Below are 57,671 nucleotides of genomic sequence, written 5' to 3'. Positions count from 1 at the left end.
CGCACGGGGATTTGGCGCTCGACCAGTGCCCGCACAATTCGCCGTCCGGTTTCTCCAGTTGCCCCTGCTACAAATGCTTTCATAGGTTGTTTAAGATTTATTGCATATCCTCACCTAAATCTTATCTGAGTGGGTTCCCATCGGGAAATATCGTTCGATTGCAGCAGCAGCAAACTCCCCTCTATTCGCGCTGCCATCGAGCCTTCAACCCCATCCACCTGCAGGGATTTCCCCTCGCATCCTGCCCAGAACAACACTATTGGTGCAGGCGATCGCGCTAGATTATCTGTTTTGCCCCCTATCGCAAGCGGGTTGAAAGTGCTATCACGGGAAGTGCATGCAGCATTCGATCGAGCTGTCCAATCGCCCCCTACGGTTTAGGAAGTAGTGCATGGGAGCCATAATCGACACCTTTAAAGCTGGCGGCTTTGTCATGTATCCGCTGGTTCTGTTTTCCGTCATTGCAATCGCGCTCATGTTAGAGCGCTGGGCGTTTTGGTGGAAGATTAGCAACCGCCAGCCACGCCTCGTGCGAGAAGTGATGAATCTCTACCGGCGCAACCAGCGAGCAGCCCTCTTCAAGCTGGAGCAAAACGCCGATTTACCCGTTGCCCGCATTTTTTTGGCCGGGTTGGAAATCGACGACGCCACCCCAGACGAGTTTCGGTTAGCACTAGAAACAGCAGTGGCAGCCGAAATTCCCCTGCTGAAGCGATTTACCACCATGTTTGACACCATCATTACCCTGGCTCCGTTTCTGGGGCTGCTGGGTACCGTCTTGGGTCTGATTCGGTTGCTCTCCTCCATTGACTTGGGCGATATTGGCGGCACCAACACTGTTGGGGTTGGGAACGGTATCGCAGAAGCCCTGACCTCCACCGCTACGGGCCTGCTAGTGGCGATTCTGACCCTGATGATCTCCAATGTCTTTCGTTCTCTATACCTGCGCCAACTGTCCCAAATTCAAGAATTTGGCGGCCAGTTAGAACTGCTGCAGCGCCGCCGCTACGAGCGCGGTTTCGAAGACGAGCCCGCGCTCGATAATGTCCCTCCAAGGCCCCAGCCCCTGCCTATACCAGGGCAACAACAGTCTTACCCCAACCCCTAAAATTCGATTCCTGCAGGCGAGACGATGCAAATTCCTCAAGAGCCCAGGCGGCCCGCCGAAATCAATATCGTGCCGCTGATTGACATTATTTTTTGCATTCTGGTGTTTTTTGTGGTGGCCAGCTTGGTGCTCACCCGGTCTGAAGGATTGGATGTAACACTGCCGAAGGCTTCCACCGCTCAGCCTAAGATTCAGCCTGCCGTAAACGTAAGTGTGACGGACGATAACGAGATTGCCGTCAACCGAGAAGTGGTCAGCTTAGAAGCGTTAGTGCCTACGATCGAGGGCATTCTAGAGGCGCAACCGGAGGAGGATGCCAATCGTTTGATCGTGCTCAATGCTGACTTGGCCCTGACCCACGGCAATGTGGTACAGGTGATGAACGAACTGCGCAAGGTGGAGGATGTACGGCTGGCGATCGCCGCTCGTCGGGACTCCGAGAATTAGAGCGAGTTGACAGACAAGACCGATCGTCGAGATTATTCGGCCAGATCGAGCAGTCGATCTTGCAAGCGGGCAAATAGCTCTTCAGGCGCATTGGGGGAGAGCAGGTAGGCTTCTTTGTCGGGGGGTTGCACGGCAAAGAACAGGAGTGGGTCGAGGGGAGCAAAAATGCCGAATTGGCGCTGGTCGTGGAAAAACGTGCTCAATAGTTGATATTCCTCCACCTCGTCCGCATCATCGGCAATTTCAATCGCCGTTTCTTCAATCGGTTCGGGCAAATCGCCCTTGACCGTCAAGGTATAGGCACTCTCGATCAGCTTGAGATTGAGTTCCTCCAAGACCGCCTGTGCAGTTGGCAAGACTGCCTTCAGTTCTTCTGGGTCCAAGTCAACTAAGCCACCCTCGTCCTCATCCTCCCCTGGCCGAGCACTCGTGCGGGAGGCATGGCTCTCGGGCACATCTTCCTCCCAAGCCAGCACCTGTATAGGCTGGTGTACGGGCATCAACAGAGCATAGGATTCTCCGTCCAGTTGGACCTGTTTGAGGATCTCACACTCCAGAACTTGGTTTCGTTCGTCGCGCAAAAGCAGCGTATCGCTCATAAATGGCGGCAAAGAGACTCGTCAAGCTTAGTCTACTCTGGTGCGGTCCCCTCGCCGAGTGCGATGCCTGCTTTACCCCGCGAGTGGAGAATGGCAATCCTTGCCGCCTGTCTCTCTCTTGCTACCCTTGAGGGCGGTAACGCCCCCTTCTGAGATTCCGCTCTTGAATCACACTCGTTCTCTCCTCGTCAATCTGTCGGTTTTGCTCGATAAGCCCACTGGAATTAGTGTCTATGCGGCCAACATTGCCCCTTACCTGAGCGATTTCGATCCAACTTTTTTGAGTGCGCGATCGCTAACAACTGGCGATCGCTATCCCATTCCTGCCAATCTCAGCCCTGCCTTCGGTACAGCAGGTCACCTACGGCGGTTGTGGTGGACGCAATTTCAATTACCTCGCATTTATCGGCAATGCCGCGCCAGCTTATTGTTTTCTCCCGTGCCGGAATCGCCATTATGGAGCCGCTGCCGCTCGGTGGTGACGGTACACGACCTGATTCCCCTCCGCTTTCCCCGCCGCTGCTCTCCCCTGCTGCCCTACTTTCGCTATTACATTCCTCAGGTCGCTGCCCGAGCAGAACACGTTCTCTGCAACTCCGAGGCAACCGCTCGGGATGTGGTGAAGTGGTTTGGGGTGCCCGCTCGCCAAGTCACAGCCATTCCGCTAGCCTTCGATCGCGATCGCTTTCGTCCCCTCGATCTGCCCCAACAACCCTATTTTTTGTATGTGGGTCGCCACGATCCCCACAAAAACCTGCAGAGAGCTCTGCAGGCTTTCGCCCAAATACCCCATCGCCGCCAACTGGAATTTTGGCTGGCTGGCCCCTCCGATCCCCGCTATACCCCTCAGCTCAAACAGTTGGCGACAGAACTAGAGATCGCCCCTCAACTTCGCTTTCTCGACTACGTTCCCGAGGAGGAGCTGCCCGCTCTATACAATCAGGCGCTGGCCCTGGTGTTTCCGAGTTTGTGGGAAGGATTTGGCTTGCCCCTGTTGGAGGCAATGGCCTGCGGTACGCCCGCGATCGCATCCAATCTCGCTTCGTTGCCGGAGGTGGCGGGGGATGCCGCTCTGCTGGTCGATCCTTACAACATCGATAGTTTGGCTCGATCCATGCAGGAGGTGGCTGACAATGGGCAATTGCGGGCTCAACTGCGACAAGCGGGCTTATCCAGAGCGGCTCAATTTAGTTGGGAGAGTACCGGTCGGGCTACGGCTGCCGTTCTCCGAGACCACTTGTAAAATCTCGGACTGCTCGGGCAGCCCCAGCATCAAGTTGAGATTTTGAACCGCAGCCCCTGAGGCTCCCTTGCCCAAATTATCCAAGCGCGCCACCAACAGCGCTTCCCCCCGCTCGTCACTCGCAAACACAAACACCTGAACGCAGTTGGTCCCGTTCACCGCATCGATATCCAAAAATTTGCCTTCCCGCAAAGCCTCCACATCCCCCAAAGGAGCTACTTCTACAAAAGGCTCGTCGCGATAGTAATCAGCTAATGCAGCTTGCAACTCCGCTCCACTGGGGGGGTACTCCAAAGTCCACAGCGGCAGGGGAATTTGCACCAACATTCCCTGCTCTACATTGCTGACTGACGGGATAAAGAGCGGGGGATGCTCCAAGCCTGCGTAGAGCTGCATTTCGGAGACGTGTTTGTGCCCCAAGTCCACACCGTAAATGCCGTAGGGATAGCCTTCCGCCCGTTCGTTGCGGGCAGCCCGGTAGCTGTCAATTAGCTTGCGCCCCCCTCCCGAATAGCCAGAGACCGCATTCACAGTAACGGGATAGTGTTTGGGAATCAGCCCCGCGCTGACGAGAGGTCGAATGCAGGCGAGAAAGCCCGTGGGATAGCAGCCGGGATTGCTCACCCGTCGAGCAGCAGCAATGCGATCGCGCCTTCCAGGTTCCAATTCGGGGAAGCCATAAACCCAGTCGGGGGCAGTGCGGTGAGCAGTACTGGCATCGAGGATTTTGACAGCAGGATTATTTATCCAGCTCACCGCTTCGCGAGCCGCATCGTCCGGCAGGCAGAGAATCGCCACATCGACAGCATTGAGCAACTGCGATCGCGTTTGGGAATCTTTGCGCTGGCCGGGATCGATGCTGACCAGTTCTAAGTCGGTGCGAGTGGAGAGGCGATCGCGAATCTGCAATCCCGTCGTGCCGGCTTCGCCATCAATAAAAACCGTCGGTTTTGCCATCCCGCTGCCCTCGATCGCGCGTCACTGGTTTGCGCTCCCTACTACACCTACCATCTAAGGCTCGAACACGAGCTGGAGGTGACGGCGAAATTGCCGCACCGTTCGCGCAGTCAGCGAGGTGTCGCACAGTGACTTCGACAAAATAAATCCCCCTTCGATGATGCACATGAGCGTTTCCGCTAACTCGCCCGCATCGATCGCGATTTTGGGCGGATACTTCGCCGCAATTTTCTCAATGCGCTGCTGGTACATCTTCCCCCACTGCTTAAATCCATCTGCAATGAATTGCTTAATGCCATCATCAAACTGATAGAACTCGTACACGTAGGACGCAAACACGCAGCCCGCAGGCGGTTCCTCCAGACCCTCAATAAACTCTTCAAACAACTTGAGGAAAATCAGCATCGACTGCAGCGGGTCCTCACTCAGCTCGTCCGCCCGCCGAGAGAATTCCTCCAACATCGCATAGTCCTGCTGCCAATAACGCTCGACCAGGGCGCGGGCCAGAGCGGCCTTGCTCTTGAAGTGGTAAAAGAAGGCTCCCTTCGTCAGACCCGTCAGTTTGAGGATCTCGTCGATCGATGTGCCTGCAAAGCCTCGTTCGAGCACAAGAGCTTCTGTATTGGCCAAAATCAGTTCTTTGGTCTCTTGTCCTCTACTTGCCATCAGAGTCTTTCACCCACAAATAAGATACAAACCAGTTTGTTAAACATTGTAACCTTTCGAGATTGGCTTCCTGGAGCTGAGGCCATTGTGCTGCAGCCTTTCTAAGAGTCTCTGAGGATTGCCAGTGCAGGTATTTCTGTAGTTGACGATACAAGATTGCCATCGCTAGAATACAGACCAGATGGTATTCATACCAACTGGTTGGTTTTTTCGCAGGAGCAAATGGCATTATGGCAGGCGCAGTACTCAAGGCAACTGGCAAGTTAAACGGGATTGACCTCGACTATCTCGGGGAAACGATCGAGGCCATTAAAGCCGATCCGGCCTCGGGGATGACAAAATTCCGCGTCACCAGTTCGTGGCAGGGGCAAACTCGCAGTGAAACGAAGGTGCGCTCTTACGTTCTCGGCGGCCAGGAGATCGAGCGCGAGTTTCAGTTCCGTACAGACGAACCGACCGAACTGTGCGGCACAAACCAGTTTCCCAATCCGCAAGAGTATTTAATGGGAGCCCTCAATGCCTGCATGATGGTGGGTTACGTGGCTGCCTGCGCCCTCAATGGCATCCAGTTGGAGAAGCTGGAAATTGAAACGGAGGGCGATATTGACTTAAGAGGTTTCCTGGCGATCGACCCCAATGTGATTCCGGGCTACGACACGATTTCTTATACGGTGCGAATTCAAGGGGATGGTACTCCAGAGCAATTTGCAGACATTCACCGGTTTGTTCAAAAAACGTCGCCCAACTTTTACAACATTGCCAATGCGATTCAGCTCAATTCTAAGTTGGTGGTTGAATAGACTTCTTACCTGAATTCCTTATGGCTCCTCTAGCCGATAGTCAATGTGCTGCCTCTTTTCCAGCCTTTCTATTTCGATCCGGGTGGCGGGCCTCTGAAAAGTGTGCTGGGTATACCCAGCAGTTCAAAATCCTCAATCCTACTGAGACTACAGCTTATTCATAGCGGGATAGCAATGCAGTAAACTTCAATGACTGTGAACTCTATAGAAGTAATATTTTATCCATAGATTTTATTGTTCTCTCTCCGTCCCCTATTAGGGGACTTTTTTGATTCAAAGCATTCGAAATATGTTTCAGGCTTGACCTTTATTTGTTGCCGCCAAAATGGCATTTATATCACAATTAAGAAGGTGCTTATTCTCTAAACCTCACATTGCTTTCGCATGGCTATTCAAGTGCGCTTTATGGCAGCTTTTTGTCTTGTCTAAAAAGAATGAATTACAGACAATAATATTGTTCGACAAATCCATTCTCGAATTACCTAAAAGGAGTCAGACCCATGATTGCAAATTTCAATTACGCAAGATTTACAGCGGCTATTGGAGTCCTGACCGTACTTGCTGCTACACCAGTCTCCGCTCGACCGGCAATCCTGCAACGGCTGGGCCAGCTTGAGGCGCGAGGCACCAGTCGCAACCGTATCGAAAGGGCCTACTATGCCCAGCCCAGAACTGAAGGGATTGCGGTTGCCTCTACAGATGTCTCGAGCGCGATCGCCACTGAAACCAATGAGCGAGAGTCCGATATCTTAACGGTTTTGTCAGAGCTTAGCGAGCGCCGAACGAGCCGAAATAGCATTGACTGAACGCCAAACGAGCCTTAAGCAAATGATGACTAATGAGGGACTTGTCATGATGACCCAAACTGTTTTACCACCTGAAAGTTCTGTTGCAGCGATCGCAGAGATCGCAAATTATGCGCTCCGGTTTATGGATACCGATCGTTCGTCTCTACTCAGTCGCCTGAGTGAAGAACAGACCGAGCTCGGCCAACTGCTGTCGCGGATTTCGCCAGACATCGATCCAGCAAAAATTCGCAATGCAGCAGCAGAAATTGTTTCCTACTGCATTGTGATAAGTGAAATGGCTAACTATGCTTGGCTGAAGCACGACGAGTTGGTTACAGCTCAAGTGGAAGTGGTGGTTCAACAACTGTTGGCCTAGGGGCCTCCGTTGAGATGGCTCCGCCCCAAACTGGACACGGCCTATACGCATTCATCTAGATACTCGTGCAGCATCCGAGGGTTTTGTCCGGTTGTTGATTGATTAGCCTTGCTCCATTAGACTGGCAGGTCTTGGGGTTGGGGTATTTCATCCGAACTGTAAAGGTGAGGCTGAAGTTGGCTTCTTTGCTTCAGACCGATCGAGTGACATTCAGGAGAAGTTTTACCAATGGCGGCATCAATTGATTATTCATACGAATCTGCTTTCAAGGCATCTCAAAGGGCAAACTGGCAGGTTGAGGACTTGATTGGCAATGGCAAGCAACTGGATTTCAGCAAATCGTTTCTCCCCGATGCATTAGCGGGGGTGGGGGCGATCGCCAGTCTCGGCGATCGCGAAAAACGGATTCTCAACCAGATTCGCGGCAATAGCTACCTGTATTTGTTTGGAGTAGTGGAAGAATTTATCCTCCCGTTTGTGCTCCAACACATTCAAAATGCTGGCTATCACAATATCTTTGCTACCCAAGCTTTGCTACACTTTGCCGAAGAAGAAAGCAAGCATATTCGCCTATTTCGCTGTTTTGCTGAAGAGTTCGCTCGCGGATTTGGCAGTGAGTGCGAGTGCATCGGGCCGCCTGAAGAGATAGCCGCTGCAGTGTTACAACACAGTCCGTTGGGGGTAGCACTGGCCACGCTTCATATCGAATGGATGACACAGCGTCACTATATAGAGAGTATTCGCGGCAATCGAACGGAAGATCTCGATGCCCAATTTTGTAATTTGCTCAGGCACCATTGGCTAGAAGAAGCCCAGCACACTCAACTCGATACCCTCGTGTTGCAAGAGTTGGTAGCCGAGCTCGAACCCGATGCAATTGCTCGCGGAATTGATGATTATTTCGCAATTTGCCAGCTCCTGGACGGTGGCCTGATGGCACAGGTGGAGCTAGATATCGCGAGTTTTTCTCTAGCGACTGGATTGGCCTCGACCGAACTGGAGAAACAGGCCATCCGAGCTACTCAGCAAGTATCTTACCGCTGGACATTCTTGGGCTCTGGTATGACACACCCGAACTTTCTCCAAACTCTGGGCGAATTGAGCAAACCCGCAGTGGATCGAGTTCGGCACTTAGCCAGTTTGTTGGTTTGACAGACGATTGTTTGGCTTGCCGAGCTATATTGTCAGATCGCGGAAGATCTCCAGACTAAATCTTTAACCAGTATTTATACCTGTCTCTCCACAAGATTGGACCTGTTTGTCCAATGCTGTTATCCGTTGGCAGCGGCATCAGACAGCGGTTCAAAAAAATTATAAGTGTGTGACTGTCATCCTCATTAGAGTATCTTTATCTGCGTATTCCCATCTTCTAGTTTTTTTATACGATTTTGGTTATATAGGTTCCGGGATCGCCCGATCGTGCCTTTGGGGAGTTCGTTAAATACGTCATTTTAGTAACTTGGATTAGGTTTTCATGCCAGTACAGTCAGTTTCGATCGCGGGGGCGATTAGCGAGGTGGCGATCGCCGATCTCGGTGGCTTTCAGGTGGTGGTTCCCACCAGCACGATCGCTAGCGAACCCAGGACAACCTTCCAACAGGTGTCCGTCCGAAAGCGGATCTACGATTCCCAGGGCTGGATTGTATCTGACGGTCGGATTGCGGCCACTCTGCACAGCCTGAAAGTGGGAGCGATCGCCCCCGCAGGATTGCCCTTTGCTCCGATCGAGCGCATTGCTCCAGCAGTGCCTCTCCACTTTGAAGTGAAAACGATTCGCCCTCTCTCGGCAGCAATCGCTCGGTGGGCTTGCTTTCAATTCCAGTATCACGGGCAGATGCATTGCTTCAATACTGTTTTTCGCAATATGAAGGCCCAGTTTGTAAAGGTGTATCCCTTCGAGGACGTCTTGACGGTGGCAGAGACCGTACAGCAGCTTTTGAAAGACGAGTATCAGTTTGTGAGCGATCGCCGAGAGTCTTTGGCTAGAGTCCCGTTCTATCGGGAGCGGTTTGGGCTCTGACAATCTCGGCTTCTCTTCCGATTCCCTGGCCCGTCAGGGTTGCATCTGCCTTTTCACCCCTAGATTCGGTGGGTCTCCATCCCTGTGTTAAGCTGATTTGGCAAATGTTTACGACTTCTTATCACTTTACATATGACGAAAGCAATCAAGATCGACCTGTCCCAACTGAACAAGACCGATCGCGCTCAATTGGGTCAAGATCTCAAGGCTTACCTTTCCAACAAGCAATTTGTGGCTGAGCAGCAGTCTAGCAAGAATCGGAACAATGACCGAGATACAGCCTTAGCGAAGTAGCGATCGAGTCTACAATATCCGTTTCTGTAGCGGATCGAGCGCTAAAAACTCAGGCTCTATTCAGTACCATTCGCGTCTGGCCCCCATCCCCTAACCTCTTCCTCCAAACTTGGGAGAGGGGCCGGGGTGAGGGCCATCAGAGCTATCGAACTCAGGTGCCCCAGTGGCGCGTCGCGATCGGAACTGAGGGGTTTGAGGGTGCCGAGGGCGGCTGCGAGCAGGTCGTAGAAGGCGGGATCGAGCAGGAGAATATCGCTGCGAGCGCTGCTGCGAACGTAGAGGCGATCGCCCTGGAGCGCAAATTCCAGCACGAGGGGAGCATTGCCGATCTCTTCGATTGGCTGGAAGGTTAGGGCGATTGACGGGTTGGAGAGGGCTGCTGTGGCATCGAGATCGTCGGGGGGCACGAAGTCGATGGCTCTGGCATCAATCAATGGAGTGAGGAGGTTTTCGGCAGAAATGGCGCGATCGGGCTGGTCGGAGAGTACCCAGTCGTCGAACAAAGCTTCGGGGTTATTGGAGGGGGTGAGGGTGCGGCGGAGGGTTGGATCGGCTGCCTCGATCGTCATCTGGCCGATCGGGGCAACGGAGATGGGACCGAGGGATTTATCCCGCAGTTCCAGTAAAGAGGTGGGCAGGCGATCGACGGTATCGCGGGGTAGCGTGGCGATCGCCTCGGTGGTCGTGGAGGTGGCAAATATGGATGGCGCGGCACTGTTGGTGGCAATGCCGAGGGAGAGGGTTTGGGTGCCGCCGTTGGTGAAGCGAGCGATCAGCTCTATGGCCGGAGCATCGAGGCCGTAGTTGGCCAGATTGGTTTTGGTTTCGGAGACAAAACTACTGGCTTGCACGAATCTCAACTGATTGAATAATTCTGCTAGGGCATCGCCATCCGGGTCGAGCCTTTGGGGGGCTTCAATTGTCCAGGCCGAGGCTTGCCGAGCAAGGGCAATCTCGGTGTTGGAATTGCGGATGGACAGGGCCACGAGATCTTCGACGGGCCAAGCGGCTAGGGTCTTATCCCGCAGGGCGAATAGGCTGGGGGTGAGTTGGGTTTCGACGGTGCGATCGAGGATGCGGATGGGACCCTCATCGACGCGGGCATAGAGGCCGGAGCTATCGAAGGTTTCGGAGCCGATCGCGATGTTGGTCAGGACACCTTCAGGTAAGGCGAGGGTAAAGATTTGCTGGGGCCGGTCGAGGCCAAAGGGGGTTAAGTCAGCCGGATCGGCATCGATTGGCTCGGCAGTGGCAGAAGTGAGGGTTTCGAGCAGGGATTGCACGGTAACGGTTTCTGCTGGGCTGGAGATGGGCTGCAGGATTTGCCATGCGGTATCGCCGAGACGTTCGAGCTCGACGGCTTCGCCATCCACCAGCAGGGACAGGCGAGAAATGGCCTCAGGTGTTGTGGCTAAGAGGCGGCGACGATTGTCCTGTTGAATCTGTTGCGCTCGTCTCGGCCCCAATTCCACTATGGCTACCGCAGCAGCGCAGGCGAAAGCAACAATCGCCAAAATTGTCGTACTTCGTTTCATCATTGCCTCCCGCTAGCGTCGCTGCCACCAGAGATAGCCTGCCATGCTGAGGGCAAACGCCGGTAGAACAATGGCGGAAAACAGTCGCAGCCATTGCAAATCTGTAATGGTGAGATTGAAGCGGCGATTGGTGGGCGATTTGGGGCGGATGGTGATGGCAGCGTTGCGATCGGCCAGCCAGTTGATGGTGTTGAGGAACAGATCGCGGTTGCCCAATTGAGCGATCGCCCCATCCGAGACAAAGCCAGCATTGCCGATCGCCACCAGTCGGGCCTCGCGGGCCGGAGCCTCCTCGCGGGCGGCTGCCGATCCCTCCGGCACTTCAGGTTGACTGGCGGCTTCCGCCGGGTCTTCAGCAATATCCTCAATCACGGGCCGCACGATCGCCAGCCCGAGAGTAAGGGGACCGAGGCGATCGCCATTCTCCGGATCGAACTGCAGTTGCGGATTGTCCAAATCCGATTCCCCCCAGCTTTCGTCACTGGTGCTGAGTAGAGGAGTAGCTTCGATTCCTTCGACTGCAGACAAGCTGCGGGCAAAAGGGAAAAACGTTACCAGTCCCCCATCCACTAAGGGGGTAGTAATCGGATGATCGCCATAGCGGGTAACCAGCGCCACCGTCGGTCCCGCCCCAAACACTTGACTCACCGGACTCGCCTCCACCAGCACGTCGTTTGCCAGCTCGATGCCCCAATCCTGCAACAGAGAATCCAATTGGGGATCGCTAAAGGGATTCACCATCAAGAGCAGCCGCCCGCCCTCTTTTAAGTAAGCCTGCAAGCGTTCCACCTCTGCTGGCAACCATGCCTGTTGCGGTGCAGCCACCACCACGGCAGCCGCATCCGCCGGAACCGTTGCCGATGCGATTAAGTTGAGGGGTTCGGTCTCGAACCCTTCGGCATCGAGGGCCTCAATGGCCTGAGACATTGCGGGCCTGTTGCCCGAAACTTCTAGGGGCAGTTCGCCATGTCCCTGGACAAAATAAATGGTGCGATCGCCTTCGCTCGTCAACTGCAGCAAGATAGGTGTGAGACTGACTTCCAGGCTGAGGGGGTTGGGTTGGGGAAATTGCTGTTGGCGATCGCCTGCGGTAACAACAATGGTGTTGTTGGCAGAGACCTGCAGTTGTTCGGTGCGGATGGGATTGCTGCGGGGATTGACGAATTCGATCTGAACCCGGTCGGGATTGAGGCGGCGATATTGTTCTAGACGGCGGCGAAGGTTGGCTGAGGGCATGTCGCTCACGACCGAAATTTGGATCGGTTGGCTCAGCTCGCGCACCACTGTTTCGGTTTGGGGGGCAAGGCTGAACAGTCGCGCCTCAGTCAGATCGAACTGAACCGAATAGCGGGCTGCCAAGAGATTGATCGCCCCCAGAATGACCGCGACTGCGATGACGGACACGAATACATTTAAGTTGCTTTGGGTCGATCGCAAGCCCACTAGGGCGCGCAGTTGGCTCAGGTGGGTCAACACCCAAATCAGCACCAGCACCAATCCTGCAAGGGTGGGGACTGCGACTAACGGCGCATGCCAAGGCCAACCGGCCAATCCGAGAAAAATACCGGCAGCGATCGCCCCCCCACCGACCAGTCCCAAACTCGTGCCAAACCACTTCATGCCCAATTCCTCAACACTGTTCTCGGCAGCTCACTCAGCAAAACTGCTTTCAGCAGGCTCCATCAGCGCGTCTGCCACCGCAGTGCCTCCACTGACTGCACCGTCAAAAACAAGCCAAACACCGTCAAACCGGCAAACACCACCAAGCTATCGCTGGTGACAATCCCTTGCAGCCAGCTTTCGTAGTGGCGCAATAAAGATAAGTGGCGCAGCCCACTGGCGATCGCCCCCGTCCTGTTTCCCGCTAGCGCATCGATGACCCACAGCAGCAGCACCATACTGAACGTTCCAACCGCTGCAATCAGGGTGTTGTCGGTGAGGGAGGAGACGAACAACCCGAGGGCCAAGATGGCGGAGGCCATCATCAATAAACCCACATGGGCGGCGGCCAACAGGGCAAAGTTCATCCCCGGCTCGGCGCTGCTGAGGGCGAGCACCTCCAAGACGAAAAAGGGCAGCAGCATCGTCACGCACCACAACAGCGAGGCCAACCACTTGCCGATCGCCACTGACAGGTTGGTGAGGGGGGAGGTGGCCAATAGCTCCATCGTGCCCCGCCGCCGTTCTTCGGCATAGAGTCCCATGGTGAGCATGGGCAAGACAAACAGGAACAGGAGCACAATGGCCCCTAAAAACCGCTGCAGGAACTGGGTGCCTGCATCGAAGCCCTGCCCGCGCCCCAATTGAGCGGCAAAAAAGTCCGCCTGAGAAGAAGCGTTGAGGATATCGGCCAAGATTTGAGTAAAAAAGAAACCGGCCAACACCCAAAAGGCGGCAGTGACGATGTAGGCGGTGGGGGAGCCGAAGTAGCCCCGCAGTTCTTTGCGCAAGATGGCTAGGGTATTTCGCATTAGGCTGCTGTGGGTACGGAGATAGGGTCTGCAGTGGGTTCTTGGGTGGTCAAGTGCAAGAAGATATCTTCTAACGATGCTTGTGATTGACGCATTTCATACAGCTCCAGATTGGCCCCCACGAGGGCGGCGGCCACGCGGGCGATCCAGCGATCGCCTGCGGGGGGATGTTGCAGGGTCAGGCTCCAACGATTGTCGGCGGCAGGGATGGCATCGAGGCTAGCAATCTGGAGCTCGGGGAAAGCGGCGAGGGTGGCAGTGAGGGTATCGCGATCGCCAGCGACGGTGAGATGCAGTTGCTGTTGTTCTTGCAGTTGTTCGGTCAGTTCGGTGGGGGTACCGGTGGCGACAACGCGGCCGCGATCGATAATGGCGACGCGATCGCAGGTCATGCTGACTTCGGGCAGGATGTGGGTGGAGAGGATGATGGTGTGTTCGCCTGCGAGGCTTTTGATTAAGTTGCGAACGTCGATAATCTGTTTGGGATCGAGGCCAGCGGTGGGTTCGTCCAGGATGATGACGGGGGGATCGTGGACGAGGGCTTGGGCGATGCCGACCCGCTGTTTGAAGCCTTTGGATAATTTGCGGATGAGGCTGTGGCGTTTTTCTGCGAGGTTGCAGCGATCGATGGCCCGATCGACGCTTTGGGGGCGATCGCCTGCGGAAACACCTTTAATTTCGGCGACAAAGTTGAGGTAGCTTTCGACGGTCATGTCGATGTAGAGAGGAGGGGTTTCGGGCAGGTAGCCGATGCGCTGGCGCACGTCCATCGATTGCTCGGACACGTCGTAGCCAGCGATGCGGGCAGTGCCGGAGGTGGCGGGCAGGTAGCCGGCGAGGATGCGCATAGAGGTGGTTTTGCCTGCGCCGTTGGGGCCTAAGAAGCCGAGGATTTCGCCGGAGGCGACGGTGAAGTTGAGGTCGCGGATGGCAGTGAAGTCGCCATATTCTTTAGTTAAGTGCTCGACGGCGATGGTGGGGGCGTCCATTCGGTTCTCTCAGTTCGAGCGAATTCAACTAGACACAGTAGCACAGGGGATTGGGATGGCAAGGGGTGTGCTTGAAAAATTAAACTGAATGTAGTCCGACTGCAGGACCCAGGCTGGCGACGAATGGTTAGTGACAAACAGAAGCGTGCCCCCCGGATCTATTGCATTCCAGCAACTGAGGCACCGATTGTGGCGGTGTTTCGGCGCGGTCCCAGCAACTGGTCCCATGTGGGCTGCTGGGATCTCGTACAGCGACAATATAAACCCGGTGCATGGCTGCGGGGACGCATCTTTCCGCGCCGTTGCGATCTCTCCCCCGACGGTCGCCTGCTTTGCTACTTCGCCCACAAACCCAGCGCCACTTGGGAGCAAGGCGAGACTTACGTCGCCCTTTCAAAGCTTCCCTGGTTAACGGCCCTCTACGCTTTCGGCACCTGCGGCACCTGGACGCGGGGTTATTATTTCACGCAGGACGGTCGCTGCGACAATCTTGAAGATGCCGAGCTTCCAATCCCATACGGCCTCTGCGCCATTCCAGTTGTTCAATTCGCGAATGAACGGCGTCGCGGTTGGGAGGAAGCTTCTGACTCGCCGCCACGCCAAGCTAAGGATTTTTGGGATGGACGTCGCAATGCTCGACTGCAAAAACGACAACCCGGAGGCAAGCACGTGCTTTGCCTTGAAAGTGTGGGTTGGGCCGGTGGAGAGTTTGGCATAGACCAGTCGGTTGATGGCCTGCGCGTTCTCTATTCGCTGGAATCTGACGGAGACCTAGAGTTGCTGGAAGACCTCCAATGGGCGGACTGGAATGGGGAAGGTCAAATGCTGGTAGCCACTCGATCGGGCAAGCTGCAAGTTCGCAATCTAGATGCCAATCGCCCCGAGGTTGTGTTTGAAGAAGATCTATCTGTTCTCGACCCGAACCCCATCCCCGCTCCTAGCTGGGCACAACGCTGGTAGGAATGTTTTCAAAGGGGCGATCGCTATACCGAAAATAGAAAGCCACAACTCGATCCTTTAAGACAACTCTCGACAGAACATCAATCGGATAGACATTACAATTTCAAATCACTCAGTCTGCCGCCATCGAGCTCGGCAGGTATCATCAATCAAGATAGTATTTTGTAGTCATAAATACATATCAGACAGTTTAGCTCATTTAGTATTACTCAAATTGTATATTACTTAAGTATCATGGAAATAATGCTTGAATCCCTCAGGCTCTCAGCGCAAACCAGCTCGCCAGTCCAAAACTATATTAATTATCTCCACGACAAATACATAAATCTTAAAGAAGGGAACGTTGCAGACTATATCCCAGAGCTAGCTAAAGTCTATCCAGATTGGTTTGGCATTTGCCTCGCTTCAGTAGATGGGAAAATTTATGAAGTTGGAGATACAAATCAGTCTTTTACCATACAGTCTATTTCTAAAGCATTTGCCTATGGAATTGCGCTTGAGGATAATGGACTAGATAAGGTAATCGATAAAGTATCGGTCGAGCCTAGTGGCGATGCATTCAACTCCATCAGTCTTGAAGAAGGGTCGGGTCGTCCTTTCAATCCAATGATTAATGCTGGCGCGATCGCTGTCGTCAATTTAATTCAAGGAGTTACTCCAGAACAAAAATTTAATCGTATTCTCGAGCGCTTCTCGCAATATGCTGGTCGAGCACTCAGCCTCGATCGCAATGTCTATGAATCGGAAAGTAAGACTGGAGATCGAAATAGGGCGATCGCCTGGATGTTGAAGAATTTTAATATCATCGAAGCCCATCAAGATCCTATGAATGCGATCGATGCTTATTTTCGTCAATGCTCGATTGCGGTGAATTGTCGCGATTTAGCTCTTATGGGAGCGACGCTAGCCAATTCTGGAACGAACCCTCTTACGGGGCAGGTATGCTTGGAACCAAAATATGTCACGAATGTGCTGAGTGTTATGGGCACAAGTGGTATGTATAACTATGCAGGAGAATGGGTATTTAGAGTAGGTTTACCTGCAAAAAGTGGAGTTGGGGGTGGTATTGTTGCTGTGCTGCCCGGTCGATTAGCCATTAGTGTCTTCTCGCCGCGATTGGATAAGCTCGGCAACAGTGTACGCGGCATTGCTGTGTGTAGCGACCTATCGGCCAATTTTGACTTGCACCTTTTCAATGCACCCACTTCGACCAGCCCAATTCGCCTCAGTCACAATGCTTCTCAAGTGAGTTCGTCTAGATTGAGATCTCCTATAGAAGTTGATTTCTTGAGCAAACAGGGCCAACGGATTCGGCTTTACGAACTTCAAGGGAACTTGACATTTTCAACAACTGAGATATGTGTTCGAGAAATTGTTGAAGGAGTCAAAGGAATAGATTTTTTGATTATTGACTTTAAGCGAGTTCTGGGAATCGATCCAGCGGCTTGTTGGCTGCTAGCTAATCTATTTGAAAATCTGACTGAGAGTGATAGCTTTGAAGTCGTTCTCACCCATTTAGATTCTGTACGTCCATTCGAAGACTATATCCAAGAGAAATGTAGCGATCGCTTATCCCAAAAAGTAAAATTATTCATCGAGAATGATTTTGCGATCGAGTGGTGTGAAACCCAGCTAATCTCTAGAGAACTCAGTCCACTTCATCTGTTGGAAGAGTTCTGCCCGTTACAGGAACAACAGCTATGTGTAGGACTGAGCGAAGAAGAAATACGATGTTTACACAGTTTCTTGGAACTCAGAAGCTATTCGGCTGATGATGTAATTTGCCATAAAGGAGAGAAGGCTGATGAAGTCTTCTTTCTGCTAAAGGGGGAAGTCATGGTTGTTATTTCACTGCAGGATGGCAAACAAAAGCGCCTTGCGACGATTACACCTGGAATGGCTTTTGGTGAAATACCTTTGGTTGGTATATTCGAGAGGACTGCTGATATTATTGTGCCTAGGCATTCTGAATGTTACGTGCTTTCAAAAGTTCAATTTGAGCGTTTAAGTGTAGAGCAACCTGCACTGAAGGGAAAAATCTTGACTAATCTATGCCGTATTTTGTTTGAACGCCTGAGAAAAGCCAATAAGGAGATAGAGTTTCTCTGTCATTAGGTACCGAGAGTTCGCAAGCCCCAATGGTCATACCCATCCTCAAACATAAGCTGGCTTTTGGGTTGCACTGATTTCAGTACCATTCTGCCAAAGTTCCTCATGCGCCCTTTTCCACAGCCGACAGCGTAAAGTAAAATGTCGAGCCCTTGCCATAGTTTGATTCCAGCCAAATTCGCCCCCCATGACGCTCCACAATTTTTTTGACAATTGTCAAACCGGCTCCCGTACCTCCTCCATATTGCTTTTGGGCATGTAGTCGCTTGAACAGGCGGAAAATCGTCTCGCGATGGCGTTCGCGAATGCCAATGCCGTTATCGCGAACGTAAATGACCGCAGGCGCAGATTCAATTAGGAACTCTTCCATCCAACCCAATTTCCATTGTTCGTCGCCAGCGAGATAGCCAATCTCCACCCACACTTCAGGACTGTCGTTGTACTTGAGAGCGTTGCCAATCAAATTGCTAAATACTTCGTTCGTCAAGACTGGATCGCATTCCACAATTGGCAAGGGACGAGGAATGCGGAAACTGGCCTCAGATCCTTGAGGATTCATGCGGGCCACTTCAATGGCTCGATCTAGCAATAGATTCAGGTCGACTGGCCGTCGCTGCAATTCCGCCCGCCCCAGTTGCGAGAATCGCAGCAGCACGTCAAGCAGCGACTCCATGCGCCGGGTGAGACGCACCACAGTTTTCAGGCGATCGCGACCCTCGCCATCCAAAATCTCCCCATAGTCTTCTAGCAAAAACACCGCGTAATTGTGGATGCCCCGCAGCGGCTCTTTCAGATCGTGGGAAGCTGCGTAGGCAAACGAATCTAACGCTTCATTACTGCGTCGCAATTCGGCGATGATGCGGGTCAACTCATCGGCAGTACCGAAGATAATTCCCACCAGCGCTGCTCGAAAGTCGAGCGCACTTTCAATCTCGCATTCTTGCCAAGGCAGAGCCGTGTGCCCGACCGTTTCTTGCCATCGCTCAAATGAGTGTCTCGGATCGAGTGTGGAGAGATCTGACTCTCTCTCAGAAGCTTCCGGTGGGGGCTCTCCTGCCCAATCGATCGCTTGGAGAATTGCGGGCCGAAACCACAGAATCGAGAGGCGGCGCACCCGAGCAAGTTGCAGCAGCATGAGGCCGCTAGCGGTTTCGGCAAACTCCACCGCAGGCTCGTACAGGTGGGGAAGTTGATGGGTGTAGAACAGGGGACCGGTTGCCTGTCCTTCCGCCCAATCCAAAAGTTCCCGCACTCGATCCAAATTGGGGGTATTGCCCGCCAGTGAAATCTCATCCTGCCAGCAGACGGCAACACCCTCAGCCCCAACCAGCTCGATCGCGCGAGGATCGGGTTTCATTAATGCGTCCGCAAGGCGATCGCCCTGCGAGAGGAATTCGAGAAACTGAGCCTGACGGGATTTGAGTTCGAGTGTGTAATCGAAATCGGCCCGACTCACTTGATGGGCCAACTCCTGTGACAGGGCTTGTGCCAATAACTCGACCGCGCTGCGAACGCTATAGGACAAATATTTCGGCTCTGCGTGGTGGCAAGAGACGAGCCCCCACAATTGCCCTTTGCGCAATAGCGAAAACGCTAGCAGAGCACTCACCTGCATATTGCGGTGGTACTCTACACAACAGGGGTGGACACTTCTCAGCAGCGCTCCACTCAGATCGAGCGGAGGACTGTCCGGGGTCTGTTCTGGCCAGAGGGCGACGGGTTCGGCAGCCAGATCGGGAATGAAGCGAAACAGTCCTCGGCGATACAGTTTTCTCGCAGCAGGAGGAATATCGCTAGCGGGATAGTGCAACCCCAAATAGCTGGGCAGTGAATCCCGTTTCGATTCAGCCACCACCGCTCCGGCTTCTCGTTCGTCAAATTGATAGACCAAAACGCGATCGAACCCCGCCAGCGCGCGAATTGAGTCTGCCGCCAGTTGGAGGAGAGCCTCCAACCCCTCTGCCTGCTGCAGTTGGGCAAGGGTGTTGCGCACCCGAGCGAAGAGACGAGTGAATTCCAGATTTTGAGGCTCGCTGAGGGGCTCTAGCTCCAGAATGGCTAAGCGATCGGTGCGATGGACTGAGACAAAGAAAGATTTCGGTCCGCTGGGGGTGGCAATATCGAGTTGCAACTGTCCCAGTCCGATGCGATCGGCAGCGAGCTCTAGGCGTACCTGCTCCAAATCGGCTGGACTCAGCCAGTCCTGAAGTGAAGTTCCCAATAGGTTTTGGGGAGCGACGCCCACAAAGGTTTGCGTATTGCTGCTGACTCGAACGATCTGGAACTGCTCGTCTGCGGCCAGTAGGAAGCCGTGGGGTTGAATCGAGCCAGGAGCGGCGAGGGACCGGTTTTCATACCAGTTCTCAGCTTGGTTCGGCGAGGGGTCGTCCTGCTGGCTCATTTCGATCGCACCTCTAGGCATCACTGGCCCCGACGCTTTATGCTCGCATGGAACACCTCATATATTTTATTTTTTCTTTATATTTAGTTACGTTTTACCGATGGTTCCGAACGAGTCGAACGCACCAGCCGGGCCATTGTTATGCAATAGAACTTAACTCGGGCTCGGCAGACTGCTTATCGGCGTCCCCCAAATAAGGTGTCACCATGTCGGCCAAGGCAGCGATAAAGTCGGGGTCGCTATTGAGGCAGGGAACGCGACGGAAAGTGCGCATACCCGCCTCTAAGGCCAACTCGCGGTACTCGCGATCGATCTCGTCGAGGGTTTCGATGTGCTCGGAGATAAAGCTGATGGGCACCACCACCAAATCCCGCACCCCCCGAGCCGCCAATTGGGGCAGGACATCTTCGGTATAGGGGCTGAGCCATTTCACTGGCCCCACTCGACTTTGGTAGGAGAGGGTGTAGTCATTGGGGCGATCGAGGTGCTTCCAAATTAACTTGACGCAGGCTTCCATCTCTTTCTGGTAGGGGTCGCCTGCTGAGGTGACATAGCTTTCGGGAATGCCGTGGGCGCTAAACAGGACGTGGGCTTTGTCGGGCTCGTCTAGGGCATCCAGTTCGCGGGCGATATAGCGGGCCATCGTGTCGAGATAGCGGGGCTGGTCGTACCAAGAGTTAATCGAAAAGCGTTCGATTTTGGCCAGTTGCGGGTCGTTGGCCCAGAGTTCGTCCAGCAACTTGAGGCTGGAGCCAGTGGTGCTGATGGAGTATTGAGGATAGAGGGGCAAAATCGCCACCCGCTCGATGCCGTCGGTCACCAGTTGGCGAACTGTTTCTTCGGTGAAAGGGTTCCAGTAGCGCATGGCGATATAGACGGACACGTCGTAGCCGTCAGCGGCAAGGCGATCGCGCAGGGCATTCGCCTGTTCTTCTGTTAGCTTGCGCAGGGGAGAACCGCCGCCAATTCTGGCATAGTTCTTTGCGGACTTTTGCGATCGCATCGTCGAGATAAACCAGGCCAGGGGTTTTTGCATCCAGGTAAATGGCAACCGGATGATTTCGGGATCGGCAAACAGGTTGTACAGAAACGGTTTGACATCTGCCAGTGTTTCCGGCCCCCCTAAGTTGAGAAACAAGACTCCGGTTCTAGGCATGGCGATTGAAGGGTGAGGTGGACTGGTTTTAGTGTAACTTAACGTTTTCTCAGACTTGGCACACAAATCGTTGCGAGATCGGGTAAAACCTGAAATATCCCGCAACATATTAGAGCCCTGCTGCGCTTTCAGCACAAACTGCGATCGCCTATTCCAGCTCTACAACCGTCGCGTTCGGGTTGCGCTTCGAAAACCCCCAGGCAAAGAACGTGCCGATAATTCCCACCATCAGCCATTGGGGGAGGGCGAACTCCGGCATGACAATCTCGGCCAACATGCGGGTGCCCACAAACGCAATCATGTAGTATGCCGCATCTTCCAGGCGGACGTATTCATCCAGTAAACCGACAAAAAAGGAGGCCATGTAGCGCATTAAGGTGATGCCCAGCAGGCCGCCTAAAATCACGATCCAGGCTTTTGACGACACGCCGACAGAGGCGGCGATGCTGTCGAGGGAAAAGGCGATATCGGTCAGTTCGACCAGGACAATCGTTTGCCAGAAGTTGGCGGTATTGGGAACCGCATCGATCGATTCATCGGCCACGTCGCGAAAATGCTGCGCAACGAGCCAGAGCAGATAGAGTCCTCCTGCTAATTTGGCAGGCCAATATCCCAAGATCTGCGTTGCCCCCAGAATCGCGGCAATCCGAAAGGAGTAGGCTCCCACGATGCCCCATCGCAGTGCCCGATCGCGTTCCGTCCCCGTGGGTAGGTGGCGCACCATGGTCGCCAAGGCGACTGCGTTATCGGCAGATAGAGCGGCTTCTAAAACCACAAGGGCCGCGATCGCCAATAGATCCGACCACTCTAGCGATCGCAGAATATCGTTTAGCAGATCGAGACCGATGGTGTCCATAGTGCATCCGATGGGGGGTTAAATCATTATCGCCAGCAAATTCGCTAAAACTACCCCTGCGATCGATCGACCTGGGCAGACGTTAAACTTAGCCGCGAGCTGGGTGGAGTTAAAGTCTTTACAAACAGACTCCTTTACAATAGTTAACACATTCTCATAATGTCTTGGCAAGGTTTGCGGCAGTTCTTAAGATTTGCAGGGCCAAGATGGCTGCGCCAAAGCCATTGTCGATATTCAGCACCCCCACCCCTGCCGCACAAGAGTTCAGCATCGTCAGCAATGCCGCGACGCCGCCAAAGCTAGCCCCGTACCCGACGCTGGTGGGCACTGCCACCACGGGGCAATCGGCTAGCCCCGCCACCACACTGGCCAGAGCCCCCTCCATACCGGCCACCACAATCAGCACATCCGAGCGGGTGAGAATATCGCGATTGTGCAGCAGGCGATGGATGCCTGCCACCCCCACATCCCACAGCCGCTCCACCGTTGCGCCGCAGAGCTCGGCGGTGACGGCGGCTTCTTCGGCCACCGGCAGATCGGATGTGCCTGCGGTGATGACACCAATGGTGCCGGGGTATTGAGGTTTGGCGGGTTGGGGCAAGTGGGCGATGCGGGCCGTCGCGGCATATTCCAACTGGGGCAGGTCGAGGCGCAGGCGATCGCAGATCTCGGGTTCAATGCGGGTGGCCATTGCCACACTGCCGCGATCGTGGAGGTTTTGCAGAATCTGGGAGATCTGCTCGGGGGTTTTGCCCGGTCCCCAAACCGCTTCGGGGATGCCGTTGCGCATGGGTCGCTGGTGGTCGATGCGGGCAAAGTCACCCACCTGTTCGAAGGGGGCAAATTTCAGCTTGGCGGCGGCTTCTTCCGGGCTAACCGTGCCGCTAGCGACATTTTGGAGGAGAAGACGCAGTTGGTCGGAGTCGATCGCGGCGGACATGGGGTAAGCAGAGTCAGGACTGCTTTTATTGTCGGCTAGGTGGCGAAGGATTGGCTGATTTGGCTTGGAGTCTGGCTCTCGCAGAGATAGCCCCGACCCACTTCGCTACGATCCACTTCGCTACGATAGAGTGAGCTCAACTTGGAGCGGGCCTGATGGTACAGTTCAAACCCCGGCAACACCTCCCCACTCAAGACGAACTGCCCGAAACTGACTTTGCCCCTGTGGATAGCGAATTGCAAACGCTCGTCGCCAGCCTCTTGGGCGATCTCCTCGCTTGGCACTGGCGCGATCGCAGCGATTGGTTCTGGGGCATTAACTTAGGGGTTTATTACAAACTCAATACACCTGCCATTGTCCCGGATGGTTTCTTGAGTCTCGGTGTGGAACAGTTCGATCGCTCGGACGGCAGACAGAGCTATGTGGTCTGGCATGAGGGCGCACTCCCCATTCTGGTGGTGGAATACGTCTCTCGCAGCTACGGGCAAGAGTACGACGCCAAGCTGGAAGAATACGCCAGGATCGGCGTGTTGTACTACGCGATCTACAACCCCGTTTACTGCTCCCGCAAACGGCGTCAGCCCTTAGAGATTTACCGACTTGAAGGCGATCGCTACGTCTTGCAGGCGGGGAACCCCGTTTGGCTGCCGGAGATTGACTTGGGCTTGGGCAGAGAGTCTGGCACTTACCGAAATTGCCAGAGGGAGTGGCTCTACTGGTACGACCGCGAGGGGAATCGACTGGCGGCACCGGCAGAGGTGGCCGAGCAGGAGAGCCAGCGGGCTGAACAGGCTTTACTGGCTAAGCAGGAGAGCCAACGCGCTGAACGAGAAGCGTTGCGACAGGCCGAGCGGGAGAGCCAGCGGGCTGAACAGGCTTTACTGGCTAAGCAGGAGAGCCAACGCGCTGAACGAGAAGCGTTGCGACAGGCCGAGCGGGAACGACAGTTGCGCGAAGAGCTGCTGGACAAACTCCGACAACAAGGAATCGATCCAAATACGCTCTAGCTCGCGAAAAGACCCATCAAATGCCAACTTGTCATGACTGTGGCTAGGCGATCGACCCCGACAAAAGGACTGTTTCCGCTAAAGGGGTGTTTCGGTTTTTGGACAGTGGCGACATTCGCCAGCAGGATTGTGACGGGGGGGGGTGAGGTTTCGCAATCATCTAGGAGCGATCTCCGTGCAGAATTTTTGGCCGGGAAGACGTATCGTCATTGGCGTCTGCGGCGGTATTGCCGCCTACAAAATAGGCGAATTGGTTTCGACCTTGGCCAAGGCAGGAGCTGACGTCAAGGTCGTCCTCACCTCCTCTGCCGAACAATTTGTGACGCCCCTCACATTTGCCACCCTTTCCCGTCAATCCGCCCACACCGACGCCGATTTCTGGCATCGCAGCGCCGGACGCCCGTTACATATCCAACTAGCTGACTGGGCGGAGGCGATCGTGCTGGCTCCCCTGACTGCCAACACCCTCGGCAAACTGGCCCACGGCTTAGCCGATAACTTGCTAACCAATCTGTTGTTGGCCTCCACCTGTCCGGTGTTGTTAGCCCCCGCCATGAATACCGACATGTGGAAGCAGCCGACGGTACAGCGCAATTGGCAGCAACTGCTTGCGGATGCCCGATATTGGTCGATGAATCCCAGCTCGGGGCGATTGGCCTGCGATGCAGAAGGGCCGGGGCGACTGCCCGAGCCAGCCGCGATCGCCACTCAACTGATGGCCTTGCTGTGGACGAAAGGAATCCCGGATTGGACCGATCGCCGCGTTTTAGTCAGTGGCGGCGGCACCCGCGAATTTCTCGACCCGGTGCGGTTTATCGGCAATCCCTCCTCTGGCAAAATGGGCTGGGCGATCGCCCGAGCTGCTCGCGATCGCGGTGCTGCAGTCAGCTTAGTTCACGCGCCCCTTTCTCTAGCCCCCGACGCAAATCATCTAGACGGGATTGCTACAGTCGAGGTTCAAACTGCGGCGGAGATGCGATCGCACCTACTCGAACAGTTCCCGCAGGCGGATTTCACCTTTATGGCTGCAGCGGTGGGAGATGTGCGACCGACAACCAGAGCCGCCACGAAATTGCCCAAGTCAGACCTACCCGCCCAACTCCCCCTCGAAACCATCCCCGATATTGTGGGGGAACTCAGCCAGAAACAACAGCCCCGCCAGAAGCTTGTCGGATTTGCTGCCCAGACCGGAGATCCACTGCCTGCAGCGATCGCCAAATTGGAGCAGAAGGGGTTAGACGCGATCGTCGCCAATCCGATCGATCGCCCCAATCGCGGTTTTGACAGCCGCGATAACGAAGCCACAGTCATCAGCCGAGACGGACGCCAGATCGCGATCGCCCCCTGCCCCAAGTTACTTCTAGCCCACCAACTGTTAGATTTTGCCAAGACCCTCTAGAGTCAACCCCAGAACTTGGTATCCTAGATAGGCTTTTGGAACGATTCAGGAACACCGACCGGGAACACCGTAATGGCACAGTTGTACTACGATGCGGATGCAAATCTCGATTTGCTCGCGGATAAAACCGTTGCAGTGATTGGCTTTGGCAGCCAGGGGCACGCTCATGCCCTCAACCTGCACGATAGCGGTGTCAAGGTCATTGTGGGCCTGTATGAAGGCAGTCGCTCTTGGGCTAAGGCGGAAGCTGACGGTCTGACGGTGATGCCGGTCTCGGATGCTTGTACCGCTGCCGATATGATTGTGATTCTGCTGCCGGATGAAACCCAAAAGCGCATCTACGCCACCCAAATCGAGCCCAACCTCAAAGAGGGCGATACTCTCCTGTTCGCCCACGGCTTCAACATCAACTTCGGCCAGATCCTGCCTCCCGCCGACGTCAATGTCATCATGGTGGCCCCCAAAGGTCCCGGTCACTTGGTTCGCCGCACCTATCAACATGGCGAAGGTGTTCCCTGTCTATTTGCCGTCGAGCAGGATGCCACCGGCACTGCCCGCGATTTGGCCATGGCCTACGCCAAAGGAATTGGCGGCACCCGAGGCGGCATCTTAGAAACCAGCTTCCGCGAAGAGACAGAAACAGACCTATTCGGCGAACAGGCCGTGCTGTGCGGCGGTTTAACTGCCCTGATCAAGGCGGGTTTTGAAACTCTGGTGGAAGCGGGATATCAACCCGAGCTGGCTTACTTTGAATGCCTGCACGAAGTCAAGCTGATCGTCGATTTGATCGTCGAGGGCGGCTTGGCAAAAATGCGTCACAGCATCTCCAATACGGCTGAGTATGGCGACTATACTCGCGGTCCTCGCATCGTGACTGAAGATACCAAAGTTGCTATGAAGAAGATCTTAGAGGAGATCCAAACCGGTCAGTTTGCGAAGGAATTTGTGCTAGAAAATGCTTCTGGCGGCACCAGCTTTAACGCTATGCGACGTATTGAGGCCGAGCATCCCGTCGAAGAGGTGGGTAAAGATTTGCGAGCCATGTTTAGCTGGCTGAAAAAAGTCTAGAGATGGCAGAGATCGCCCCACGTCACTACCTATTTCCAGTGGTCATCGAGCGAGATGAAGAGGGTTACTTCGTCTACTGCCCTTCACTACAAGGGTGCTTGACCCAAGGAGATTCGTAGGAAGAGGCGATCGCCAATATCGAAGATGCGATTCGCTTGCATGTAGGAGACCGCATTGCGAATCACAAACCAGTTCCGACTTATTGCTGACGCGAGCTTGGCTGAAAAAGAGGTTTTTTGATGTTGCTGGATCTAACAGGAAAAAGAGCGCTGATAACAGGCATCGCCAACAATCGCTCGATCGCTTGGGGCATTGCTCAACAGTTACACGCGGCGGGAGCTCGGCTGGCGGTCACTTACTTGCCGGACGAGCGCGGCAAGTTCGAAGGCAAGGTGACGAAACTCACTGAGCCCCTTGCGCCCGAAATGCTGCTGCCCTGCAATGTTGGCAGTGACGAGCAAATTGAGGGGGTGTTTGAGGCGATCGCCGACCAGTGGGGCGGTTTGGATATCCTGATCCACTGCTTGGCCTTCGTCAAAAAAGAAGAGCTGTCGGGGGATTTTACCAACACGTCTCGCGATGGCTTCTCGCTGGCGATGGACATCAGCAGCTTCTCTTTGGTGGCGCTGTGCAAAGCGGCTAAGCCCCTGATGGGCGAGGGCAGCAGTGTTGTGACGCTGAGCTATTTGGGGGGCGTGCGGGTGGTGCCCAACTACAACATGGCGGGCATTACCAAAGCAGCCCTAGAAATGAACGTGCGCTATCTCGCCAGCGAACTCGGGCCACAAGGCACTCGGGTGAATGCGATTTCTGCCGGCCCAATTCGGACTTTGGCCTCAGCGGCGATCGGCGACTTCCACTCCATGCTCAATAGGGTGGAAGAAAAAGCACCGTTGCGGCGCAATGTCACCCAAACGGAAGTGGGCAATACGGCAGCTTTCCTCTGCAGCGACCTGGCCAGCGGCATTACCGGTCAAACGATCTATGTCGATAGCGGTTTTAGTATTTTGGGGGCCTAGCGCTGCAATCTCGAAGGCAGCCTCTTCCGATCGCCCTCGGGGAATAGAGGCTGGAATGATTAGGTTTGGGCATGGTAAATGTTCCACAAATACTGCACTTTAAGCCTAAATTGTTCCCGAATATTGTCTGGGCCGAGGATGATGCAATCTTCGCCATAGGGAAAGATTTCTCGAAAAAACCAAAAGGTGCTGGAAATCTTTCGGACAATTTTGCGGCGAGTGGGGGAGTCCAGCCATTCGCTCTGCCGATCTTCTTTTCTCGCTTGGTAGGCAAAAGCGAGTCCGCGATGGAGTTCGAATTCAATATCGATGGTGTCCAAACTAGATTTCCAATTTCTGGGACAAGTGACGATCGCGGCTTCGGGGATGCGATCGAGGCGGAGGCTCCAGTTGTGGGATAGGGCCGGGATATCTTGGTTGCCGTCGGTTTCTTCGCACCAGCAATTGAGGTATTCGCGTTTTTCGATGCGATCGATGTGGGCATGATGGACGGTGAAGCTGAAGGGACGGTCGGCGGCGTCTCGATAGGTGAGGCGGAAGGGTTGGTTTTGCCGGATTTGGCGATCGATGTCGGTGCGCCAGGTGGGGACTGGGTTTTGTAGGAATGCTTCTAGCTCTTGGCGTAGGGGGATAGACTTTAATTCACTGCGTTCGAGGAGCAGGGTAGCGATCGCCTTGGCTTCGTCTGTTTTGCCTAGATCCTGTAGGTTTTTGCGGGCGAGGTTGAGGGCTTTGAGGCGATCGGACGACCAATCGTGGTTGGGGGCGATGTGCAGCTCGTGGTTGGCGATCGCCTTGAGTAATTTAGAAATGTTGGGCTTGTCTCCCCAGGTCTGCCCGAACTCCAGCGCCAACTGCTCTAGCTGGGCTTTGTCGCGTTCTGCAATGGAGAGGGTGATGGAGGAGCGTTTGCGAGCCATAGTTGAGCAGGTCTAAGTGTACGTACACTTTATCTGTGCATCTGTCGATCGATCCTATATTCTCTGCCAATATGGATTTATGCAATGAGATACGTACACTTCACTAGTCAGTTGTGCTGTTATGTATTCAATTCGGCTAAAACCTGTTTATTCTTGTCCTACTGATGACATCCCTGCCGGAATCGAGCTACCCGCTGGCTGGAGGCTGGCATGGCACCAGGTCGAAACTCTCAAGGCATTGCGCGATCCCGAGGTGGATGTGGTGTTTAACACGGCAATGACGGGGGACGGCAAAAGTCTGGCGGCGTACTTAGACGTTTTGCAGGGGGAAAGTTCTGCAATCGGGCTGTATCCCACGAATGCTCTGGCTGGCGATCAAGAGGCTCAAGTCAAGGACTATATTGCTCAGTTTCAACCCTCAAATGCTCCACGGGTCAATCGGCTGAGTGGGCCTGAGTTGGAAATTTATGCGGAAAATGAAGGGCTGCGGAAGGGAAGCGCGATCGCGTCTCGTGCTGGTCAATCCGAAGTTCTCATCACAAACCCCGATATCTTCCACTACCTCCACCGAGGAGCATATCTCACTAGCAAGGACGCCCCAGATAAACTCTGGAACCGCATCGATAAAGACTTTGAGCTGTTTATTTTTGACGAGTTCCACGTTTTCGCTGCACCTCAGGTTGCCAGTGTTCTCAATACGATGCTGTTGATTCGGGTCACAAACCGGCGCAAGACGTTTCTGTTTCTATCGGCAACCCCTAGCGAATCGCTCCTCAAACGTCTGGAAGTGGCTGGATTTCGCTGCCGTTCGATCGATCCCATTGACAAGGGCAAGTACCAATTCCCCAATACGAAGGCAGAGGTAGACGAGCTGAACGCAAAACATTGGCGGCAGGTGGCCCGTTCCATTGACCTTACCTTTGTACCGATGGAGCCGACTTCTCAATCGTCTGAGACTTGGCTCAAGGAGAATCAGGATCGGATTCTGCATCAGTTCTTGGATCGTCCTGGCAGCAAGGGGGCAATCATCCTGAACTCCATTGCTGCAGTGAAACGCTTGACGCCCATCTTCAGAACACTCTTTGCGAATCATGGTTTGAGCGTTCGAGAGAACACTGGGCTATCTGGTCATCGAGAAAAGGCTGCGTCTCTGGCAGCCGACCTGGCGATCGGCACTAGCACGATTGATGTTGGTGTCGATTTCAAAATCAATTTCCTCGTGTTTGAATCGTCGGATGCAGGTAACTTTATTCAGCGCTTAGGGCGCTTGGGTCGCCACGATGGCTATGAGAAAAATGGGCAGGAAGTCCAGTTTGATGGCTTTAGCGCCTATGCTCTGGTGCCTAATTTCTTTGTGGAGCGGTTGTTTTCAGGCAAGGATGCCGTGTTGGTGGATGGTGAGAGTTGCGATCGCATCACTTTCCAAACCCTTATCCGCAGCAAGTACCGCCAAATCAACGACTTTGAGGGTTACTACAAACGCTGGGGCGCGGTGCAGTCGTTCAGGCTATGGCACAACCTCAGGCATCCATCCATCCAGAAGCAATATTCTGGCTCTCTACAACGCTTTCAGGCCAACTGCGAGGAGGTTTTCGAGATTCCTCTGAAGACGGTGGCGGGACGGGCAAGGGGCTGGGCCAGTGACTGGCACAAGCTTTCAGGCAAGAAAGGCAACCCAATTGCTGAAGATGCCGCCAGCTTTCGGGGGTCTAGTCCGCTGCAATGTGGCTTATATGATTTGACCGAAGTCCACGAGGGCGATCGCTTCAAAACCTACGACCTACCGGGAGTGCTCGGCAACCTAGAAATTGAGATGTGGAGCGAGAAGGCGTTTATGGCAACGCTTGAGGCAACTGCTGAGCATACTGGGCAGCCCATTCCTAAAGGGCGCTTCAAATACTGTTTGGGCTTTATGAAGTTGCGGGGCTATCGCGAAGAGCGGTTGAACTGGACGTTCACTTATCCTGGCGATCTTCAGCCCTTTGCTGATGCCTGGAAGGTGCAGGTATTATGGGGGCTGCAAATCTGGCAGCCAGATAATCCTTGGGCTGGGTCGATCGACCGACGGTTACAGCGGCAAGCGATGGTTTGCTATGTGTTGCGCAAGCCTGTGCGAGAGGTGCGCCTGCGGTTGCAGCTCCCCATGCACTTTCAGATTTATCCCATCAGCGATGCGAACAGTGTTCACGATGCAAACGCGCCTTACTCAGTGGCGTTCGGTCAGTCAGCTCTGCTGATTGACACTCTGGCTTACCGATTCAGAAACGATGGAGGTGAGATATGGGTTGTGTAGTTTTAATCCCTAAGAGGGATTCAGGGGCATTAGAGAAGAAAAAGCTTACGGCAGTAAGCACAGACTTGTTCGTTTCAATACCTAAGAGGGGTTGGCCACTTGAGTCATTCTTCTTGCCACGTTTATTTTCCTTGTAGATGTTGAACAAGTCAACGCTTGATACTGTTGAATAGGTCTGAGGCTTACTTCCTAAAAATAACTTGACGCCTGCTATCGAAATTTGTAGCTTAAAGCTGAAGGTCGCAAAAACTATACCTAACCAGGCATTTGCGATCCTTCTTGTAAACTATTCCCGACAAAAACACATGAAAAAGACAAATTTGCAACGCCTACTCGCTCTCCTGAAAGACGAGTTATGGCATCCAGCTGAGGAGTTAGTTCAAGAGGTTAGCTGGCGGTTTGGAGCCACAGTCCATGAAGCTCGTAACAAGGGTTACCGGATTGAGAAGCGTAGAATTGCCCACAATCGGTACGAGTATCGGTTGTTCTAATATAGCTAACCCGATTTCTTCTGGTGCATAGATTCCGATCTAAGTTAGATGCTCTGCGCCAGAAGAGAAGAGGGAGGCTACTCTAATAGCTTTCGGTAGTAAGGACAGACGTAGGTAGTCTTAACCCCCTGCAGCCACTAGTGCAAGGTTGGTAGAGTCACCAGCAAGGCCCTTCAATCTAAAAAGCTAAACAAGTTTCTCCTGCCTCCCTCTTCAATAGAGTGGTTATTCAAGATCGTGGAGTACACAATTACTGACTTGAAACATAGCGTTACTAAGATGACAGTCCAAATTCTGCTGAAGAAACTTATGCTGGGTCAGCACCACCAGGCGATCGAGTCCAGCATCCTGACCGATCGCGCGCGAAAAACCTTCTTTGGAGTCATACATCATGAATGAGCAAGAACTCCTCAGTCGCATTACGACAAGCCGAAAGATATTTGGTGGCAAGCCCATTATCCGAGGTCGCGGCATCGCAGTTGAGCATATCTTGGGCCTGTTAGCCGCAGGTGACACCTACGAAACCTTACTAGAAAGATACCCCTCACTAGAGCTAGAGGACATTCAGGCTTGTTTGCTTTATGCCCAAACATTGACCAAGAAAGTTCGACCAGGGCTAAAGGTTGATGAATTAGCCGACTCTATTCCTGAAATTCTCGAAAAAGCTCCTGACCTAAAATTGCTTGTTTTGTTTGGCTCCAGGGCTAGAGGTGATGCCGGTTCTGGTAGTGATTGGGATTTCGCTTTTTTATGCGATGAAGAGCAACAAAAGCAAGACGAGAAGCAGGAGTGGGATTTACTTCGGATTTGGGGAATTTTACAAGATGCTTATGACCTTTTAGACGATCGAATTGATGTTATCGACATGAAAGAATGCTCAGAGATTATGGCTCACTACATCGCACAAGATGGAAAGATATTATACGAAAGAGAGCCTGAACTCTTTGAGTCTTTTCGGCAAAAGATGTTAATGAGTGATTTCGAACTCAAGGCAATGCGGCAGCAGATACGCGAGAAAACCCTTCAAACCTTGCGAGAATTGAAGGCATGAATGAATTCAACCTCGATATTCTTTCTCGGAAAATAGATGTTATCAGGAGACGTTTGGAACGGCTCCAAAAATATCGCCTTCTTAGTCTCGAAGACTATCTAAATAGTGATGATATACAAGATATTATCGAGCGTAATTTAGAAGTTTCGATCCAGGCTGCGATTGATGTTAATAAATCCTTGTTAAAGCGAGTACTAGCTTTGAATACACAAGAGTTGCAAGATTTGAAAAACTCAGAGTCGTTCCTTCTATTAGCTCAAAACGGTATCCTTACCAACTCTCTTGCTAATGAACTAGCTAGATCTGCTGGATTTCGTAATGTGCTGGCACACCTTTATGACGAGCTAATTCCAGAAAGAGTCATTGACGCACTACAAAAAGCATTGAAATTTTATCCTGAATATCTTTATGAAATTCAATCCTACTTAGGTTCTTTAGAGGATTAGACATGCTAAACGAAATAAGTGATGAAGGCTTAGGTTTCTTAGACAGTGATTATGGTTTTGACGAAGAAAGCGATCGCACGATAGAACCCACCGCACGAGAACTGCTCACCCTCAAGCTCCTGAGGGAAGCAATTCAGACCCAACATCCTGACGATGCAGTAATGCAGGACTTTGCCGAGATTGTCCTACCCAATCTGCTGAAGTATACAGTCGGTGTAACCGCCAAAGGTGGCAAATTCTTCGCAGAATACTTGGATCGCGTCGTCAATCCCAGACGTATCGCTGAGGGCAAAAATCCCATCCGTCGCGATAATGCCGCCGACCAATCCCTTAACACCCACCTCCTCAACGGATTATTCCCCGCCAATCTGATTGAGCAACGGTTAGAACGACTCGATACCACTGTCAAGCGCCTTGTTAAAGCGCGAGAACGTCGTCTTTTGGTGTCCGGGTTTATCCTGCACGATTTTGAGAAGTTTGACTACGATCTGATTCCCGAAATGCCAGAAGTCTATCGAGCTATCCGGCGAGATCCAGAACAAGATATTCGCAAGCGCTCCATTGCAGAACACCGGGAAACGATCGCCGTATTGATGAAGGCTCTAGAACTCGATCGATTCATCTGCCCAACCCAACCTAATGAATGGCAGCAATATCTAGATGACCTGCTATTTCTGGCCTACAATGCCCAGCGGCGCAACGACACCAACCTCAATTTGTCAGAGGATGGATTGAATCCAGTCCTGCGCGATCGCACCCTCCGCTGTTTGGCCGATCTCACCTGTCTGGCCGATCGCCTTGCTTCTGTTATCAAGCACCCTCAAGATGCAAAACATTCAGGCTTAAACGAAATTATTCACGCCCTGAGCGACGGGCAGCTTCGGTTTAGCTATCATGCAATTTCCGAAAACCGAGGGGTACTCACCAACGTCGTCAACAACGCCCTGATGGATGCCCACACCAGCCTCAACGGTCCAGAAGAGCATTACACGCCCCTGCTTTACCTCCCTACGGGTGTCATTTATCTGGCAGCGCGATCGGCCCCTACTGTCAGCCCCAACAGCTTGCCCAATCGCGTCATTGCCAGCATTAAGGAACTCTGTGCCGGACAGCTCCGCCTGCGACAAACCGGATTCGGTCGCGATGGCAAGGGGATGAAATATGCCGACTACTACAACTTGTTCTTCGACGATCTCGGCCTAATGCAGGTGGCTCTAGATGCAACCCTGCGCATCCTGAATCCCAATAAACTGTCAGTCGCCACCAAGCGCAGCGAAAACCTGATTGCTTTTCAACAGCGAGGCGTTCTCTCGCTCGATTACAGCTTCACTTTTACCGACGACATTCGCATTGACCAGCTCGCAGAATTTGGCGATTTGATGAGTCGCAAGATCTGGGGCGAACGAGTGAAACAGCTCGAAACTGTCATTAAAGAACGGGCTAAAGCGCGCAAAAAGCAGAAGGATTTGGCGGAATTGCCCGCGATCGACGAAGCCGTTTTGCCCGACAACATCATTCGCAAAGTCGCTGAGTTTTGGCAGTTGTCTGAGTATCTGGCTCAAATCCGAGAGATTCAGCGCATTAACGAAACACTCAAGCAACTCAAACTTAAGGGCAATACTGGGGGCGTGCCCTACGAGTGGTATTTCTTGGCAGCGAAGTTTCTGGAGCAAAATCCTGGCATTGAAGATCTGCGCGAAACTTGTCGAAACGCGATCGCCTACATAACCCAACTCACTCAGCCGATCGTCGCTCAATACGAGCTGTCTGATGGCTGGGACGATCTGCGGCAGTGGGTGAGCAACGTGGTCATGCTGCCCGGTCAATCCCAATCATCATCGGTATCAGAACAGGCGGAGATCTTTCTAAAAGAGCTGGTTTACTATAACGCCGCCAAGAAACCGGGACGGGGACGGCAAATGATTTGCTCGATTTCCCATTCACCCTATTCCGTCAGCGAACAGATGGAATCAGCGGTACTGTTCACCCCCCAGGTTTATACCAACAAGCAACACCTGGGCGGCTCCAATGCCAAGCGTAATATCTCTAGCATTGCGGGTGTCGAGATGATGCTGCGGCAGATTTTGATGAACCAGACCCAGACTGTGGGCAAACGGTTTGAAGATGGCAAATACCGTTACCTCTACTTTTATCCAACCTATTACTTCACCCCAGAAACTAACAGCTTTCTGCACAGAGCCTATACCAACATCGCCCAAACCCACTTCGACACCCGCATCCGCAATCACTTCATCAGCAAGCAACTAGAGGCCGACTTCAGCCGCAGCCGCTATCGAGCCGTTGATGCCTTTCTGATGGATGAAAACCTAGACCAGCGCAAGCAGCTACCCGACGACGACCCCAACTTCAAGCGCGATCGAACCTTCAAGCTCTCCTACCCCGAAGACAAGCCCCTGACCTTCTACTTCATGGCACTACCGCCAGGGCGCGACAGCACTGACACTGAATCCTGGGTGATGCCGAGCTGGCTTGCCCTCGCCTTTCCGATGATTCTGGATGTCAAAACCGTTGTCTCTGAGTCCCCGATTCCGCCCTTTACCGATGGAGCCGAATTTGAAGAAAGCGTCTTCCTCGACAGTGCCCCCCATGCCTTTCGCACCCTGATGGGTCGGGATCGGTTTCGCCTCGACACCATCCTCGACGGCTGGACGGACAACAGCGGCACCAAGCGCTCTGCTCCGTTAAATACGCTGACCGCAGCCTACGCCATTCACATGGATGTCAACGCCAAGCAGGGCAAAGGTGGGTATGACGCCAACTGGGGTCGTTTTACGGAACTGGCAAAAGATATCGAGACCAGCCCCCTCTATGTCTTTTCCTACTTAGCGAAGTGGAGTAGAGGACAAAAAGCCGATGCCCCCAGCCCTCAGAAAATCAAGCTCTACGCCCAACACTTCTACCCCTGCTTTGACCCCTACACAAACTACAACTTTGACAAGGAGACATGGGATTTGAAACCAGAATCATTGTTGAACCACCCCAAGCAACTCACCGAACTGTATCGACAGTTTTATCGCGCAAACAAGCGCTATAACCCCAAGGCAAATGCAGTGTTGAAGCCCATCGATATTGCTGCTGACACCATCCTCAAAGCCGAATCTAGTATGTTCCACGACGAAGCCCTCGTCACGGTTGTGGCCGCTGAGGTCTTCAAGCTGATGGATCGGGTTCATGCTTCAACGGCTGAAGGACGTTGGGTTGTGAGCAAGCGAGAAGAGGAGCGCCAAAAGGTATTGGACTTCGCCCGCTATTTCGTTGTTGACGTGTTCGAACAAGCATTTGCAGGCGATCGCGCTCGCTTAGCAGGCCGCCAACTCAATCTGATTCGAGACACTTGCGAGTTTCTCTATCGCCTAGAGCAAGATCGAGAGAATCAGGCGTCAGACTCAACCAGCAACACATCGGAGGAGGACGGATGAAAGTCTTAGATCCCAATACTTCTTATACCTTCAGCAAAATCTTTGAACTCAAGCTCATTGACAAGGATTTGGCCGAAGAGTTTGGCTATACCCTAACCCGCAAGCGTCTTAACCTACCTCAATATCGAGGTGAACTCGATCGCATTCACGACCTCCGCGATCGTATCGAAGAAACATTACCCTACGTGAGTTTATCTAGCGAAACAGCCCGCCGAGAAATATTGATATCTCCTGTCATACTCGATCTAATTCATTACACCAAAGCTGAAATCCGCATTGAATATCCCATCAAAGTTACTGAACAATTGCAAGGATATTTGGATTACCTGTTCGAAAGTCAGAATCAACTGTTGATCGTTGAGGCCAAAAAAGAGGATTTAGACTTTGGATTTAGTCAATTAGCAGCTCAACTCATTGCCCTAGATCGATGGGAATCTGACAATCCGGTCGATCGCATTCTAGGCGCAGTCACGACGGGTAAAATTTGGGAATTTGGCCTGCTCGATCGCAAAGCAAAGCATATCGATCGGGGTCTCGATAGCTATCGGTTTCCTGATGATGTTGACCCCCTAATGAGAATTCTAGTTCAAGCTTTGACTGCCTAGTTTTTTGCTTACTTCAACCCTTATTGCGTAACTATCATGACATTTCTAAACACTCTAGACTCTAAGTTCTTCCACGCCGAAATCCCATACAAACCGATGGGAAAGTACGCTCACTTCCTGACAGTACGCATTACGGAGTCCTATCCACTCTTTCAGACGGATGGAGAACTCAATAAAGCACGGGTTCGGGCAGGCGTAGAAGATAAAAACACCATCAGCCGTCTATCCATGTTCAAGCGCAAGCAGTCTACTCCCGAGCGCCTGGTAGGACGAGAACTGCTCCGCACCTATGGGTTCGTCAAGCCCGAAGAATGCGAATACAATGTTGCCTTTGGTATGGATAACCCCGACTGTATTATCTATGGGTTTGCAATTGGAGACTCTGGTTCTGAAAAGTCTAAAGTGGTTGTCGATACAGCATTTTCCATTACAGCCTTCGATGAATCCCACGAAACCTTCACCCTGAATGCTCCCTTTGAAAGCGGCACAATGGCTTCTAAAGGTGAAAAGGGCTCGAAGCCAGGGGAAGTCACCAGTCGTATCAATCAGCAAGACCACATCCGCCCTCAAGTCTTCTTTCCCAGTATCGTCACCCTCAAAGATCCGACAGAAGCCAGCTTTCTCTATGTCTTCAATAACATTCTGAGAACTCGCCATTATGGGGCACAAACCACTCGCACGGGCCGAGTTCGTAACGAGTTAATCGGTGCAGTCTTTGCCGATGGCGAGATTGTCAGTAATCTACGCTGGACGCAAGCCATCTACGATCGAATGCAAGCAGATGACACTCTCAAAGCCCCCGATCCCCTCGATGAGGATGATGTGGCTCAGGCAGCCAAGACCGCCATTCAATCCCTTATGGCTGAGGAATTCATTGTGCATACCGATTTCATTGGCGAGGATTTTCAGGCATTACTGGCAGAAGTCAAATCTCTGACGGCAAGTGAGGAGGGGATTCAGGCCATCCTGAAACAGGCTGATGATGAAGCCAAAGCCTATGCCACTCAGCATATTGGCAAGAAAAAGGCTGCTAGTGCGAGGTCATAGTCATGCCTCACATCTATCGCTGCACCCTAGAACTGCACGACAATCTTTACTACGCCACGCGGGAAATTGGCCGGCTCTACGAGACGGAACCCGTGCTGCATAACTACGCGCTCTGCTATGCCCTGGGTCTGGTAGACAGTGAAAAATATGCCACTACAGTGCCGGAAGAAAGCACCTACCGTTACTTCTGTGGAGAGCAAGTGCCGATGTATGAGGCGCATCTAACTCCTCTCAATCAACAGGGAATTTACGTCACTCCCGCTAGGGCTGTTCGTCATGCAACGGTGCTCAACACTTGGAAGTATGCGGACAACCGCTATCACGTTGAGATGCAGAAAACTCAGAAGAACATTCCCAGCTTTGGTCGCGCCAAGGAGATTGCCCCTGAAAGTCAGTTTGAGTTCTTCGTTATCTCCGAACAGCCTCTCAGCTTTCCTCGCTGGATTCGGCTGGGCAAGTGGATGAGTAAGGCTAAAGTTGATGTGCAGGAACTATCTAATCCCAAACGCAATGCATCTAGGGAGTTTACCTTTCCCTATCCACTGAACCCGCTGGATGTCATGTTTACCAACCCAGTGTTGAGCTATGACACCATCAACATGCCGCCAGTGAGCCTGATTCGTAATGTACGCATGGTCGGGGAGCACTTTACTTTTGAAGGGCTCGACCAACCGCTCAAGCTACCTGTGAATATGGAGTATCGATTTAGCAATTAGCCACGATAGCACACAGCTCAACAACTCATTCACCAGATAGGATTACATACCGAAACGAAAAACTGTCACCATTGGTGGCAGAAATTGTGACAAATACATCTTCGATTTTCTCGACCTAGGCGATCGCTACAGCGAGCGGCAGTTCGAGCAGGCCATCCTCGCACAAGTCGTCCAACTCCTCGCTGGAATTGCATAACCCATGCCCCACAGTCTCGTCCTCAACCTCCTGCCCAAATCCCCTATTCCACCGGGTTTCACCTCCGGCAAACACCTCCATGCCCTATTCCTCACCCTTGTCAGCACCGTTGATGCTGAGATGGGCGATCGGCTCCACGCGAATCAGGGCAACAAATCCTTCACTCTCAGCCCCTTACAAATTGTGCAACAGCCTCGGAGTCGACAGGCTAGCGCCTCCACGCCTCTCCTGCGGTGGACCTATCGCAAGCCTATTTCCTCCGGCACCCCCTGCTGGTGGCGAATCTCCCTCTTGGACGATCGCCTCTTCAGCCAACTCAATGCCCTCTGGCTTAACCTCAATCCCAATCGCCCCTGGCATCTCGGGCCTGCGAACTTACACATCACTAGTATTCTCGGTACGCCTCAAAGTACGCAGCCTTGGGCGAATTTCTGCAATTATGCCGAACTCTACGAACGGGCCTCGGAGAGCGATCGCAAACTCGCCCTCCAGTTCTACACTCCTACCGCCTTTCGCCAAGGCAAATACGACTCTGCCCTACCGACCCCCGATCGCGTTTTCGGCAGTTTGCTCCGCCGCTGGAACCACTACAGCGACCTGGAATTTTCCGCAGACATGATCGATGTCCTCCAGCCCAGCTACTTCGACATTCGCACCGAAGTTGCCACCGATCCCCGCAGCCAGTTTCAGCACACCGGAGCCAAGACAGACCCCAGCAATCAGTTCGTGGGCTGTGTCGGGAAAGTGACGTTCCAGATCTTGGGGCAGGTCGATTCCATCACCATCAAACAGCTCAATACCTTGGCGGATTTTGCCCTCTATGCCGGGGTCGGGCGCAAGACGCCGATGGGGATGGGTATGGCGAGGCGCGATCGATGAGCAGTACACCAGGAGAAACCTCGATTCCGGCAGATGAGTGGGTGCCGATCGCCGCTCTCAATCAATATGCCTATTGCCCCCATCGCTGCTGGCGGATGTTTTGTGCGGGGGAGTTTGCCGAGAATCAGTACACGATTCAGGGGACGGCGATTCACCATCGGGTGCATAGCGTGGGAGAGGGCTATCGGGAGGAGGTCTGGCAGGTGCGGGCGATTTGGCTGCGATCGCAGCGATATGGCTTGGTGGGCAAAGCGGATTTAGTGGAGTCGGAGGCGGGGGTGTGGCGTCCGGTGGAATACAAGCGCAAGTTGGGCGGGGAGAGTGAGAACGACCAATTGCAACTCTGCGCGCAGGCGTTGTGTTTGGAGGAGATGACGGGGACGCCTGTGATGCGGGGATATTTGTATTGCGCCCAAACTCGGCAGCGGCGAGAGGTGGAGATGTCGGAATCCCTTAAAGAGAAGACGATCGCGGCGATCGCCTCTGTGCGCCGATTGTTGGAGACGGGAGCAATGCCGCAGGCGGTGTATTCGCCTCGCTGTCGAGGATGTAGCTTGCGATCGCGCTGTTTGCCAAAAGCAGCAGCGAAGGTGAATCGCTATCGAGAAATGCCATAGGAGATTGTGATGGGAACGGTGTATGTGACGCGCCCTGGGGCGTTTATTGGCAAGACAGACGAGCGGCTGAGGGTGCGGGCAGAGCGCGAGACGCTGTTGGATGTGCCGCTGTTGAAAGTGGATGGGGTGGTGGTGTTGGGGCGAGCGACAATTTCTCCGGCGGCGATTTCGGAGTTACTCGATCGCAATATTCCCATGAGTTTTTTGACGGCTGGGGGACGGTTTTTAGGCAGGCTGGAGCCGGAGCTGAGCAAGAATGTGTTTGTGCGATCGGCGCAGTGGCAGGCGGTGGGTCAGACGGATAAGGCAGTTTGCGTGGCGCGGGGGGTGATTCGAGGCAAGTTGAAGAACTATCGCAATGGGCTGTTGCGGGCGCAGCGGGATGGTGTCGGTTTGGAGTTGTCGGAGGCGATCGCTCAGGTGAAGCGGGCGATCGGACAATTGGAGGCGGTTCGGGAGATCGATCGCTTGCGGGGGCTTGAGGGGGCGGGGAGTGCGGCGTATTTTGGGGCGTTCGGGGCTTTAATTCGGAATGGGGAGTTTCAGTTTGGCCAGCGCAATCGGCGTCCGCCGACCGATCCGGTGAATGCGTTGTTGAGTTTTGGCTATGCGCTGTTGAGGCATGACGTACAGGGGGCGTTGAATGTCGTGGGGTTCGATCCCTATTGCGGGTATTTGCATGTGGAGCGGTACGGGCGTCCGTCGTTGGCCTTGGATTTGATGGAGGAGTTTCGTCCGTTGGTGGTGGATGCGGTCGTGTTGGCGGCACTCAATCGCAAGCAGTTGAGGGTGGAGCAGTTTGAGACGGAGCCGGTGAGTGGGGCAGTGTCTTTGGATGAAGAGGGACGGCGGATGTTTTTACGGCTTTACGAGCAGAAGAAGCAGACTGTGTTTCAGCATCCGGTGTTGAAGAAGAAGTGTACGTATCGGGAGGCGTTTGAGTTACAGGCGCGGTTGTTGGCGAAGTTTTTGATGGGGGAGACGGAGCAGTATCCTCCATTGGTGTTGAGGTAAGGGGGCGCGATGTATTTTGTGGTGAGTTATGACGTTTCTGATGATAAGCGGCGGACGAAGATTCATCGAGTGTTGAAGTCTTACGGGCAGTGGATGCAGTTTAGTTTATTTGAGTGCGAGTTGACGGAGACACAGTATGCCAAGTTGAGGATGCGGTTGAATCAGTTGATTGATGCTGAGTGCGATAGCGTTCGGTTTTATTTTCTCTGCAAATGTTGTCGCCATAAGGTGGAGCGGATTGGTGGGGAGCGGTTGGATGATGGCAGTATTTATTTTGCTTGAGGGTGCTGCGCGAATGGGGGGTTGTTGGGCTGGCGGGGAGGGGATAGGGGGTTGGATGTCGGTTTGGGTGAGGGATTCAGGTGTTTGAAGGGTGATGGAGGTTCGCGCGATCGCTCTGATGCTGATTCTGCCAAGTTTTTATTAACTCATAGTTCTAATCTTGGAAGTCTAGGATACTCTAGTGAATGAGCAAGTGGTTGGTTCGCGCGTTTGTACCTTGAAAACTAAATATATCAACCCTCTCAGAGCCTGCGGTTGCAATTACGCTGAAACCCTCTCAGGGATTGAAACACAAGGGCCAACGCTAACTTCAACGAGGATTTTGTTGCAATTACGCTGAAACCCTCTCAGGGATTGAAACCGGCGAGGTAACGCGATCGCACAACGCGCCGAGTTGCAATTACGCTGAAACCCTCTCAGGGATTGAAACAGAAGGGAGAACCTCAAGGCTAAGAGGTTCTCCCGTTGCAATTACGCTGAAACCCTCTCAGGGATTGAAACGAGCCAGGGTGAAGCCCCACACCCCGCCATCTAGGGTGCCGGTTGCAATTACGCTGAAACCCTCTCAGGGATTGAAACTCCCCGAAGAGTCGACTTCCGGTTTCATACCCTTCAGGTTGCAATTACGCTGAAACCCTCTCAGGGATTGAAACAAGCAGTTTTGCAAGCTGCGGCAAAAGACCGCTTAGTTGCAATTACGCTGAAACCCTCTCAGGGATTGAAACGCGGCAGCCTTCGTACCCAGCAATTTCTCAAACAGCGTTGCAATTACGCTGAAACCCTCTCAGGGATTGAAACGGCTCGCTTCCAGACTACGATCGGCGCAAGTATGTTGCAATTACGCTGAAACCCTCTCAGGGATTGAAACCGCCAATTTTCCACTCTGCGCACAGTGCCAGCAGAGCACGAGTTGCAATTACGCTGAAACCCTCTCAGGGATTGAAACAGAAACCCAAGCACGTACGGCCCGTAGGCGTTCAGGTTGCAATTACGCTGAAACCCTCTCAGGGATTGAAACGGCTCTCAAGGGCCGAGGTGGCAAGCACGTAAGCGTTGCAATTACGCTGAAACCCTCTCAGGGATTGAAACCGATCGAGCGCGCAATTGGCTGGCGGCGACAACCTGTTGCAATTACGCTGAAACCCTCTCAGGGATTGAAACGTCGTCAGTCGGAAAATCCAATATTTTTCCTGCCCCTGTTGCAATTACGCTGAAACCCTCTCAGGGATTGAAACTAATTTCTTTCACGCAAACCGGCAGGGGCTTCACGTTGCAATTACGCTGAAACCCTCTCAGGGATTGAAACAACCTCCCAGCCGAATTCGCTTCAAATTTTATTGGCGTTGCAATTACGCTGAAACCCTCTCAGGGATTGAAACCAGTACCAGAAAAATGCCAAAAAGAATCCCGACTGTTGCAATTACGCTGAAACCCTCTCAGGGATTGAAACCAAGAAACGATAGAGTCGATCGCCAAAAAAATAAAGTTGCAATTACGCTGAAACCCTCTCAGGGATTGAAACCTGGAATTTATGTTGACTAAACAACGGGCGAAGCCAGAACCGTTGCAATTACGCTGAAACCCTCTCAGGGATTGAAACTATTCTGTGGCTGAAATCTCCAAGCACTACGAGCTTGTTGCAATTACGCTGAAACCCTCTCAGGGATTGAAACCGCCAACAAAGAAAAATATTCTGCCCAAGCTGACTCGAACGTTGCAATTACGCTGAAACCCTCTCAGGGATTGAAACGAGACGAGTGACGGGAACTGGCAGTACTGGTACTGTTGCAATTACGCTGAAACCCTCTCAGGGATTGAAACGCCGGAATAATCCTCGCGCAGCTTCCGCATGGACCGTTGCAATTACGCTGAAACCCTCTCAGGGATTGAAACTTTCTTAATACCCAAAGCTATTGCTTCTTGCTGGGTTGCAATTACGCTGAAACCCTCTCAGGGATTGAAACGAGTTAAAGTGCTAGAAGAAGAGCTTGAAATTCTGGTTGCAATTACGCTGAAACCCTCTCAGGGATTGAAACAGTGCTGCAGAGCTCGCAAATGGCCGCTGCCATTATTGTTGCAATTACGCTGAAACCCTCTCAGGGATTGAAACCACACCCGATGCGGATGGCCCTGTATTTGTCAAAAGTTGCAATTACGCTGAAACCCTCTCAGGGATTGAAACGTGTCCTTTTCTTGAAAGCAGTCGGTGCCTCGCGATCTGTTGCAATTACGCTGAAACCCTCTCAGGGATTGAAACGATTGCTTTCACGATCTCTTGAGCAAGTTTGCGCGGTTGCAATTACGCTGAAACCCTCTCAGGGATTGAAACGGCCGAGGACTGCAGTTTCGATATGGCCGGCGAATTGTTGCAATTACGCTGAAACCCTCTCAGGGATTGAAACAAAAGAGTTAGCGACTGCCGAGAAACGCACATCGCCACCAGTTGCAATTACGCTGAAACCCTCTCAGGGATTGAAACTTTGAGCTTACTTACCGCATGAATTTTCGTGGGTTCAAAGTTGCAATTACGCTGAAACCCTCTCAGGGATTGAAACCCAGCCAATCCTTTGGAGTAAAAACAGTGGCTACGGTTGCAATTACGCTGAAACCCTCTCAGGGATTGAAACATTGATCCGCGCGGCCATTTCTTCTCTAATTTTGTTGCAATTACGCTGAAACCCTCTCAGGGATTGAAACACGGCAGACTTCGAGGGAAAGTAGCTTCTTCTAGCGGTTGCAATTACGCTGAAACCCTCTCAGGGATTGAAACTACTCGCTAAAGTAGGGCCTGAGGACTACTCAGAAGTTGCAATTACGCTGAAACCCTCTCAGGGATTGAAACTTCCCGCAGTTGCGGTTATGACCACCTCAGTTGTGTTGCAATTACGCTGAAACCCTCTCAGGGATTGAAACCCCTGGAGTCCTTGGTTTCAGGTGCCCGGTGAAAACAAGTTGCAATTACGCTGAAACCCTCTCAGGGATTGAAACCGGACTTCTCAATTTGCTGCGGTAAGCGGGCAGCAGTTGCAATTACGCTGAAACCCTCTCAGGGATTGAAACTTTTGGCCACTTAATTTAAGGTCAAACGCGCAAGAGTTGCAATTACGCTGAAACCCTCTCAGGGATTGAAACTTTGAAACCCCGCTGGCGCGGATTGCGAGCGACAGTTGCAATTACGCTGAAACCCTCTCAGGGATTGAAACAAAAACACAATCGAGCAATTTTGCAAGCTGCGGCAGTTGCAATTACGCTGAAACCCTCTCAGGGATTGAAACGAATTGTGATACGGCAAGAGGGCAAGCGCCTTTTGTTGCAATTACGCTGAAACCCTCTCAGGGATTGAAACTTCGCTCGCAGACAGTAGTGAGGATACGTGATATTTCGTTGCAATTACGCTGAAACCCTCTCAGGGATTGAAACATGGTTGGGCCGGTGAGGCGGGCGAAAGGGCGAAGTGTTGCAATTACGCTGAAACCCTCTCAGGGATTGAAACTTTTATCGACATGCGTAATCACTAAACCCCCATTGGTTGCAATTACGCTGAAACCCTCTCAGGGATTGAAACGCTCGATCTGGAGGGAATAGCCCATCCCATTGACTGTTGCAATTACGCTGAAACCCTCTCAGGGATTGAAACAAGCTGTATCGCATTGATGGGGAGCATTGGGAGCTTCTGGTTGCAATTACGCTGAAACCCTCTCAGGGATTGAAACGTGCCAATGTTCACCGCGAGTTTGGCGGCGGAGCTGTTGCAATTACGCTGAAACCCTCTCAGGGATTGAAACGGGGGGACGACCGGGGGATTACTAGCTCTACTGCCCGTTGCAATTACGCTGAAACCCTCTCAGGGATTGAAACGGAAAAGTTCAAGTACGAGCCTGCACTCCCCAAGATTGTTGCAATTACGCTGAAACCCTCTCAGGGATTGAAACAGGGCGATCGCCCCCCATCCTAGAGGCATTTTTCAGTTGCAATTACGCTGAAACCCTCTCAGGGATTGAAACAGTTAATGAGCTTCAGGAGATAGGGCTAGGTGTCCCGAGTTGCAATTACGCTGAAACCCTCTCAGGGATTGAAACCAGAATCACTTTGAGGACTTCTTTAAAAGGCTGGGAGTTGCAATTACGCTGAAACCCTCTCAGGGATTGAAACTCGAGTAGATCGTCATCTACATTCGCGACAATAAGTTGCAATTACGCTGAAACCCTCTCAGGGATTGAAACTCTTCCGGGGAGGTGGTGATAATGGCATTGCACTCCTGTAAGTTGCAATTACGCTGAAACCCTCTCAGGGATTGAAACTTCTTGCCCTCTCCACCACCCTTTTTTTCCCGTCTGAAGGTTGCAATTACGCTGAAACCCTCTCAGGGATTGAAACTCAAAAGAAAGCCACGATACCAGGTGTCGTCGTAGGGTTGCAATTACGCTGAAACCCTCTCAGGGATTGAAACCCCGATGGGCGATGGGAGCCAGCAATTGTTGAGGGTTGCAATTACGCTGAAACCCTCTCAGGGATTGAAACAGATGAGCAGAAAGCCCGATTCGATGAGGCTCGTTCGGTTGCAATTACGCTGAAACCCTCTCAGGGATTGAAACGATACCGTCGCCAACTCCGGCTGTTCTCGCTCCTGTTGCAATTACGCTGAAACCCTCTCAGGGATTGAAACCAAAAGAATCATCCATTAGGGTTCAGCGAGCTGGCGGGTTGCAATTACGCTGAAACCCTCTCAGGGATTGAAACCGCCGGTTTACGGCTGAGGAACTTCACCAAGCTGTGGTTGCAATTACGCTGAAACCCTCTCAGGGATTGAAACAATAAAACCAGTGCTTTAGATTTGCGTTGACGACAGTTGCAATTACGCTGAAACCCTCTCAGGGATTGAAACACGGAGTGAGACGTTTGCTACTGGGCGTACTGCCGTTGCAATTACGCTGAAACCCTCTCAGGGATTGAAACTTCCTCGATTGTGGGTGGACTTCGATGGAATCCGAGTTGCAATTACGCTGAAACCCTCTCAGGGATTGAAACATCTCGATTGAGATCGAGGCTGGGAGGAGGGACGGGTTGCAATTACGCTGAAACCCTCTCAGGGATTGAAACGTAACGACATCAATGCTTCTGGTGGGATCTGCTTGCGTGTTGCAATTACGCTGAAACCCTCTCAGGGATTGAAACGAGGGGGCGATCGCTCAAGTCCAATATGAAGACGGTTGCAATTACGCTGAAACCCTCTCAGGGATTGAAACGAATCACTCATGCGACTCGATCCTGAATACGCTAGTTGCAATTACGCTGAAACCCTCTCAGGGATTGAAACGTGGCACTCAGAGCGATCGCACTCTGCTGCCCCACCGTCAATGTTGCAATTACGCTGAAACCCTCTCAGGGATTGAAACGAGGATAGGGAGCTGTTTGGGCGGGCGCGCGGGTTGTTGCAATTACGCTGAAACCCTCTCAGGGATTGAAACATCCCATCCCACTTGAGTAGAAGGCTTGGGAATAGATTCGTTGCAATTACGCTGAAACCCTCTCAGGGATTGAAACGCTTTGCAGCGGCAGCGGCAGCGGTTGCGCGAGCGTCGAGTTGCAATTACGCTGAAACCCTCTCAGGGATTGAAACGATATTCCGAGCGCCCCACTCATGCAACGACGTTGCAATTACGCTGAAACCCTCTCAGGGATTGAAACCCACCCAAGTATTTGACTGAGCTACAACGCTCGACGTTGCAATTACGCTGAAACCCTCTCAGGGATTGAAACAAAGAAAATGCGAGCATGACACCAGATCGCAAACGGTTGCAATTACGCTGAAACCCTCTCAGGGATTGAAACGTAAGAGCAAGGTCGATCTCTTTCGGGAGTATAATGTTGCAATTACGCTGAAACCCTCTCAGGGATTGAAACATTTAAATCCGCACTGCGAGCCTGAAGTGCAGGGAGTTGCAATTACGCTGAAACCCTCTCAGGGATTGAAACAGAAAGTTACTGGGTATTGACAATAGTCAAATCTTGAGTTGCAATTACGCTGAAACCCTCTCAGGGATTGAAACTTCAGAGAATTTCCCCCATCCCTCGTACCATCTACTGTTGCAATTACGCTGAAACCCTCTCAGGGATTGAAACTTCTTCTCTAATCAATTTTGATAATGAATCATCTAATAGGTTGCAATTACGCTGAAACCCTCTCAGGGATTGAAACATGAGTGATAACTTCCGCTAAGCCTTATGGTAGATAAAGTTGCAATTACGCTGAAACCCTCTCAGGGATTGAAACTCGATCTGATTGCGATCGAAGGCGATCGAAGGCGCAGTTGCAATTACGCTGAAACCCTCTCAGGGATTGAAACTCGTAAATCGGCACCCCTGAATTCGGGGCGTGGTTCAACCATGTGGATTTGTCAATGGCGATGACGCTCGTGTGAACGATCTTAATCTTCAAACATTTTATACTATCCTTAAAGTACTCAGAGCAGTGCGATCGTGAAATCTCCTCGACAATCAACCATCCGTAGTCATCGTCGTAACGATGCCACACTTTCCTCATTCGTTGTGAAGGTGCTGCGCCGCAATCAAATATAACGTAGTTGGTAAACCACTCACAGAACCACGCACGCGGTCACAGCTGAAGAATCTATCGATGAATTCTCAATCGCTTTATACTCCTTTCTTTTCTAAAGTTACACAAAACCCTGTCGAAATCCAAGAGAATTTCATGGTCTTAATATCCCATTCGGTAAGCCTCTCCATGTTGAAAAGCCGCCCGAATTCTACCAATCAACTTTCTGGCAACAGCTACGATGGCTCGCTTCTTCCCGGTATGAGGATGGAGTCTTTCAAAAAATTCGACTAATGCCTTGTCTTTTCCAATTGCACGCCAAGCAATTTCTATTAATATTCCTCTTACTCTGCTATTGCCCTGCTTGGTAATGTGCCCTCTTCGGATATTTTCACCGGTTGAATATTCACTCGGCGTTAGACCTGTAAAACTGAACAACTGGCGCTCATTCTTAAACTGAGACATATCTCCTAATTCATTAGAAAGAACCCGAGCTGATATCTTCCCGATTCCAGGGGCCGATTGGTAGGTACTCTCATTGGGGTCACTTTCAGCCTGATGCTTCAGCACTTTGTCTAATTTAGCGATCTGTTGATCTAGGCTCTTCCAGATATCCCAGTAGGCTTCAACTGCAATAGTCAGCTCTTCCGAAAGATTCTGCTTGAGCAACTCCCTGACTAGCTTGTGACTCATTCTCCGATTGTCGTCATGGTTGATGAGCCCCAGTTGATGGAACTTCATTCTAATTTTATTCTCGACAGCAGTTCGGTCCTCAACAAGCTGTTGTCTGGTTCGGCTGAGCATGCGGTGTAGTTCTTCTTCCTCGGTTAGGATTCGAACTCCCTTCAAACGTCCTGCTTCCAACAGAGAAGCCAGTTTATGGGCATCTCGTTTATCAGTCTTTACGCGATCGTTAACGGCTACTTCAATCGAAGGGACATGAACGACAATACTATCGATTCCATATTTCACCAGTTCTCGGTGTAGAACAAATGCAGAGAACCCAGCTTCATAGACAGTATGGATTCTTGCCCCTTCAAAGTATTTGAGAAGCTGTTCTGCAAGTCCCTGTGGTGAGGCTGCTGTCGTCCATTTCTTGACGACTTCACTGTCAGCCCTGGCAACAACTGAATAGGTTTTCTTGTGAACGTCAATTCCCACGAAAATATCTTTCCCAGAATAGGAGATGTGTTTGGTAGGTTTCTTCATTGGGTACCTCGCTCTCCGTAGAGACTAAATTCCTTTCCAAGTAGAGCTCACATGCCCTCAACACACCCAAATCCATCATAGAAACAATTGCGGGTTACACCTTCGACGCGATCGGGTGGAGCGATCGGTGTAATCTGAATGCTTGTCGTCGCCGCTCCGAATCGATCGCACCGAATGAAATCAGCCCCTTCAGTCGCAGCCAGCTTAAGCCCAGAAGTTCGCAAAACGATCGCCATTCAGGCGCTCTCCAAGTCAGAACCCATCAGCCATCTGGCAGCGGAGCTGCAGGTCAGCCGGAAATTTGTCTATCAACAGGCGAACCAAGCCCAACAGGTGCTCGATGAGTCCTTTGCGCCCTCCCCAGATGACCAAGAGGTGCTGTTCCATCTACCCATCACCAAAGCTTGGCTGTTCCAGTTCATCCTGGCGTTGGTGCCGATCTGCCACTGCTCCTATCGAGGAGTCGTCGAACTGTTTCGCGATCTGTTCGACCTACACATCAGTGTCAGCACGATCCACAATCGCCTCCAAACGGCAGCTGCGAGTGCTATGAAAATCAATCAATCCCAAGACCTGTCTACGATTGAGGTCGGTCTCCACGACGAGATTTATCAGGGCGCTCAACCGGTATTGGCGGGAGTTGATGCCGCCTCAACTTACTGCTACTTGCTGCAGGGAGTGGAGACCAGAGATGAAGACACCTGGGGTTGGTACTTACTCGAATCGATGGAGCAAGGATTCCAGCCGTGCTACACCATTGCGGATGGGGGAGCAGCTTTGAGAGCTGGCCAGAAAGCAGTCATGCCCGAGATTGACTGCCATGGGGATGTCTTCCACATCCAGCAGCAATTTGCCACCGTCGCCAATAGTTTGTCGAGACAAGCAAAAGGGGCGACTAATCGCCGACGAGAGCTAGAGCAGCAGATTGCCAAGGCCAGACTGACCCACCGAGTCACCCGACAGATGAACAGTCGCTTGGTCCACGCCAAACAACGAGAACGCAGGCTGGTGCCTCTGGCTCAGGATCTCAAAATACTGTTGCAGTGGCTCTGTCATGACGTACTCGAACTGGCGGGGCCATCCCTGGAGGTGCGTCAGGAACTGTTTGACTTCATCGTTGTTGAGCTCCAGAAATTAGAGGGCAAGCAGCATCCCACGATTCGAACACTCCGTAAGTCCTTACGCAAGCAGCGGGGCGATCTGCTGGCGTTTGCTGGTGTGCTGGATGGCAAACTTGCCGCGATCGCCCAACGCTTCGATCTGCCCCTGCAGACAGTACGCGAGGTTTGCCTGCTCTACCGAAAACAGCCCACATCCCAGGCTTACTGGGAACGGTGGAATCAATTGCATCGCGAGCTTTCGAGGCGGTTTCACCCGTTGATGGAGGCTGTAGCAATATGGCTCTGCTACCCGACCACGTAGTTAGATCCCCAGTAAATTCACCTGTCAATTTATCGAGCTTATCTCGATATGACAGAAGAGAGTTAAAAATGAACCACCTCGTTTGATGGATACTGACCAATTGCCAAGGTGTCTCCGATAACTACATCGACATAATGGATGAGGTTGGCAGGAGTTTCCTGGTCTACGCCTCCATATTCATCTAGAATCTGTGCAAGAGTTTGTAAAACCTTGTTGTTATACCACCAGCCACTAGATTGAATATCAAAATAATGCCAGCTTTGGTTGTCCCGATTTTGGGTCATTGCACTTAGATTAAGATACTGCCTTAACCATTGCGACTGGTCCCTGCTTAAACCACTGGAACTGTCTGGTAACCTATCAAAGATCAGTTTCTCTATATAACTCCTTGTGGATTCTTCACTTTTGAAGCCTGTTCTACCACCGATGGGTTCAAATCCATCTTTGGGCATATCTTCAATTACTTTATTAATGGCTGTTTCTGCAGCATAGAGACTAATTTGATAGGCATGCCGAATATCGTCAAGGTGTTCTACTTCCGCTAACCTTGAGAGGTTTGCAATACGACTTGACACATTTACATATACCTCGTCAAAATTAATTGCCTCTCGCGTTCTATTGAGTGTGGTAAGGCGATTTCGCACCGGGGTTGTAGCCGGGTCCAAACGCTGGAACCGGACTTCATCATCAGGTACCCACTTAAAATGGGTGTTATAAGTCCCGGCACCTACATACATGGATGTAACGTCCCCCTCATTTGCTCTTTGAGTCAGCCTCAGTTTGCCCTTATATCTTTTACCCCTCCCGGTTCTAAAGGTCTGAATGTCGATCGTATACTGTGGGGCAGCTGCCCCCGTAGGAGGGTTGCCTGTAGAGCCCATATCTTTTGTCGCCTCAGTTATCGGCAGGTTGTCCATGAGGTTCATATCGCTCAATACCCCTTTGGTCGAATTTTCAGGTATCACCCTTTGGATAACTGGTTGTGAGCTCGGGGCTTTTGCCTGGATCAACTGCTCCATCTTCAATTGAGCATGGTATTCGGGGCAGTTGGCGTTAACTTGATAGAGATTTCTTAGATCAGATACAGCCAAGGAGTCAGCTTGCGCAATTGCCTTTGAATGGATAGGAAATTCAAAAGCACTTTTTCCCGAGCAGCGTATCTGCGTGGCTTTCGCCCCCATCACATCCGCTTCATGCTCCAATACCTTATCGTCATTAATCGCCACCTCCTTGGCCTGAATCGTCGGCTTGACTCGCCCCTGCATCTGCTGCACCGCATGCCACCCTTCATGCGCCAGATGTCTCTCTTGGCCTGGACTCACCTCGATGGTCTGCCCTTGCGTATATGCTAGGGCGTTCAATTGTGCTGGCTTAGCGGAGTTGTAATGCACCCGCATACCCGACAGGTCGAGGCCTGAGAGCTGCTCCAGGCCGGTCTTTAATCGAGCCGGCATGCCTGTTTTGTTTACACCAGCTTGCTGTGAATCCGCAGACTTCTGTTGCAGTTCGTCCTCCTCAGTAGCCATTCGCTGCACAGCTTCTTTATTGGATTTCATCTGCAATTTGTCGTCCTCGTCCGTCAGCTCTAACTGTTGGGGAGAAGCACTCTCCTTCATCTGTAATTCCTCTTCGTCCAACATCTCAACCCGTTGGAGAAGAGCGATCTTCGGCTTCATCCTCAACTCATTGTCGTCTATCAGATCCACCCGTTGAAGTGCCTTGCCCCTTACTGTCTGCTGAGGTTCTGGCGTATTCAACCGGCTCACCACCTGGCGTGCAACTAGATCTGCTTCCTGCTCGTGCTTGTCCCCAGGCGCACGGATCGCCAGCTTTGCCTGCACCATTTGAGGGGGCTCAAAATTACTTGGGTAAATCTTCATCTTGGATAGGCTATATCCGCCGCGTCCCGATCGCTCGATCGTTGCCATCTTCTCCTTTAGCGTTAGCTTCGGTGCGGCGATCGCCTCCGGCGGAGGAGCAAAGGGTCTTGACGCCAGTGGGTTCGGTACTGGAGCAGATCGAGAGTGGGAAAAAGCCTTTTTCTGCAGAGCCTTCCGAGTACGCATGGCCAACCCCAGAGCGCGATTTTGACGATTAAGAGCAGCTTATCGAGATTTAGCCGTGGCTCCATCTGCCGATCGATTAATAATTGCTAAGCCTCTGTCGGCTTACTGCAGGGATCTTGTCTATTCTGCGTTGAAGATTTCCGTCTGTCTTTCCTCAGGACAATCCTCACCGATCGCCTCGTAATAGGCCCGCTCAGCCGCCGCTTGCATCGCTCGTTTGGCATAGCGCTTGAAACTGCCTTCCGACTTGTGTCGCGTCAGGGTCCGGGCGTGCAAGCTGTCCATCCCCCACAGCAGCAGGTTGGTCGCAAATGTATGGCGCAATCGGTGGGGCGTGAGATTGGGAATCTCTGCGATCGCCCCCAGTGTTTTGACAACACGATAGATCCCCTTGTATTTCAGCCGCTGGCCCGGACAATTAGGAGCCAACGTGACAAATAGGGGGGCATCCGCACTCAAAGCATTGTCTGTTGCTAGGCAACTCTCCAGATACTCATCCAAGATCTTTCGGGCTTGCCGACTGAGGGGAACGGTGCCAGTGCTATCGGCTTTGGCTTGACGAATGTGAAGCCGAACGCCGTCGTAATGCCCCACATCGAGCTGTTCGACTTCATTCGCCCTCAACCCGTGAGCCAAGACGACAACCAAGGCACTATCCCTCAACCGAAACGAACCTCGTTGTTGCAAGGCTTCGTACAGGGCGAGGACTTGAGATTCGTTTAGATCCCGCGCGGGGGGCGTGGGCAGCGACTCGAAGTCAACCGCCTCCGTACTTCGCACTCCCCATGCTTTGGGAGCACAGTTGTGGATGCACCAGCGCCAGGTGGCCCAGATCGAGACGGTTCACTGCCTGGGATGGACATCGCAGCAGTTGGATGCTTACATCCGCCAGATGCTCGCGACCTTCGAGCGTAGCGATTCGGTCGCGATGGAGAGCTTTTCGACGGTGGTGGAGCGTCCGGTCGATTGCTGTCCGATTCGCCCTTGCCCGTTGCTGGTGTGAGGGGGGGGGGATGCCGGACCGACAACTTGAATTGGATTTGTGGGGGGAGTTGGAGGCGGCGGAGCGCTTGCCTCAACAGGTGGAGGTGGGACGGCTGTTGAAGGGGTTGGACGCGGCGTTACTGCCACTCTCTGCTCAGCAGCGGCTTCTGTTGGCGGGGGAGGCGATGGGTCGGATTGTCTCGGTCTGGCAGCTTCGGGCGGAGGGGATGTTGCTCGATTAGGAAGAGCGTTATGTGGGCGCGCAGCTCACGGATGAATGGTTGATTGGGTTACTGGGGGATAAGGCTCAGTTCAATCTGGCCGCTTACGAATCCCCGCCTGAATTGCTGCAACCGCCCAAGCGAGTCAGATCCTCTAGAGGAGCTCGGGTGCGTTATGGGTCAAAGGTGGAGGCGCTCGCGCAGGCGGAGCGGGAGCAGGCTCGGACGATCGAGGAGATTGCGGCGCTGGCTCACGAGGAAGGGGTTCGCGAGTTGGAGGAGGCGATCGCTTTGCTGTTGAGGGAGCGGGGAGAAGAGGCTGGGCTTTATGAGGTGGCTGAGGCGGTGGCTGGGGGGAGGGCGATCGCGGTGCTGTTGGTGGTGTTGCTTTCTTCGGAGCTGACTCTGGTGTTTGGGTCGGAGAGCTTTTACCTCAGCTTGGACTGTTTGCGGGTTCAGCTTCAACCGGGGCTGCGTTGCGGAGCGATATGATGGCTGGGTTGCCATTGCCGGGATGCAATGTCCTTCGACAGCGTTTGCAAGTTCATTGCGGAAACGTTTACGGCTGACCTCGCCACTTGGTTGCTGGGGGAACCGGTGGAGTTGGCTCGCTTGGAGCCCACGGAACTGCTGAGCAGTCCCATCTATGCCGATTCTCTGGTGCTGTTGGAATCCAAAGACCTCGTTCTCCAAATCGAGTTCCAGGTTGAGCCCAAAGCGGAGATCCCGTTCCGAATGACGGACTATGCGGTGCGGGGGTTTCGCCGCTTTCCCAACAAGCGAGTGCGGCAGGTGGTGATTTACCTGAGACGATCGCAATCTCCGTTGGTTTACCAAAACACCTTCGAACGTGACGGGATACGGCATGAGTTTGAGGTCATCCGTATCTGGGAAGTTCCCGCTGCGCAATTTCAGGGGTTGCCAGGGTTGCTGCCGTTTGCGGTCTTGGCTCAGACGGGCGATCGCGAACGGACGTTGCGGCAGGTATCGGAGCGGATTGAGGCGATCGGCGATCGCGGACAACGGGGGGATGTGGCGGCGTCGGCAGCGATTCTGGCGGGGTTAGTATTGGAGAAGGGGTTGATTCGGAGTGTACTGCGGGAGGATGTGATGAAGGAATCGGTCATTTATCAGGAGATTGTCTCGACTGCGGAAGAGCGGGGGCGGAACGAAGGCATACTCGAAGGCAAGCTCGAAGGCAAGCGTGAGGGCAGACTTGAAGAAGGTCTATCCTTGATTCTGCGCCAGCTCAAACGCCGCTTTGAACTGGCATCCGAACTGCAGCAACAGATTGAGAGCCTTTCCCTCGATTCTCTAGAAGAGTTGGGGGAGGAATTGTTGGACTTCTCTAGTGAAGATAATTTAGCGGCTTGGCTTCAGGGGCGTCGGTAGGAGATCGCTTCCCTAATCGACCAATAAAACTAAGGAAGTTGTGGCATGGGAAACGATGGTCCAATAAATGGAGAATTATTTGGGCTATCGCAGTGGGTAGCAAGTCAATTGAGGGGATGGTTCAGATTCCTCAGCGGTAGGGTAACACTTTGAGGCTAGGTCAGATCTCACAAAAGGCGATTTAGCATGGGTTTGAGGCTTTGATGGTTAACCGAAAGTGTTACCCTCCGATGAACCATGCCCGATCTCGCAGGAATTAGAGAGGCTATCTGAAGAACAGCTTCAATTAGTCCTGCGATTCACTAAAGCTTTACAAGGCTCTGCTCCAGTCGAGATGACACCCGATGAGAAGGCTGATGCTTTTCTAGCCTGGGCAAAACAGCCTCGCAGAAAATTACCCGTACTATCCGACGACGCCATCGGCCGCAAAAGCCTCTACGGCGAACGTGGATGAAGTATTTAGGGCTTGGTAAATTCCCGGCTCTGCTGAGGAAACTTGAAAATGACAGCGATACGCGAAGATACTATCGTTTAGCGACCCACGACCGTAATGTCAAAGTTCAGCTCAAAGGGTTGAAAATCTACGGTACCCTTTGGTTTGCCTGCCAGCACCAATCTGTAGGCCCCTGCTTGTGGAAAGGCAACCTGGGCGGAAGGAATACCGGTATACCCCTCTGCATCAATGGGCTGCAAGTCGGGGGTGGCGATCGCAGCATCGCCTGCACGATAAGGATGTTGGTAAATCCAGAGGGTGCAGTCGCATTCGGAGAGTGGCAGCACTCGGCCCCCCCGTCGAGTCAAGGCAAACCAAATGCGATTCGAGTCGCGGGCGCGGGGGGCATCATTGGGTTCGACGTGCAGCGTAGCGCCCACGTCCTCTGCCACTTCAACTTGGTGGGCTGCCGCCGGAGAGAATGCCAATAGGATGGCGAGACCCCATCCCCAGCTACTTGGTTTGAAGCGATGTAACATCGTGTTTCTCTACAGATAATTCAGATCGAAGCCTGTCCGATCGCAGCAGCAAGACCCCACACACACAGGCAATCAGCCCGATCGCCATCAGCCAATTGAGCCAACCCACTTGCGAGGTGCCCAAAAACCGCGAGCCGATCGCGATCGCGTGAGCGGCAGCCAAGATTAGTGCGGGAACCGCCAATAGATGAATGCGCCGCCAGGCTGGGCCCAGGACTTTTTGAGCGCGATCGAAGCTTGTCAGAGCAGCCGGTAGCAGACAGGCAAATGCTGCGACACCAAGCCAAATAGCGATCTGGTGAGCAGGCAACATGAAGCCAATAGCGCGAACATTCCACTGCCAACTGTGCTCCATAACGTGGAGTGCGTGGACTGCAGACAGCACGAATGCGCCGACCCCCAGTGCTCGGCGATAATCCATCAGCGCAGGCCACCAACGATTCAGGGGGCGGGCAATCAGGGCCAATACGAGTAAGGCGATCGCCCCGTGTCCGGTATAGTCTGCCATTGTGCTGCCCGTGCGCAGCAGGGTCAGCAGGCCGACGGCCAGAGTGAGCCATCCCCCCAAGCGGAAAAGCTGACTGCGGCGATCGCCACCGAGGTGGGAGACAGACAGTCCCACACCCACCATTGCGGGCAGAGTTCCCACGCCAAAGGCCAGCATCGTCGCTGCCCCTTGCCAGACATTCCCAGTTTCAGCCGCTTTAATTTGAGCCGCATACAAAAAGCCACAGGGAATCAGTCCCCAGGCCATGCCCAACAGAGCGGGCGTCCAGCAGCGGTCGCGCTGGGATAGCTGCTGCATGGAACGATTGAGACGATCGTGTAAATGCTTGCTCAGCAAAGGATGTAAATAGGGCAAGCTGGGGAGCAGTGTAGGATTGATTTGCCAAAGACCGTACCAAACCAGGAGCGAGCCTGTCAGTAAGGCCATGACCCGCCGCAGGACACTTCCCAATCCCGCCATTTGGCCACCTGCAATTAACACCGACCCCACAGCTCCAATCGCCGACCCCACCAACACATAGCTGCAGATGCGCCCGAGGTTGAGCAGAGAGTGAAAGCGCAACTGCTGCCACCATTGGCCTTTGCCTCGATCCGAGAGCGCAAACGCCACCGCCAGTGGCCCACACATGCCGACACAATGGCCGAAGCTGCCAAAAAATCCAATTGCAGCCACTAGCAGCAGATCTAGCATCGACGGGAAAAAGTCCAGGTTCGGGACAGTTTCAGTATCGCTCGCGCCGAGACGAACTGGCGAATGTGGCGATGTCAGTAAAGACCATCTTCCTGACAAAAGTATGCGATCGCTACCCTAAACAGCCGCGATGGACTGGAATGAGTGCGACAAAAATTGGCCTCCCTGGGGCACGACAACTTTTACGGACGAGTTTGTGTGGGAAGCGTCACAAGCGGGCTTTTGTAGAGTGAATCGAGTTTGTTAGGCGAGTTAGGTTTGTTTGCGATATCGGGCAGGCTACGGCTGACTGCAACAGGGGCAATTGGGTCGCTGATTCGATTGGATTGTCGATTCGATTGTTTTCCAAACTCGGGACGATATCGCTATTGCTACTCGATGGCGATAGCCTTGCAACAGTTCTGTCACCGTTTCTAATCCCTCGCTTGCCTATGGTCTCTCTGCGC

At 52.7% G+C, this 57,671-nt stretch carries 52 protein-coding genes and 1 CRISPR repeat array (2 of these 53 only partly in view); of the genes, 34 read left to right on the top strand and 18 right to left on the bottom strand.

The genetic code is table 11. The annotated features are described in order from the left end of the window. A protein-coding gene (locus SYN7336_RS15825) for an NAD(P)H-binding protein (protein WP_017326930.1) crosses the window boundary here: on the bottom strand, nt 1-83 show its 5' portion. The gene continues 577 nt to the left of window position 1, outside the view; only the first 83 of its 660 coding nucleotides appear in the window; it begins with the start codon at nt 81-83; the stop codon falls past the left edge of the window. Nucleotides 84-391: 308 nt separating this feature from the next. Between SYN7336_RS15825 and SYN7336_RS15820 the strand changes: the two genes are divergently transcribed. Both SYN7336_RS15820 and SYN7336_RS15815 read left to right on the top strand, forming a co-directional pair. After that, nucleotides 392-1,108: a MotA/TolQ/ExbB proton channel family protein gene (locus tag SYN7336_RS15820; protein WP_017326929.1), complete on the top strand. Its 717-nt coding sequence runs from the start codon at nt 392-394 to the stop codon at nt 1,106-1,108. Between the two features lie 24 nt (nt 1,109-1,132). Next, on the top strand, nt 1,133-1,555 hold the full coding sequence (locus SYN7336_RS15815; protein WP_017326928.1) for a biopolymer transporter ExbD: 423 nt from the start codon (nt 1,133-1,135) through the stop codon (nt 1,553-1,555). Between the two features lie 32 nt (nt 1,556-1,587). On the opposite strand, the gene SYN7336_RS26230 is transcribed toward SYN7336_RS15815, so the two are convergent. Next, the gene (locus SYN7336_RS26230; RefSeq protein ID WP_017326927.1) at nt 1,588-2,154 is read right to left on the bottom strand and encodes a DUF3727 domain-containing protein; all 567 of its coding nucleotides are present in this window, start codon (nt 2,152-2,154) and stop codon (nt 1,588-1,590) included. Between the two features lie 163 nt (nt 2,155-2,317). On the opposite strand from SYN7336_RS26230, the gene SYN7336_RS15805 reads away from it, so the two are divergent. Next, on the top strand, nt 2,318-3,397 hold the full coding sequence (locus SYN7336_RS15805) for a glycosyltransferase family 1 protein (RefSeq protein WP_017326926.1): 1,080 nt from the start codon (nt 2,318-2,320) through the stop codon (nt 3,395-3,397). On the opposite strand, the gene argC is transcribed toward SYN7336_RS15805, so the two are convergent. Together argC and SYN7336_RS15795 are read right to left on the bottom strand one after the other, a co-directional pair. Continuing rightward, nucleotides 3,323-4,354, bottom strand: a complete 1,032-nt coding sequence (gene argC, locus SYN7336_RS15800) for an N-acetyl-gamma-glutamyl-phosphate reductase (protein ID WP_017326925.1) — start codon at nt 4,352-4,354, stop codon at nt 3,323-3,325. The two genes, SYN7336_RS15805 and argC, sit on opposite strands and share 75 nt — an antisense overlap. Nucleotides 4,355-4,408: 54 nt before the next feature. Further along, nucleotides 4,409-5,020 (bottom strand): TetR/AcrR family transcriptional regulator, encoded by a 612-nt coding sequence (locus tag SYN7336_RS15795; RefSeq protein WP_017326924.1) that lies wholly within the window; start codon nt 5,018-5,020, stop codon nt 4,409-4,411. Between the two features lie 230 nt (nt 5,021-5,250). Between SYN7336_RS15795 and SYN7336_RS15790 the strand changes: the two genes are divergently transcribed. The 6 genes from SYN7336_RS15790 (at nt 5,251) to SYN7336_RS31020 (ending at nt 9,298) form a co-directional block, all read left to right on the top strand. Further along, entirely contained in the window at nt 5,251-5,820 is a 570-nt protein-coding gene (locus SYN7336_RS15790; RefSeq protein ID WP_017326923.1) for an OsmC family protein, read from the top strand. 500 nt (nt 5,821-6,320) lie between these two features. Beyond that, nucleotides 6,321-6,626: a hypothetical protein gene (locus SYN7336_RS15785; protein WP_017326922.1), complete on the top strand. Its 306-nt coding sequence runs from the start codon at nt 6,321-6,323 to the stop codon at nt 6,624-6,626. Nucleotides 6,627-6,672: 46 nt separating this feature from the next. Continuing rightward, nucleotides 6,673-6,984, top strand: coding sequence for a hypothetical protein (locus tag SYN7336_RS26220; RefSeq protein ID WP_017326921.1), 312 nt, complete (start codon nt 6,673-6,675; stop codon nt 6,982-6,984). Between the two features lie 228 nt (nt 6,985-7,212). Continuing rightward, nucleotides 7,213-8,136: a hypothetical protein gene (locus SYN7336_RS15775; protein WP_017326920.1), complete on the top strand. Its 924-nt coding sequence runs from the start codon at nt 7,213-7,215 to the stop codon at nt 8,134-8,136. A 322-nt stretch (nt 8,137-8,458) separates the two neighbouring features. Next, nucleotides 8,459-9,004 carry a hypothetical protein gene (locus tag SYN7336_RS15770; RefSeq protein ID WP_017326919.1) on the top strand — a complete coding sequence of 182 codons (546 nt, stop codon included), beginning with the start codon at nt 8,459-8,461 and terminating at the stop codon, nt 9,002-9,004. A gap of 132 nt (nt 9,005-9,136) precedes the next feature. Next, nucleotides 9,137-9,298 (top strand): hypothetical protein, encoded by a 162-nt coding sequence (locus SYN7336_RS31020; RefSeq protein ID WP_017326918.1) that lies wholly within the window; start codon nt 9,137-9,139, stop codon nt 9,296-9,298. A 56-nt stretch (nt 9,299-9,354) separates the two neighbouring features. Here the strand turns inward: SYN7336_RS31020 and SYN7336_RS15760 are convergent, their stop codons facing one another. The 4 genes from SYN7336_RS15760 to SYN7336_RS15745 form a co-directional block, all read right to left on the bottom strand. Next, nucleotides 9,355-10,833 (bottom strand): DUF4340 domain-containing protein, encoded by a 1,479-nt coding sequence (locus SYN7336_RS15760; RefSeq protein ID WP_017326917.1) that lies wholly within the window; start codon nt 10,831-10,833, stop codon nt 9,355-9,357. A gap of 12 nt (nt 10,834-10,845) precedes the next feature. Next, the gene (locus tag SYN7336_RS15755) at nt 10,846-12,453 is read right to left on the bottom strand and encodes a Gldg family protein (RefSeq protein ID WP_017326916.1); all 1,608 of its coding nucleotides are present in this window, start codon (nt 12,451-12,453) and stop codon (nt 10,846-10,848) included. A gap of 62 nt (nt 12,454-12,515) precedes the next feature. Continuing rightward, entirely contained in the window at nt 12,516-13,304 is a 789-nt protein-coding gene (locus SYN7336_RS15750) for an ABC transporter permease (RefSeq protein WP_017326915.1), read from the bottom strand. Beyond that, the gene (locus SYN7336_RS15745; RefSeq protein ID WP_017326914.1) at nt 13,304-14,293 is read right to left on the bottom strand and encodes an ABC transporter ATP-binding protein; all 990 of its coding nucleotides are present in this window, start codon (nt 14,291-14,293) and stop codon (nt 13,304-13,306) included. The genes SYN7336_RS15750 and SYN7336_RS15745 overlap by 1 nt, the downstream gene beginning before the upstream one ends. A gap of 123 nt (nt 14,294-14,416) precedes the next feature. Between SYN7336_RS15745 and SYN7336_RS15740 the strand changes: the two genes are divergently transcribed. Together SYN7336_RS15740 and glsA are read left to right on the top strand one after the other, a co-directional pair. Further along, the gene (locus tag SYN7336_RS15740; RefSeq protein ID WP_017326913.1) at nt 14,417-15,253 is read left to right on the top strand and encodes a hypothetical protein; all 837 of its coding nucleotides are present in this window, start codon (nt 14,417-14,419) and stop codon (nt 15,251-15,253) included. Nucleotides 15,254-15,496: 243 nt separating this feature from the next. Further along, nucleotides 15,497-17,368 (top strand): glutaminase A, encoded by a 1,872-nt coding sequence (glsA, locus tag SYN7336_RS15735; RefSeq protein ID WP_038027176.1) that lies wholly within the window; start codon nt 15,497-15,499, stop codon nt 17,366-17,368. 97 nt (nt 17,369-17,465) lie between these two features. On the opposite strand, the gene SYN7336_RS15730 is transcribed toward glsA, so the two are convergent. The 4 genes from SYN7336_RS15730 to larB form a co-directional block, all read right to left on the bottom strand. Beyond that, nucleotides 17,466-19,763, bottom strand: a complete 2,298-nt coding sequence (locus SYN7336_RS15730) for an ATP-binding protein (RefSeq protein ID WP_017326911.1) — start codon at nt 19,761-19,763, stop codon at nt 17,466-17,468. 139 nt (nt 19,764-19,902) lie between these two features. After that, on the bottom strand, nt 19,903-20,919 hold the full coding sequence (hemH, locus tag SYN7336_RS15725) for a ferrochelatase (RefSeq protein WP_017326910.1): 1,017 nt from the start codon (nt 20,917-20,919) through the stop codon (nt 19,903-19,905). A 148-nt stretch (nt 20,920-21,067) separates the two neighbouring features. Further along, nucleotides 21,068-21,775 (bottom strand): DUF475 domain-containing protein, encoded by a 708-nt coding sequence (locus tag SYN7336_RS26215; RefSeq protein WP_017326909.1) that lies wholly within the window; start codon nt 21,773-21,775, stop codon nt 21,068-21,070. 154 nt (nt 21,776-21,929) lie between these two features. Continuing rightward, nucleotides 21,930-22,715, bottom strand: coding sequence for a nickel pincer cofactor biosynthesis protein LarB (gene larB / locus SYN7336_RS15715; RefSeq protein ID WP_017326908.1), 786 nt, complete (start codon nt 22,713-22,715; stop codon nt 21,930-21,932). A 155-nt stretch (nt 22,716-22,870) separates the two neighbouring features. On the opposite strand from larB, the gene SYN7336_RS15710 reads away from it, so the two are divergent. The 4 genes from SYN7336_RS15710 to fabI all read left to right on the top strand — a co-directional run bounded on the left by SYN7336_RS15710 (nt 22,871) and on the right by fabI (nt 27,208). Next, entirely contained in the window at nt 22,871-23,722 is an 852-nt protein-coding gene (locus tag SYN7336_RS15710) for a Uma2 family endonuclease (protein ID WP_017326907.1), read from the top strand. Nucleotides 23,723-23,897: 175 nt separating this feature from the next. Continuing rightward, nucleotides 23,898-25,121, top strand: coding sequence for a bifunctional phosphopantothenoylcysteine decarboxylase/phosphopantothenate--cysteine ligase CoaBC (gene coaBC, locus SYN7336_RS15705; protein ID WP_017326906.1), 1,224 nt, complete (start codon nt 23,898-23,900; stop codon nt 25,119-25,121). A 72-nt stretch (nt 25,122-25,193) separates the two neighbouring features. Then, nucleotides 25,194-26,189 (top strand): ketol-acid reductoisomerase, encoded by a 996-nt coding sequence (ilvC, locus tag SYN7336_RS15700; RefSeq protein ID WP_017326905.1) that lies wholly within the window; start codon nt 25,194-25,196, stop codon nt 26,187-26,189. Between the two features lie 242 nt (nt 26,190-26,431). Next, the gene (gene fabI, locus SYN7336_RS15690) at nt 26,432-27,208 is read left to right on the top strand and encodes an enoyl-ACP reductase FabI (protein ID WP_026101054.1); all 777 of its coding nucleotides are present in this window, start codon (nt 26,432-26,434) and stop codon (nt 27,206-27,208) included. Nucleotides 27,209-27,267: 59 nt separating this feature from the next. Here the strand turns inward: fabI and SYN7336_RS15685 are convergent, their stop codons facing one another. Next, nucleotides 27,268-28,128 carry a WYL domain-containing protein gene (locus SYN7336_RS15685; RefSeq protein ID WP_017326902.1) on the bottom strand — a complete coding sequence of 287 codons (861 nt, stop codon included), beginning with the start codon at nt 28,126-28,128 and terminating at the stop codon, nt 27,268-27,270. 121 nt (nt 28,129-28,249) lie between these two features. Between SYN7336_RS15685 and cas3 the strand changes: the two genes are divergently transcribed. The 12 genes from cas3 (at nt 28,250) to cas2 (ending at nt 41,205) form a co-directional block, all read left to right on the top strand. After that, a complete protein-coding gene (gene cas3 / locus SYN7336_RS15680; protein ID WP_017326901.1) occupies nt 28,250-30,421 on the top strand; it encodes a type I-D CRISPR-associated helicase Cas3' in 2,172 nt (723 codons plus the stop codon). 305 nt (nt 30,422-30,726) lie between these two features. Further along, a complete protein-coding gene (locus tag SYN7336_RS31550; protein WP_017326900.1) occupies nt 30,727-30,912 on the top strand; it encodes a hypothetical protein in 186 nt (61 codons plus the stop codon). 391 nt (nt 30,913-31,303) lie between these two features. Next, complete coding sequence (locus SYN7336_RS15665) at nt 31,304-31,963, top strand: DUF433 domain-containing protein (RefSeq protein WP_017326898.1); 660 nt, start codon at nt 31,304-31,306, stop codon at nt 31,961-31,963. Beyond that, nucleotides 31,960-32,409 (top strand): DUF86 domain-containing protein, encoded by a 450-nt coding sequence (locus SYN7336_RS15660; protein WP_017326897.1) that lies wholly within the window; start codon nt 31,960-31,962, stop codon nt 32,407-32,409. The genes SYN7336_RS15665 and SYN7336_RS15660 overlap by 4 nt, the downstream gene beginning before the upstream one ends. Before the next feature lie 2 nt (nt 32,410-32,411). Continuing rightward, a complete protein-coding gene (cas10d, locus tag SYN7336_RS15655; RefSeq protein WP_017326896.1) occupies nt 32,412-35,849 on the top strand; it encodes a type I-D CRISPR-associated protein Cas10d/Csc3 in 3,438 nt (1,145 codons plus the stop codon). Continuing rightward, nucleotides 35,846-36,454, top strand: coding sequence for a hypothetical protein (locus SYN7336_RS15650; protein ID WP_017326895.1), 609 nt, complete (start codon nt 35,846-35,848; stop codon nt 36,452-36,454). Before cas10d ends, SYN7336_RS15650 begins: the two co-directional genes overlap by 4 nt. Nucleotides 36,455-36,490: 36 nt before the next feature. After that, nucleotides 36,491-37,501, top strand: coding sequence for a type I-D CRISPR-associated protein Cas7/Csc2 (gene cas7d / locus SYN7336_RS15645; protein WP_026101052.1), 1,011 nt, complete (start codon nt 36,491-36,493; stop codon nt 37,499-37,501). 2 nt (nt 37,502-37,503) lie between these two features. Continuing rightward, a complete protein-coding gene (cas5d, locus tag SYN7336_RS15640) occupies nt 37,504-38,217 on the top strand; it encodes a type I-D CRISPR-associated protein Cas5/Csc1 (RefSeq protein ID WP_017326893.1) in 714 nt (237 codons plus the stop codon). Between the two features lie 199 nt (nt 38,218-38,416). After that, complete coding sequence (gene cas6, locus SYN7336_RS15635; RefSeq protein WP_026101051.1) at nt 38,417-39,292, top strand: CRISPR-associated endoribonuclease Cas6; 876 nt, start codon at nt 38,417-38,419, stop codon at nt 39,290-39,292. Then, a complete protein-coding gene (gene cas4 / locus SYN7336_RS15630; RefSeq protein WP_017326890.1) occupies nt 39,289-39,909 on the top strand; it encodes a CRISPR-associated protein Cas4 in 621 nt (206 codons plus the stop codon). The genes cas6 and cas4 overlap by 4 nt, the downstream gene beginning before the upstream one ends. Before the next feature lie 9 nt (nt 39,910-39,918). Continuing rightward, nucleotides 39,919-40,923, top strand: coding sequence for a type I-D CRISPR-associated endonuclease Cas1d (cas1d, locus tag SYN7336_RS15625; protein WP_017326889.1), 1,005 nt, complete (start codon nt 39,919-39,921; stop codon nt 40,921-40,923). A 9-nt stretch (nt 40,924-40,932) separates the two neighbouring features. Further along, nucleotides 40,933-41,205 (top strand): CRISPR-associated endonuclease Cas2, encoded by a 273-nt coding sequence (cas2, locus tag SYN7336_RS15620; protein ID WP_017326888.1) that lies wholly within the window; start codon nt 40,933-40,935, stop codon nt 41,203-41,205. A 254-nt stretch (nt 41,206-41,459) separates the two neighbouring features. Next, nucleotides 41,460-47,552: direct repeats of the CRISPR family, unit length 37 nt; unit sequence GTTGCAATTACGCTGAAACCCTCTCAGGGATTGAAAC. 371 nt (nt 47,553-47,923) lie between these two features. Here the strand turns inward: cas2 and SYN7336_RS15615 are convergent. Beyond that, a complete protein-coding gene (locus tag SYN7336_RS15615) occupies nt 47,924-48,970 on the bottom strand; it encodes an IS110 family transposase (RefSeq protein ID WP_017326887.1) in 1,047 nt (348 codons plus the stop codon). A gap of 174 nt (nt 48,971-49,144) precedes the next feature. Between SYN7336_RS15615 and SYN7336_RS31895 the strand changes: the two genes are divergently transcribed. Beyond that, nucleotides 49,145-50,392, top strand: a complete 1,248-nt coding sequence (locus SYN7336_RS31895; RefSeq protein ID WP_017326886.1) for a hypothetical protein — start codon at nt 49,145-49,147, stop codon at nt 50,390-50,392. A gap of 62 nt (nt 50,393-50,454) precedes the next feature. On the opposite strand, the gene SYN7336_RS29030 is transcribed toward SYN7336_RS31895, so the two are convergent. Then, complete coding sequence (locus tag SYN7336_RS29030; protein WP_227498521.1) at nt 50,455-52,272, bottom strand: DUF4157 domain-containing protein; 1,818 nt, start codon at nt 52,270-52,272, stop codon at nt 50,455-50,457. A 1-nt stretch (nt 52,273) separates the two neighbouring features. Between SYN7336_RS29030 and SYN7336_RS31010 the strand changes: the two genes are divergently transcribed. Then, entirely contained in the window at nt 52,274-52,483 is a 210-nt protein-coding gene (locus SYN7336_RS31010; RefSeq protein ID WP_156820172.1) for a hypothetical protein, read from the top strand. Between the two features lie 95 nt (nt 52,484-52,578). Here the strand turns inward: SYN7336_RS31010 and SYN7336_RS26205 are convergent, their stop codons facing one another. Beyond that, a complete protein-coding gene (locus tag SYN7336_RS26205) occupies nt 52,579-53,238 on the bottom strand; it encodes a site-specific integrase (RefSeq protein ID WP_017326884.1) in 660 nt (219 codons plus the stop codon). A gap of 28 nt (nt 53,239-53,266) precedes the next feature. Between SYN7336_RS26205 and SYN7336_RS26200 the strand changes: the two genes are divergently transcribed. Genes SYN7336_RS26200 through SYN7336_RS15580 form a run of 4 tightly spaced genes read left to right on the top strand, consistent with a single transcriptional unit; the run spans nt 53,267 to nt 55,055 of the window. Then, entirely contained in the window at nt 53,267-53,461 is a 195-nt protein-coding gene (locus SYN7336_RS26200; RefSeq protein ID WP_017326883.1) for a hypothetical protein, read from the top strand. 10 nt (nt 53,462-53,471) lie between these two features. Next, on the top strand, nt 53,472-53,684 hold the full coding sequence (locus SYN7336_RS15590) for a hypothetical protein (protein ID WP_017326882.1): 213 nt from the start codon (nt 53,472-53,474) through the stop codon (nt 53,682-53,684). A 12-nt stretch (nt 53,685-53,696) separates the two neighbouring features. Further along, nucleotides 53,697-54,155 (top strand): hypothetical protein, encoded by a 459-nt coding sequence (locus tag SYN7336_RS15585; protein ID WP_017326881.1) that lies wholly within the window; start codon nt 53,697-53,699, stop codon nt 54,153-54,155. 27 nt (nt 54,156-54,182) lie between these two features. Beyond that, on the top strand, nt 54,183-55,055 hold the full coding sequence (locus tag SYN7336_RS15580; RefSeq protein ID WP_017326880.1) for a DUF4351 domain-containing protein: 873 nt from the start codon (nt 54,183-54,185) through the stop codon (nt 55,053-55,055). A gap of 531 nt (nt 55,056-55,586) precedes the next feature. On the opposite strand, the gene SYN7336_RS15575 is transcribed toward SYN7336_RS15580, so the two are convergent. Beyond that, entirely contained in the window at nt 55,587-56,027 is a 441-nt protein-coding gene (locus tag SYN7336_RS15575) for a hypothetical protein (protein WP_017326879.1), read from the bottom strand. Then, nucleotides 56,002-57,225 (bottom strand): sulfite exporter TauE/SafE family protein, encoded by a 1,224-nt coding sequence (locus tag SYN7336_RS15570; RefSeq protein WP_017326878.1) that lies wholly within the window; start codon nt 57,223-57,225, stop codon nt 56,002-56,004. The genes SYN7336_RS15575 and SYN7336_RS15570 overlap by 26 nt, the downstream gene beginning before the upstream one ends. A 431-nt stretch (nt 57,226-57,656) precedes the next feature. Here SYN7336_RS15570 and SYN7336_RS26195 point away from each other — a divergent pair, with 431 nt between their 5' ends. After that, nucleotides 57,657-57,671, top strand: partial view of a CPBP family intramembrane glutamic endopeptidase gene (locus SYN7336_RS26195; protein WP_051039824.1) — the 5' end (the start) only. It continues 894 nt past the right edge of the window; only the first 15 of its 909 coding nucleotides appear in the window; its start codon is at nt 57,657-57,659; its stop codon lies beyond the right edge, outside the window.

The organism is Synechococcus sp. PCC 7336 (assembly GCF_000332275.1).
GTDB lineage: Bacteria > Cyanobacteriota > Cyanobacteriia > Thermostichales > PCC-7336 > PCC-7336.
The sequence above is the reverse complement of the archived record's forward strand: the minus strand, read 5'-3'. Positions and strand labels throughout refer to the sequence as shown.

Coding starts and splice junctions, on each gene's coding strand:
- SYN7336_RS15745 (WP_017326914.1), bottom strand. CDS start 14,293: ATGGACGCCCCCACCATCGCCGTCGAGCACTTAACTAAAGAATATGGC.
- SYN7336_RS15770 (WP_017326919.1), top strand. CDS start 8,459: ATGCCAGTACAGTCAGTTTCGATCGCGGGGGCGATTAGCGAGGTGGCG.
- SYN7336_RS15775 (WP_017326920.1), top strand. CDS start 7,213: ATGGCGGCATCAATTGATTATTCATACGAATCTGCTTTCAAGGCATCT.
- cas4 (WP_017326890.1), top strand. CDS start 39,289: ATGAGCAGTACACCAGGAGAAACCTCGATTCCGGCAGATGAGTGGGTG.
- SYN7336_RS26220 (WP_017326921.1), top strand. CDS start 6,673: ATGATGACCCAAACTGTTTTACCACCTGAAAGTTCTGTTGCAGCGATC.
- SYN7336_RS29030 (WP_227498521.1), bottom strand. CDS start 52,272: ATGAAGATTTACCCAAGTAATTTTGAGCCCCCTCAAATGGTGCAGGCA.
- SYN7336_RS31020 (WP_017326918.1), top strand. CDS start 9,137: ATGACGAAAGCAATCAAGATCGACCTGTCCCAACTGAACAAGACCGAT.
- SYN7336_RS26200 (WP_017326883.1), top strand. CDS start 53,267: ATGCACCAGCGCCAGGTGGCCCAGATCGAGACGGTTCACTGCCTGGGA.
- SYN7336_RS15755 (WP_017326916.1), bottom strand. CDS start 12,453: ATGAAGTGGTTTGGCACGAGTTTGGGACTGGTCGGTGGGGGGGCGATC.
- SYN7336_RS15750 (WP_017326915.1), bottom strand. CDS start 13,304: ATGCGAAATACCCTAGCCATCTTGCGCAAAGAACTGCGGGGCTACTTC.
- SYN7336_RS15660 (WP_017326897.1), top strand. CDS start 31,960: ATGAATGAATTCAACCTCGATATTCTTTCTCGGAAAATAGATGTTATC.
- SYN7336_RS15815 (WP_017326928.1), top strand. CDS start 1,133: ATGCAAATTCCTCAAGAGCCCAGGCGGCCCGCCGAAATCAATATCGTG.
- cas6 (WP_026101051.1), top strand. CDS start 38,417: ATGCCCCACAGTCTCGTCCTCAACCTCCTGCCCAAATCCCCTATTCCA.
- SYN7336_RS31895 (WP_017326886.1), top strand. CDS start 49,145: ATGAAATCAGCCCCTTCAGTCGCAGCCAGCTTAAGCCCAGAAGTTCGC.
- cas1d (WP_017326889.1), top strand. CDS start 39,919: ATGGGAACGGTGTATGTGACGCGCCCTGGGGCGTTTATTGGCAAGACA.
- cas2 (WP_017326888.1), top strand. CDS start 40,933: ATGTATTTTGTGGTGAGTTATGACGTTTCTGATGATAAGCGGCGGACG.
- hemH (WP_017326910.1), bottom strand. CDS start 20,919: ATGCCTAGAACCGGAGTCTTGTTTCTCAACTTAGGGGGGCCGGAAACA.
- SYN7336_RS15790 (WP_017326923.1), top strand. CDS start 5,251: ATGGCAGGCGCAGTACTCAAGGCAACTGGCAAGTTAAACGGGATTGAC.
- cas7d (WP_026101052.1), top strand. CDS start 36,491: ATGACATTTCTAAACACTCTAGACTCTAAGTTCTTCCACGCCGAAATC.
- SYN7336_RS15570 (WP_017326878.1), bottom strand. CDS start 57,225: ATGCTAGATCTGCTGCTAGTGGCTGCAATTGGATTTTTTGGCAGCTTC.
- SYN7336_RS15785 (WP_017326922.1), top strand. CDS start 6,321: ATGATTGCAAATTTCAATTACGCAAGATTTACAGCGGCTATTGGAGTC.
- glsA (WP_038027176.1), top strand. CDS start 15,497: ATGCTTGAATCCCTCAGGCTCTCAGCGCAAACCAGCTCGCCAGTCCAA.
- SYN7336_RS15615 (WP_017326887.1), bottom strand. CDS start 48,970: ATGAAGAAACCTACCAAACACATCTCCTATTCTGGGAAAGATATTTTC.
- SYN7336_RS15580 (WP_017326880.1), top strand. CDS start 54,183: ATGTCCTTCGACAGCGTTTGCAAGTTCATTGCGGAAACGTTTACGGCT.
- SYN7336_RS15650 (WP_017326895.1), top strand. CDS start 35,846: ATGAAAGTCTTAGATCCCAATACTTCTTATACCTTCAGCAAAATCTTT.
- SYN7336_RS15740 (WP_017326913.1), top strand. CDS start 14,417: ATGGTTAGTGACAAACAGAAGCGTGCCCCCCGGATCTATTGCATTCCA.
- larB (WP_017326908.1), bottom strand. CDS start 22,715: ATGTCCGCCGCGATCGACTCCGACCAACTGCGTCTTCTCCTCCAAAAT.
- cas5d (WP_017326893.1), top strand. CDS start 37,504: ATGCCTCACATCTATCGCTGCACCCTAGAACTGCACGACAATCTTTAC.
- SYN7336_RS15820 (WP_017326929.1), top strand. CDS start 392: ATGGGAGCCATAATCGACACCTTTAAAGCTGGCGGCTTTGTCATGTAT.
- SYN7336_RS15710 (WP_017326907.1), top strand. CDS start 22,871: ATGGTACAGTTCAAACCCCGGCAACACCTCCCCACTCAAGACGAACTG.
- cas10d (WP_017326896.1), top strand. CDS start 32,412: ATGCTAAACGAAATAAGTGATGAAGGCTTAGGTTTCTTAGACAGTGAT.
- SYN7336_RS26230 (WP_017326927.1), bottom strand. CDS start 2,154: ATGAGCGATACGCTGCTTTTGCGCGACGAACGAAACCAAGTTCTGGAG.
- SYN7336_RS15795 (WP_017326924.1), bottom strand. CDS start 5,020: ATGGCAAGTAGAGGACAAGAGACCAAAGAACTGATTTTGGCCAATACA.
- cas3 (WP_017326901.1), top strand. CDS start 28,250: ATGTATTCAATTCGGCTAAAACCTGTTTATTCTTGTCCTACTGATGAC.
- ilvC (WP_017326905.1), top strand. CDS start 25,194: ATGGCACAGTTGTACTACGATGCGGATGCAAATCTCGATTTGCTCGCG.
- SYN7336_RS15685 (WP_017326902.1), bottom strand. CDS start 28,128: ATGGCTCGCAAACGCTCCTCCATCACCCTCTCCATTGCAGAACGCGAC.
- SYN7336_RS31550 (WP_017326900.1), top strand. CDS start 30,727: ATGAAAAAGACAAATTTGCAACGCCTACTCGCTCTCCTGAAAGACGAG.
- SYN7336_RS15590 (WP_017326882.1), top strand. CDS start 53,472: ATGCCGGACCGACAACTTGAATTGGATTTGTGGGGGGAGTTGGAGGCG.
- SYN7336_RS15575 (WP_017326879.1), bottom strand. CDS start 56,027: ATGTTACATCGCTTCAAACCAAGTAGCTGGGGATGGGGTCTCGCCATC.
- SYN7336_RS15760 (WP_017326917.1), bottom strand. CDS start 10,833: ATGAAACGAAGTACGACAATTTTGGCGATTGTTGCTTTCGCCTGCGCT.
- SYN7336_RS26215 (WP_017326909.1), bottom strand. CDS start 21,775: ATGGACACCATCGGTCTCGATCTGCTAAACGATATTCTGCGATCGCTA.
- argC (WP_017326925.1), bottom strand. CDS start 4,354: ATGGCAAAACCGACGGTTTTTATTGATGGCGAAGCCGGCACGACGGGA.
- SYN7336_RS15665 (WP_017326898.1), top strand. CDS start 31,304: ATGAATGAGCAAGAACTCCTCAGTCGCATTACGACAAGCCGAAAGATA.
- SYN7336_RS15730 (WP_017326911.1), bottom strand. CDS start 19,763: ATGAGCCAGCAGGACGACCCCTCGCCGAACCAAGCTGAGAACTGGTAT.